This window comes from Paenibacillus lautus (assembly GCF_050482385.1).
Classification (GTDB): Bacteria; Bacillota; Bacilli; order Paenibacillales; family Paenibacillaceae; genus Paenibacillus_AQ; species Paenibacillus_AQ lautus_B.
Map to the genome: position 1 here is coordinate 115,344 of NZ_JBCNHV010000003.1, position 57,671 is coordinate 173,014.

Consider the following 57,671-nt stretch of genomic DNA (forward strand, 5'->3'; position numbering starts at 1 on the left):
AATGGATCAGTCGCGAAGGCAAGGACATGTTCAATCTGCAGGCGAACGCCTCCGAAATCGCGAGAGGGATCCGAGAAGACCTGGACATGGAAGTGATGGACAACGGAATAACGATCACCGGCTTCCAGGTGATGAGCTTCAATTATCCGAAGGAAATTCAGGATATGATCACCAAGACAGCTTCCCATGAAATGATTGGCAATCTGCAGAAGTACCAGCAGGTGAGCATGACGGATGGGATATCATCCGGCAAGGTGCAAGGCGGCGGTGCGGCTTCGGATATGGCCGGCATGATGATGGGGATGAACATGGCTAATGAAATGATGAAAAATATGAATCAGAACCAGAACCAACACAATCAGAACCAAAACAATCCGAATCAAAACCAACAGCCTCCGGCTGAGAAGGAGCCATCCGCTCCTGCGGCTTCATCCCCTTCTGAAGGAAACAAGAAGCCCAACTTCTGCCCGAACTGCGGCGCGAAGAATGAAGGGGCGAACTTCTGTCCGAATTGTGGGCAGAAGTTGAGTTGAATGGAGTCCAGCAGCATGAATAGATAGATGCGCAACTTTGGAATTTGACATAAAATTTGATGTCACGGTTAAAATGATGCAAATGATCGGTTTCTTCTATTGAATATGAATGACCGTCAAGACAGCACCCCTCGCTCATAAAGCGGAGGGTGCTGTTTTGCTATGTACGCTGTATCTGTTATCTAGATATGTATCTACCTTTCACCAGGCAGAAAAGTAGGTGCTGCAGGCGAATCCGGAGAAATAGAACTTGACGGACAAATGAGAACTAGGCAATTGGGAAAGGGGTGCATTATGATAGGGCATATCGGTCAAAAGAGAACTCTTAAAGACGAAGGGAGACAGGGGGATACTATGTTCAGATCGACATCCTGGCGCATATTTGTGATAAGCGGCATCTTTTTTGCAATCACCATCATACCGTTCTCGTTGTTTCTGGCTAACCGATTTTCTCATTTCGCTTATTCCCAGATGGGGACGTTCAATCAGGACCGCATCGACGAAATGGCGGAACGGGTCGAGTACATCCTGGCCAAGCTGAAATGGTACAGCCTGACCATGTACGAAGACCGTACCGTTCAAAACTGGATGTATGCTTCCGCCGACAATCTGCTGCAAAATGCAAGCACGATGGGGGTATTAACTAAATATTTATCTAACGAGCCCTATATTGAAACCGCTTACTTATTTAGCGTGCGTAAACGTGAGGTGATCGACTCCAAAGTTGGATTGCTTTCGTTCGAGGAATTTGCCGATCAGTCGATGCTGCAGCGGATTGAGCGCAATCCCGGGACATTCCTCCGCTATTTTAATCACCAGATAGGAAATAACTCGTATTTGGCGCTTCAGTTTCCTTCGACGCCTGTGTCGAAAAACCGTGACGGGTATCTTGTCGTCCTGTTCAACAAAAAGGAACTGCAGAAGCATTTGATCTCAGGTGACGGAAGGGCTGATACCCTGCTTTCTATTGTGGATGATCGAGGAAGATTAATTCTGGGGGAACAGGATGAGCGGCTCGAGGAGACTATCGATAACATCCAACCGGGGCTGAGGCAAGGTTCATTCGAGTTGAACAGAGAGGGAGAGGAAGCGTTCGTCAACTATGCACGGATGGAATCGCCGGAGTGGACCATTATATCCGTCACTGAAATGAAGCAATTCCGGGAAAAGGCCGGGGCTTTCAAAACAGCGATCATCCTCTGCTCGCTCCTGCTGCTCGCGGCTTTGCTTCTGGTCGCCTATTGGAATTCGCGCCGTTTCGTCGGTCCGTTCCGCCGCCTGGCGGATCAACTGCAGCGGAAGCTGGGCGTAAAGGGGGAGAACGATTATGGTGTCATCGAGCAGGGCGTCGTTATGCTTCGTGATCATTATCCGCTGATCAAGACTGAATATTTACGGCAATGGCTGCTGCAGGGCCGGCTGACCGACAGCGCCAGAGCGGCGCTTGTTCGCGAATCGTGCCTGCTTGACTATGAGTGGCTTCGATTGGCTGTTATCAAGATCGATTCTTATTACGAGATATCCGAGCGGTACGATTTCGTCTCTCGCAAGCTGCTCAAGTATGCAATCGGCAATATCGCAGAGGAGCTGCTCGGCACACCTGAACGGTCGATCGAGGTGGTCGATTTTGGCACCGACCATCTGGTCGTGCTGGTTGGCACCGCAAGCTCCTCCCCTGATCCCGAGTTGACCAAAGAGCTGAAGGAGCTTAGCCGTCAAGTCACCCGTTACGTAAAGCTGGACGTGACGATCGCCGAAAGCGCAGCGCGGCACGTGCATGACGATTTGCGCAAAGTATACGACGATATGAACGAGCTGACATTATTCAAGTTTGTCAGCGGTGATGACAAAATCTACGTCGAACAAGACTTTGAACGGTATGCGGATTTACAGGCGCCGATCGACTCCGCCGTGCATGAAAGTTTGATCCAGACGATTCGAAGCGGCAAAGAGGAGAAGGTGCTGGCCATGCTGGACGAGGTGTTCACGCGCCTGCAGACGATGAAATATACCGAGTGTCAATTCCAACTGAAGCTGCTTCTGTTTGCGATCGTCAAGTCGTTCAGCAAAGTGATGTCTATCCAGAGTGTTGAAGGGATTGAGCGCCACTTGAGACAGTTCGCCACGCTTACCGAGGTCCGCGAATGGCTGAAGGAAGAGATCGGGCGGATTATCCGGCAGCTTAGCGATCAAAAGGGATTCAATCGCAAGGAAAAGCTGATTGGGGAAATTATCGAGTACGTCCGCTACCATACCCATGACCCGATGCTGTCGGTAGACGATATCGCTGAGCACATCGCTTTGTCAGCCAAATACGTCAGGCAGCTGTTTCACGATCAATATGGTATGCCTCTATCAAATTTTATCTTGAACGAACGGCTAGGGAAGGTTAAGGAGTTGCTGGAGCAAACCAGCATGCAGGTCACGGAAATTGCAGAGCAGTCCGGTTTTCAGACGAAAAGCCACTTTTTCACCGCATTCAAAAAAGCGACGGGCATGACGCCAAGCCAATACCGCGATAGCAAGGCGAGCGAGCGGATGGAGCGGACTCGGCAGATGGCCGGGAACTCTGCGAATTAGCAGGCGGGGCGGGCGGCGATTGAGAACTCGCCAGACCAATAACAACCCGCCGAACGATCGCGAATCGGCTGTGCGAGAACCGAATCCGGCCAATGAGAACTAGGCAAGCCGCAGCCGTGAATGCTACGATGGCTCCGTTCGAATCCTGCAAGCCGCATAAGAAAGGAGGAACGCTTTTTGGAGCGACGGAAAAGGTTCGGTTGGCCGTTTGTGCGTGAGCTGTCGCGGAACCGGTATTTGTACTTGCTGGCGCTGCCTGGCCTTGCGTTTCTGGTCATATTCGCGTATATGCCCATGCTGGGGCATCTGCTCGCCTTCCAGAATTACCGGCTATCGGATGGAATATGGGGGAGCGAATGGGTCGGATTTAAAAACTTCGAGTTTTTCTTCAACGGGAAAGACTGGCTTCGGGTGACTGTGAATACCGTTTTCCTGAATGCGCTGTTTCTCGTATCCGGCCTCGGCAGCGCTGTCGTGCTGGCCATCTTTCTGAACGAAATCCGGAACAAACTGTTCAAGCGAATCACGCAATCGTTTATTTTTTTACCGTATTTTATTTCATGGCTTGTCGTCAGCATGATGGCGATGACGCTATTCAGCACATCGGAGGGGATGATGAACCGCGCGCTTGCCGTCCTTGGCTACGAAGGAGTGGACTGGTATTTGACGCCTGGCGTATGGCCGTATATTTTAACCGTGATTAGCGCCTGGAAAATTGCCGGCTATAATTCCATTATTTTTTTGGCCGTCATTACGGGCATCTCCGCGGAATATTATGAGAGCGCCCGAATTGAAGGCGCGAGCCGGATGCAACAGATGCTCTACATAACGCTGCCGTTGATGCGGCCGACCGTGATGGTATTGGCGCTGCTTGGCATTGGCCGTATTTTCTACGGCGATTTCGGCATGATGTACGCAATTATCGGAGATAACGGCGTACTCTTTCCGACGACAGATGTCATCGATACGTATGCGTTTCGAGCGCTGCGGCAGCTGGGGAATTTCAGCATGTCCTCTGCCGTCATCGTGTATCAGTCCTGCATGGGGCTCGTCACGATTCTGATCTTCAATGCGATTGCGCGCAAGGTGGACGCGGATTCAAGACTATTCTAAAAAGGTCCGGCGAAACGGGCAATGGCCTGGCACCATGCGCCCTTTTCGCCGGACAATGTAAGGTGTGATCGACATGAGAGAACGGTTGTTTCTTATTCTGATGTACGCGGTGCTGGGCGCCTTTGCGCTGTTTTGCTTCATTCCGTTCTGGATTGTGTTCATCAATTCGTTCGCCGATGAATCGCTTCTGCAGACGGCGGGGTACCAGTTGCTGCCAAGCAAATTCAGCCTCCATGCGTACAAATTTCTGCTCTCCGGCAAGCAGGTGTTTCTAAGCTACGGCATTACGATTATCGTGACGATTGCCGGCACGGCGCTGGGTGTCCTTTTGACAGCTGCCTATGCGTACACGCTGAGTCACCGGAAAGTGAAGTATCGCAACATTTTATCGTTTTTGACCTTCCTGACGATGCTGTTCGGTGCAGGGCTGGTCGGCTTCTACATGCTGATTGCCAACTGGCTGCATCTGAAAGATTCGGTTTGGGCGCTCATTTTGCCCTATCTGCTTAATCCGTTCTATGCCTTCATTCTTGTCTCCTACTACCGGACGCTGCCGTATGAATTGAATGAAGCTGCGACTGTTGACGGCGCCAATGATATCTATATTTTCTTTCGCATCATCTGGCCGATTTCGCTGCCTGTTATCGCCACAGTGAGCCTGTTCTACGCGCTGCAATATTGGAACGACTGGTACTTGTCATTGCTGTTCATCGACAATTACAAGATGCTGCCGCTGCAGATGATGATACGCCAGCTTATGTCCAATTTGAATGTTATGGCTTATGTGAGCGGGAGCCAGACACAGTACAACGTCGTCGTGCCAACCTATGGCATGCAGCTGGCGATCGTCTGCGTTACCATCGGCCCGATCGTGTTCGTCTATCCCTTCATACAGCGCTTCTTTATCAAAGGTTTGACACTTGGATCGGTAAAAGGATGAGCGGCAAGCGCGTTTGGCCGGCTCGAGCTTTCGAGCGCTGCGGTCTTCGAACCGGTCCATCCGCCTTTTTTTCTATTTTTTGAAACAGGGGGAATGAACAATGAAAAGACTCTTGTCCATCGCGCTCGTGTTATTGATTGCGCTTGTCGCGATTGCAGGTTGTTCTGGCAAGAATGAGGGGGAAGGGAAGACACCCGGACCGTCGGGTCAGACCGGAGACAGCGTGAGCGGTGACGCCAAACTTGAAGAGGTCACCCTGAAAATCATGATTCCCGGCGATCGGCCGCCGGATATGGATTCGGTCATCGCCGAAGCAGAGAAACGGATGAAGGATACGATCAATGTCAAGCTTGACATCGTGTTCGTGCCCTGGTCCGATCTGGCGCAAAAGACGCAGGTGACGCTCGCTTCTGGCGAAAACATCGATCTTATCTTCGATGCGCCATGGCTGCACATCAACCAGATGATTGCAAGCGGTTTCTATGAACCGCTGGACGACCTGTTGGCCCAGTACGGCCAAACGGTGCTGGAGAAACGGCCGCAGCAAATGTGGAACTACAACAAATACGGCGGCAAAATTATGGCCGTTCCGCTCGGCGTCAGCTACATGTCCGGCAATTCCTACATGGTGCGCAAAGACATTCGCGAGAAGCTCGGCGTACCGCCGATCAAGACGTATGATGAACTGATTGCATTCGCCTACAAGGTGAAGGAGCAGAAGAAAGACATCATTCCGATGAGCGCAGGCTCTTACACGTATTCATTCGTCAATCACCATGCGCTGAACGATTACGAAACTCATGTCAGGCCGACCCACGCCCTGGGTAACAGCTTGATGCTCTATTACAAGAACAATGACGGCAAAGTATACAATTTGCTGGAGGATCGGGAGCCGATCGGAACATGGCTGGCGAACACACACAAATGGTTTAAAGACGGACTGATTTTCAAGGACATTTTGACGACGAAAGATTTTCACCAACCGATCTCGGCAGGCAAAGTAGCAATCGTCACAAACGGTGCGTTCGGTATCGGCGATTCCCTCAAGAACACGTTCAAGAACAATGTACCGGACGGCGAGCTGGAAACGGTCACCTTCTTTAACCCGGAAAAAGGCGCGAATTTCACCAATTTTAAGCAGTGGAATTTCCTGGCTGTTCCGAAGGTAAGCAAAAACAAGGAGCGGGCGATTATGTTCCTGAACTGGGCGAATGAGAAGGAAAACTACGATCTGCTCTCTTACGGAATTGAAGGGAAGCATTGGGAAGCGGTAGACGAGGACAAAATGAAAAACCTGGATACATCCGGCTACTCTGCATTTGGCTATGTCTGGCTATGGAATCCAGTCGATGAGCGCAGTGTTGTGGGTGGCGATCCGAAAAATGATGAATTGGATGCCGTGCTCCGCGATGCTGACATGTTCACCACCGAGATTTTGGCCGGTTTCGAATTTGACAGTACCGCGGTGCAAAACGAAATCAGCCAGTACAATACAGTCGATGGGCAATATTATACGGCGCTGTTTAACGGGGTTATCGATCCGGAGGAGACATTGAAGAAATTCGAAGCGGAAGCTGGTCCCGCCCTCCAAAAGATTCAGCAGGAGCTGCAAAAGCAAATTGACGAGTTCCTGGCGGCGAAGGCGAAATAGAACCGAATCACTTGAACATTGATAAACCGAAGTTACTTATCCATGCTTCAGATCGCCTGAAGTGCGGAGTGTTTGGCTGCGCTGTACTACGGCTGTGGCCAATGGAAACTCGCGCCGCTGGCGGCACTGGACGCGGCGGTGACGGCTTCCTCTTTCCGAGGAAGCCGATCTTTATATGCTGCTGCTTGCTTATGGGGGATTTCGAGAAAGGAGGGATTAAAATCTAGCGTTCACCCGGAACAGAAATAAGGGTTTAAAGTTTTTGATATTTCTGTACTCGAGCATAAAGAAAAGGAGTTGGCCTTGATGAATTCCAATAAAAAATGGGTATCCGGATTAATGGCAGCCGTATTGCTATTGGCTCCGCTCTCCGCGGTTCAGGCGAAATCGCTTGTTCCGGATGTGACTGTCCTACAGGCGGCAGGTGCAGAGCAGATGGAAGTAGGAAGGGATACAGGTCATCCACAGGTCGAACTGGATCAACTGACGGATGCTGGTGAACCGGCAGCGGAACAGGCACCACAAGCAAGAGACGCGAATCAAGCGGCAGCATCTTCGGCAGTGCAGGAGACGCAATTCCGCAATCTCGCGGCAGGCCTCCCGTATGAATGGTCTGAAGCTCCCGAAGCTTCGCATCCCGATGACGGATACAAGCTTACGGACGGAAAATACGGCGCATTGGATATGAACGACCCGGCATGGGTAGGACATCTGCGCGGAAAAACGCGCGAAGTCGTGTTCGATCTCGGAGAGGAAAAGTCAATTGGAAAGATCACGGCTAATTTCTTTCAAGATTTTCCTACGAATTCGATTCTTGTGCCGCTGTCAGTATCGATGTATGTCTCCGACGATAAGGAGAATTGGGGGCTGCTTTCCCATAACGCTACGCAGCTTCTATGGGGAGCAGGACCGCCCAGACAGGAGACTTTTGAATGGGATGGCAGCCGGGATGGAATCAAAGGCGGGAATACGGATGGCAAGCTGGCGTATGCCCGTTATGTGAAAGTGACCTTTTTTATGCACCCTACACAGTGGGAATACATTGACGAAATCGAAATTATGGGTATGGACGGCAAGATTGAAGGGGCGGTAAAGGTTCCTGCCGAGCAGCCTCGTTTTTTGGAACCGGGGGAAGCTACGGCTGGTATCCGGAATCTGAATCTGTTGTATAACGGACAATACGCGAATGGTTTGGGCGATTGGAACAAGGAACGGATTATCCCTAACATCAGCTATGTAAATAAAGACGGCGAGCCGGTCGATTGGCTTTATGACGGCGTTCTATATCTCGGGATTGCTTCGCCTGCCGGTCGCGATTTCGGACTTGGACAAACAAACCTGGACGATTGGAAATGGTATTTGGATAAAACATTTGCAGCCACGGGCGATATGCAGCAGTTGAATGAGGCTGCCAAGGAAGTTGGGGCAAAGCTGAAACAGCCCGATCATCAAGTTAAGGTTGTGTTAATGATTCCGAATCCAGGGGAATCCTTAACAGATTTTGGAGACATTGACGGTAGCGGTTCCTTAAATTTCAACGACTCTATCGTAGGCAAAGAAAAAGCGTCTGAAAACAGAGGAAAAGCGGTTCAGTGGTGGCTGGACCAGGCCCAGCAAAGATGGCAGGCGGAAAGCTACTCTAATCTTGAGCTTGTCGGCATGTACTGGATGCCAGAACAAATCGACATATCCGAATCGGGACCGGACATAGCTCGCATGGTGTCGGATAAAGTGCACGCCATGAACATGAAGGTATTCTGGATTCCACACTCCTATGCTTACAAAATGTTTATGTGGAAAGACGTAGGGTTCGATGCCGCGGCGCTTCAGCCTAACTATTTCTTCGGCGGAATGGATTCCGACCGTCTGGACGATGCTACGAATACTGCAAAGCGGTACGGAATGGGGAACGAAGTTGAATTTGATGACGGAATGCTGACAGATCCCGTACTTCGCGAGCGTTTTATCGAATACTTGGACAGCGGCGTCAGATCCGGTCTGATGCAAAATGGCTTCAGAGCTCACTATCAAGGCAATAATGCAGTATACAACTTAGGGGTAAGCAAGGATCCGGATTTACGTTTAATGTATGACTGGCTGTATCAGTATTTGAACGGAATGTACGCCATTGACAGCAGCCCGGCGCCGGAGACGATGACGGAACTTGTACAGCGTTATGTCGCGTCGCAAGAAATCAATTCGGCTTTTGGTAATGAGTTGTCGTATCGATTGCAGACCATCAAGCTTCTTTTGGACGAAAACAAGCCGAAGGATGCCGTAACGTATATGCAGGATTTTCTCGCGCATATTCACGACCCGGCCGTCCAAGCGCAAGGGTTGATTTCAGCCCCGGCAGCAACGGTGCTTGATTCCTACGCCCAAGTTCTCATTCAAACCTGGTCTGAGGGCAGGGGGCTCAGCAATTTGGTTCTTGGCCAAAGCTATACGATTTCGCAGCCGCCTAACAACAACTACCCCGATTCCGGGAACGAACTTACGAACGGCCAATTCGGCGGGACAGATTACCGCAACGAGCAGTGGCAGGCCCATGCAGGAAGCGACTACCCTGAAGAACGAAGCCGCACCATCACATTTGATTTGGGCAGCAGCAAATCGATCGGGGTAATTAGAGCCCATTTTCTTCAGGACAAAGGGCCTGGTATCTATTTTCCTCAGAACGTCGCTTTTTCCGTTTCATCTGACGGCCAATCCTGGAGTACGCTGGCAACCGTTTCTCCGCCACCGGCACAAGATGCTGCTTCAGCCGAGTTCGTGAGCTGGAGCGGGATAACAGACGGCGTGCCGGGGAAAGCGGGAGCCGATAAAGTGTCTGCCCGCTACGTGAAAGTCGAATTCCCTGTTAACGTCTGGGTCTTCCTGGATGAAATCGAAGTTCTCGGTACTGACGATCTGGCAGGGGGTGGCACGGTTATCGACGGCGCAAGAGCCGTGGTGGATGCCGCTGCGAAGACATTGACGATCGACGGTCTGGTTATAAACGGCAGTCAGTCCCAAGTGAATTTGAAAATACTCGATTCGAAAGGGAAAGTACGGTACGAAGGCCAGACGACCAGTACAGAAACGGGAAGTTTCCAATTCATGATTAAGCTTACCGGCAATTTAAAGGGAACTTGCGACGCCTATTTGTCTATGGAAGGAATGTCGGATCCCGTTAAGATTTCATTCGAGTACAATAAAAAGGACTAATAAGTTATTTCCAGCACGAGCGCAGATTCCGATGGCGTATGGCCCGATTTCTGAGAAGTTGACTTAGGCTGAGGGCATTCCATGATAAATTCTGTCGCGGCATAATGCATGATAATTTATGTTCCGTAAAAAAGCCATGGACGCAGCGTGATTTCCACGCTGTGGCCCGTGGCTTTTATTTTTGAATCGGTCTTGATGACCGTATGGGAAATATGTGGCGCATCATGATGTTTATGAACACGTTTAATATAATGAAGGAATGTAATTGGCTAAGGCGAGGAAGGAGAGAATCGTGAACGAATGACGGTAACGATTAAAGATATTGCGAAGATGGCAGGGTAAGCCATCCTACGGTTGGCGATTGCGCTACTGAAACTGGTTGAGCTAATCCATGAGATTGCTACGAAGGTTGGGAAGAAAACAGCTAAATTGATGCCGTGTTAATTTATTGATTGAGTCTTAATCCCCATGATTGAAGTCATGGGGATTTTTTTGTTATACGCAAAAACACTTAAAGATTGACAAAAGATAGTGGATAGTAAACACTTAAGATGCCTAAATATCCATATTGAGGAATGTATTTTAGCAGATATTGCCGATTATCAGTGATTTTTAATATTTTTTCGCCTAATATCTGAATCTTTTAGAAATCTTTAACGTATTAATACCGATAATATAAATAGATGTCTTTAAAATTAGGTTTTAAGTTGGTTTATGTCTTTAAATCTAGTATCAAAGAACTATTTTGAGAGGAGGTGATAACCGTGACAATTTCTCTGGTAAAAGGCCAAAAAGTTGATTTAACCAAAGGCAACGCTGGACTTTCGAACATCATTGTTGGCTTAGGATGGGATCCAGCCGAGACTAAACGCAAGGGTTTTTTTGCCCGGAAAAATACAACCGCGAACATCGACTGTGATGCTTCTGCATTGCTGCTCAATGCAAATGGTAAATTGTCGAAAGAGGAAAACGTCATTTGTTTTTATAACATCCAAAGTCCATGCGGTTCCGTTCGACATACAGGAGATAACATTACCGGTGATGGCGACGGAGATGATGAGCAAATTATTGTTGATCTAGCTAAAGTTCCGTCGGACATCGAAAAGATATTAATGGTTGTAAACATATATGATTGTGTTTCTCGCAGACAAGATTTTGGGATGATTCAATCAGCATTCATTCGTGTTGTTAACCCTTCGAACAATCAAGAGATCGTACGATTCAATTTAACTGATACTTACGCCGAGATGACAGCTCTCCTCGTTGGTGAAATTTACCGACACAATGGCGAATGGAAGTTCAACGCCTTAGGTGAAGGAGCACACGCTCCCCACATTAATGATTTAGCCCAGCGGTATACTTAATTTATATCAAGAGGAGTTGTATCTATGTCTATTAGCTTGGAAAAAGGCCAAAAGATCGATCTTACGAAAACTAATCCGGGGCTGACTAAAGTAGTTGTCGGTTTGGGATGGGATACAAATAAATATGATGGAGGCCAAGACTTTGATTTGGATGCCTCTGCATTCTGCCTAAACGCTACTGGAAAAGCTGGTAGCGAAAAAGACTTTATTTTTTATAACAATAAGGAAAACATCAATGGGTCTGTACTACATACCGGTGACAACCTGACTGGTGAAGGCGATGGAGATGATGAACAATTAAAGGTAGACCTGTCTGCTGTTCCGGCTGAAGTCGATAAAATCTCCTTTTGCATTACCATTCATGATGCGATTGGACGTAACCAAAACTTTGGACAAGTATCCAACGCCTTCGTTCGCATTGTTAACGAAGATACGAATGTGGAACTCCTTCGTTATGACCTTGGAGAAGACTTTTCCGTAGAAACCGCGATTGTTGTAGGTGAACTGTACCGCAACAATGGTGAGTGGAAATTTAACGCGGTAGGGAGCGGCTACAAGGACGGTTTGTCTGGACTTGTTCGTGATTTTGGACTTTAACCATTAACAGCCTTATAAATGGGCCGTCTATCTGACAGGCGGTCCATTTTTATGGGCAAATCACTTTAAGGGGACGATATATATGGCAGTTAACTTAGCGAAAGGTCAAAAAGTTGACCTGACAAAATCCAATCCGGGCTTGACTAAAGTTATTGTTGGACTGGGATGGGATACCAATAAATATGATGGAGGCAAAGATTTCGATCTGGATGCAACTGCTTTTTGCCTTAATGAAAATGGCAAGGTAAGCTCAGACGCAGACTTTATGTTCTATAACAACCCATCTAACAGCAATAATTCTATCGTTCTTTCGGGTGATAATAGAACAGGCGAGGGTGCAGGAGACGATGAAACCGTTAAAATCGACCTTGCTAATATACCAGCTGATATAAATAAAATAGCATTTTGTATTACGATTCATGAGGCCCAAGAGAGAAATCAAAACTTTGGACAAGTTGCTAACTCGTATGTGCGTGTTGTAAGTGAAGTTTCTGGAGAAGAACTCATTCGCTATGACCTCGGTGAAGATTACTCTGTGGAAACTGCAGTTGTAGTTGGTGAGCTGTACCGCCATGGTGCCGAATGGAAATTTAGTGCTGTTGGCAGTGGCTTTCAAGATGGATTAGCGGGCCTTTGCCGGGATTTTGGTGTAAGTATCTAATTAACGAGAAAGGAGAATCAAATAGCATGACGATAAGTTTATCCAAAGGACAACGTATTGATTTAACCAAGACGAACCCAGGTTTGAAAAAAGTACATATTGGCCTTGGTTGGGATATTAATAAGTACAATACTGGTCAAGACTACGATCTGGATGCATCTGCATTTTTGCTTCATGAAGATGGTAGAGCTAAAAGCGCTGATGATTTTGTGTTCTATAACAATCCTAAGACGGCTAATGGTTCTGTTGTTCATACAGGTGATAATCGGACTGGTGAGGGGGAAGGTGATGACGAGCAAATCATTATCGACTTTTCCTTAATTCCGCAACATATTCACCGCATTGGCATCACGGTAACGATACACGATGCAGCATCTCGAAATCAAAATTTTGGTCATGTATCCAATTCCTTTGTCCGTGTACTAGACGCAGAAACGAATAGGGAAATCGCCCGATATGATCTGGGAGAAGACTTTTCTCTGGAAACTGCTGTCGTCATTTGTGAATTATATCGTCATGGTTCCGATTGGAAATTTCAGGCGATCGGGTCGGGGTTCACAGGAGGGTTATCTGCGCTTTGCAAAAACTATGGTTTGGATGCCCAGTAACATAACCATTTAGAGCATTCTGTGTAATCACATTTTCAAATAATGAAAGGTTGATATCCGTGACGGTCTCCCTTGTCAAAGGTCAAAAAGGTGACCTTACTAAAAACAACCCCAACCTGACTAATGTCATCATAGGAATGGGATGGGGGAACAGAAATAGTTCCCTTGATGTCGATTTCTCGGCATTTTTACTAGCTCCAAACTCTAAAGTAACTAAAGATGAGGATCTAATATTTTATGGAAATCCGACCAATCCTGGGAATTCCATTTCCGTTATATCAAATAGGCAAACCTATTCAGGAATAACAGATCAAGCTCAAGTATCAGTATCTCTAAGAAATATTCCATCCCAATACGATCGCATTTCTTTTGCGTTAACCATCTATGATGGCGAAAAAAGAGGACAGGATTTTTCCCTGGTTGATGATACTTACATTCGTATTATAGATCCTATGAGCGGGAGCGAAATTATACGCTTTAATATCGGGAAATCTTTTTCTGTAGAAACAGCAATCGTTGTAGGAGAATTGTATAGATACAATGGCGAGTGGAAGTTTAATGCCATAGGTTCTGGTTACTCAGGTGGGTTGGCCGCTTTATGCAGCAGCTACGGCATTGAGGTCAAAGAGCAGCCATCCAACAATTCCACGGACATATCGTCTGAATCGGGTACTCCAGCACCTACACCAGTACCACCTACACCGGTACCACCCACACCCAAACCACCAGTTAACCTTTCTAAGATAGAACTGAAGAAACGCGGAGATGTAATCAACCTTGAAAAGGGCTCCGGTTCTCTAGGTGAAATACTTGTTAATTTAAATTGGAACCAAAAGAAACAAAAGGGGTTTTTCGGAAATAAGGGGGTAGACCTTGACTTAGGCTGCTTATTCGAGCTTAAGGATGGCAGCAAGAGTGTAATTCAGGCATTAGGGAATCGCTTTGGTTCTCTGAATCGCTCGCCCTACATTTCCCTTGATGGGGACGATCGAACGGGCACGGTTGTCGGAGGTGAGAACCTTAGAATTAATGGCCATCATATTTCCGAGATTAAAAGAGTCCTTGTGTTTGCCTTTATATACGAGGGTGTAACGAACTGGTCGGAAGCCGATGGAGTCGTAACGATAACGCAAAAAGGCGGGCCAGATATCGTTGTTCGTATGGACGAGCATAACAACCGAAAGGGTATGTGCGCAATTGCGATGATTCGAAACGTGAAAGACCAAACTTTCAGCATTGAAAGACTTGTGGAGTATTTCTCTGGGCATCAAGAGTTAGATCGGGCATATGGTTGGGGAATGAGATGGACTACAGGGTCTAAATAATTTTAATTTCTATGGGGGAATCTCAAGCACATGTCCGACTTCATTAGTAGTTTTGTTGATAACTTTATGGCCTTTTTTGATTGGAATAACCTCACCAGTCTCCTATCAGATCCAGTCACATGGGGAATTATTGCTTCGCTCGTTCTTCTTGAAGGGCTATTATCAGCAGATAATGCGCTAGTACTTGCGGTGCTGGTCAAGCACTTGCCTAAAGAACAACAGAAGAAAGCATTACTTTACGGGATCATTGGTGCCTATGTATTTCGCTTTATAGCTATCGGTGTGGGTACTTTTCTTGTCAAGATTACTTGGGTTAAGGTTGCCGGAGGTTTATATCTCCTGTGGATCGCTTGCAGTAATTTGTTTGATCTGCAGGTGAAGTGGATCCGTGCTGGCAAAATCCCTGTAATCCCCTACATTGGTAAAAAGATAGATGACGAGGGTGAAATAGAAGTAAAAGGTTTGAGTTTCTGGCGTACGGTTATCACCGTTGAATTGATGGACATTGCGTTTAGTATCGACTCTGTCATCGCAGCATTTGGTGTAAGCGAGCAAGTATGGGTTCTGTTCTTGGGAGGTATCCTCGGGGTTCTCATGATGAGGGGAGTCGCGCAAGTTTTCCTGAAACTTATTGACCGTTTTCCTGAACTTGAGAAGGCGGCGTTTATTCTAATTATTATTATCGGAGGAAAAATGCTTGCTGCCGTAGTTGGATTCCATATGAGTCATGTCCTATTCTTTGGTCTATTAATTGCAGTTTTTGTCGGGACGATGATCCTCAGTTCGATCCGCAAAAAATCAGAAAAATCGAACGCGGAGTCCATGTAATAACACATGCGAAATGTATTTGGATTTAAGTGCCTTAGCCTAAAAATAAATATCCCTCCTCATACATCAAGGGAGGGGTATTTTTTAACCTTCGAAAATTAGCGAATGGAAATTTGCTCAATCATAGATTTATAGACTTATGAAGGAGGTAAATGTGGTGCGCTATTTCAATTATTTACAGGGTAACGAAGACTTTTTCTTTAAAAGTCCACAGCCATTTACCAACAAGTCTAGTAAAGAAATTATTGCTCATGCTGTAGGCGCAGCCCTATATATGCCTGCAACAAGACCGAACATCGCGAACGAACTGGTGTCGGGTAAGATTCAGGGGTTAGTTACGGCTGTTATTGATCTGGAAGATGCAGTGGGCGACAACCAGCTGGAAGTAGCCGAGAAAAACCTATGCGTTCAATTGTACAGGATCTTAAAGTTAAAGAAACAGGGGGTGATCACAGAGGAAGACATCCCTCTTATTTTCGTCAGGGTTCGTACTCCTGAACAAATGAAGAGGATTATAGCTGTCTTGGAAGAGACCATTGAAGTTATAACGGGATTTACTCTCCCTAAGTTTTCGTTAGTTAATGGGCAGCAATTCTTGAGTTTGATACACGGATATAATCAGGGTAAGAGTAGCTGCGCCCCAACTTTATACGCTATGCCAATCCTGGAGACGAGTGATGTCATTTATCGCGAAACTCGAATGCAGACGCTGCTGGACATCAAAGATCTGCTGAACTGTTATAAAGAATACGTCTTAAACGTTCGAATTGGGGCTACAGATTTTTCCAGTCTATTTGGACTAAGGCGAAACCCGGACATGACAATATACGATATTGGAGTTATACGTGACTGTATTGCAGACATTATAAACGTTTTCGGAAGATTCGATGATCCGTATGTGATCTCAGGGCCTGTATGGGAGTATTTTAAGAGCGACCGCGTTCTTAAGCCCCAGTTAAGACAGACGCCTTTTGAAGAAGCAGCAGGCAAGCAAGGGCGCCTTATTCGAATGGATTATATAAATATGTATGTGGATGGACTGATTCGCGAAACCGTTCTGGACAAGGAAAACGGAATCATAGGAAAAACGATCATTCATCCGTCTCATTTGTTACCAGTTCAGTCTATGTACGTGGTTACGCATGAAGAATATATAGATGCTATGAATATCATCGCCAATAACGATGGTTCTTTCGGGGTTTTAAAGAGCCAATATGAGAATAAAATGATCGAAATCAAACCACATTTGAACTGGGCAAAACGGATTATATTACGATCTCAAATTTATGGGGTGTTACATGAAAACCAAAACTATACAACACTACTCATCGAAACTAGAGGTTTCGAACAGACACAGGCACACGTATAAAGTCCTCGGCGACCTGGGGGTTCATATTGATGTATTGGATAATCCCTTCGGATTACCACTCGAGTCATTATTTCGAATGGCTGCCAGAATCAATAAAAAGAGAAGTTTTTTGTTTGTAAGCAAATTGTTGGGAAAGCATATTCCTGTCATACCGGAGGTTTCTTTGCTTGGCGGAGCAGCATTGGCACTGCTTTATCAGATGCATGCTAATGGAAAGTTGACGCTCGATATTCATGACATTATGCGCGCCCTTGTAGATCTTGACTCTGCAGGTGAAACATATAAGTATATGAAATCCAACCTGCTTGAACTATCGGAGCCAACATTATTTATAGGCTTTGCTGAGACGGCAACAGCCTTAGGGCATAGTATGTATGATGTTTTTAATGGACCAACGAAGTACATTCACACTACAAGAGATGAAATCGTCGGAACCAAGCCTCTTCTTACATTTGAGGAGGAGCATTCACATGCTACTGCACATCGGTGTTATGCGGCTGATCCGGAGTTTTTTCATGGAGATACACCGGTAGTATTAGTTGATGATGAGATTACAACAGGGAGAACGGCGTTAAACATCATAAGGGACCTACAGCAAAAGCATCCAAGAACTCGTTATGTTGTTGCCAGTCTGTTGGATTGGCGTTCTAATGAAGATATTGATCGCTTTACTGCAATGGAAAGGGAGCTGGGTATCTCCATACACTGTTTGTCTCTGCTAAAGGGTCAAATAAAAGTGGAAGGTACTGCTCCGGAAATTCACGGGGTAGACAGTTTATCTTTAATTCCGACACACAATGTACAGGTGCAGCACCACCATATCGGACATGTTTTCCGTCATATTCCAATCACTTCCATTAACTCATTAAGTGAACAGAATGATAAGCCTTACCTGGAACTAACCGGTAGATTTGGATTGCGGAGTTCAGACAATAAAGTGTTGGATCACATGATTTCTTCAGCGGCCTCATTATTAAAGAACCACAGACTAGGGAAAAGAACCTTGTGCATGGGTACAGGTGAATTTATGTACATACCGATGAGAATTGCGTCTGAAATGGGACGAGGGATTCTATATCAGTCGAGTACCAGAAGCCCTATACATCCTAGTAGAGAAGCATCTTATGGAATCCAGAATGCTTATTCTTTCCATTCCTCTGAGGATCGTAATGTGGATTACTACTTCTACAACATAGCTGATGGGCAGTATGATGAAATTTTTGTATTCGTAGAGCGGTCAGACGAATCAAGCCTAGATACTTACTTAAATGCCTTAAGACTGACCGGAATTCCTGTTATCCATGTTGTGCATTTTAGTGTTAATAACCAGGATGCCGCCCATAATGTTCTTTTGGAGGTTGAAACATGACTGTTATAAACAGGATAATTCCAGCTCCTGCTCCTCTTGGCAGTTACAAGAATGAAGATGTTGTATTTCTATTAAAGGATTTAAGCGATATCCCCCTTGAAAAAGGGAATGAGGACCGTGAGGTGGCGATTCAATCTGGCACTCATTATTCGGAGATGTTACCTGTAGAATATCAGCCGACTGATGAATATATACAGCTGTTTCACTCTACATTAGCTGCCTCTGCAAAAAAAGTAGCTGCAGCAGCAGCTGTCACAGCCGAGCTGATCGTCCGAAAAAGAGGGTTGAATACAATTATCGCTTCCTTAGCAAGAGCAGGAACACCCATTGGAATCCTTATTAAACGATATATTAAGATGGTATATAACCATGATCTTCCGCACTACAGCATATCAATCATTCGAGGTCGAGGAATTGATGAGAATGCGTTGTTGTTCATGCTTCAGAACCATTCCGGTTTAGATATTCAATTTGTAGACGGATGGACCGGAAAAGGCGCAATCCGGAACGTACTGATTGAAGCCTGCAACTTATTTGAAGACAAATATGGAATCACACTTAGTGATGACCTCGCTGTCTTGGCAGATCCGGGCTGCTGTTCGACTACCTTTGGCACGCGTGAAGATTTCCTTATCCCCAGCGCATGTCTGAATTCTACCGTATCCGGATTAATGAGCAGAACGGTGCTTCACAAAGATCTTATAGGTCCGAATGAATTTCATGGAGCAAAATATTATAAAGAATGGTTGCCAAATGATGTATCTAATTTGTTTGTAGACCATATCTCCAATCAATTTAAGAACGTCATCGAAAAGGCTAAATCAGAAGCAGATAGCCTAATTAGAAACCCTTCTCATAATATAGCCACCTGGCAAGGAATGAAGGATATTCGAAGAATACAGGAGGAGTTTGGTATTGAGAATGTTGATCTGGTGAAGCCGGGGATTGGTGAAACAACCAGGGTTCTTTTGCGCCGAGTTCCCTGGAAGATTCTTGTGAACCGTTTAGACAATCCTAACCTTAAACATATTCTACTTTTAGCCAAAGAACGCAATGTTCCTGTTGAGATGTATCCTGAACTTACTTATTCTTGCTGCGGAATTATTAAGCCGTTAAAGGTCGGTGAACAAGTATGATATTTGCCAGTGATTTAGACCATACCCTCATTTATTCCAAGAGATCTATGGGGGATGACCATAGAAATTCAGAGCTTATTCCTGTGGAACTTCACAATAGTGAATATAGATCGTTTATGACCCAAGATACCTTATCGCTGCTGCAACAGGTAATGCAAGTTTCAACATTCGTACCGGTTACGACTCGAACCGTAGAACAGTATAAACGGGTGTTCCATATTTCTGAAAATTTGAAAACTAAATATGCTGTGACAAGTAACGGCGGTAACATTTTGATAGATGGTATGCCGGATCCAATATGGGCTAAGAGGATAAAGGTAGCTTCGGACCGTTGTCTTGATCCTGTTGAAATCAATAAATTGTTTGAAGAAATCTCGTCGCCGGAGTGGGTACTTCGGGGGTATCTTGCAGATGGCTTGTTCTTCACCTATATGATCGATCAAACGAAAATTCCAGTTGATATAGTAGAAAATTTCAGGATAAAACTGGCTTGCCTTGGATGGAGTCTTTCAATTCAAGGTCGAAAACTGTATCTTATCCCAACAGAAATAAACAAAGGGAATGCTGTTAAATATCTTAAAGAGGTGTTATCGTGCTCATTCGTGGCTGCCTCGGGAGACTCTCTACTGGATGAGAGTCTATTAATGGCTGCTGATTTTGCGGTGGTCCCCTCCCATGGTGAATTGTTCAGTACGTATAAAAACAGCGGAGCGTATAACTTCACAAAGGCAGTGGGTATAGTGGCAGCCGAAGAAATTCTGAAATCGGTTTTGGATGCTTTTAAATTACGACAAGTCACGTCGGCTTAAATCATATTCGTGAAAGAGGGAAGATATGTGATCAAGAATATATGGTTTAATCGGACATTCTCAACAGCGAGTCATTATGTTGAAATGATTCGTAACAACCCAGATCGAAATGACTTCAACATTTTCGCTACTCATCCAAAACGTCACTCATTAATGCTTCAAGTTGCTGACTATGCTGAACTTGAGCCGATATTACAACTCGATGAATACCCTGCTTACTGTTTAGACTTCTGTAAAAAGCATAAAATCGATATTTTCATTCCTCATTACGGATTGAATGAGATTGTAAAACATAGAACACAGTTTGAGGAAATCGGGACAAAAGTAATGCTGGCTGGGGACGAGAATCTATTATCACTTGTTGATGATAAAGGCATGCTGTTTGAAGCCTTGGAAAATGTTTCGGGCCTTCATATTCCAGATTATTACGTCGTACAAACATTGAATGAATTTATGGAAGCATACACAAATTTAACTGACAAAGGTCACCGGGTCTGTATTAAGCCTGTTTCAGGGGAAGGAGGAGCAGGCTTCAGGATCGTGACGGAGGATCGGAAAACAATTTCCAGTTTATACGGATCTGTAGATTCTTCGATACATCTTGATGAAATCATTAGGTTGCTTGGCAGTGAACCGAGATTTCAAAGATTAATGGTGATGGAGTATATGCAAGGGAACGAGTATAGCGTCGATTGTTTAGGAACCCCTAACGGAATTGTGGCCGCAATTCCACGTAAAAAAGTAGAGGGACGTATACGGGCTCTGGAATGTAATGACGAGTTAATATCCATGGCTCATTCTATTCATAAGGAACTGCCACTGCAGTACAATTTCAATATACAATTTATCTATCAAGGAAGTACACCGAAACTATTAGAAATTAATCCTCGTACATCTGGAGGGCTATATACAACATGCCTATCGGGAATAAATTTTCCGTATCTTGCCGTTAAACTTATACTTGATCAGAAGATCGAAATACCTGTTCCGAAGTATAATATCTATGCAACTCATGTAGAAAAGGAAGTGCTGTTAAGCCGGCAAATTTAATAGTTACATCTTGTATCTTTATATTGGGACGCTCATTGAGAGCGTTTTTTCTATAGTTCTCCAAGAATTGACAGGCTGTTGCTTAGGACTTAAGATACATATATTGATAGGCGAAGAAAAGTAAGGAAGTGTAAGGAGTGTTTTGAATGTAAGGGCTCCTTGTCCTGAAAACGCTGCTTGCCTACTAACCATGATCTATCCATATGTTAATGCTAACAGATTGGAGGTTTACCCACATGACTCGATACAAAGCTGCTGCAGGGATATCTCTGCTTGGATTCATCGTATCTTTGTTTACATCCAAATTTTTACCGGAGTTAATCAACTTACTAATACCCACATTATTTTCAATCGCAGCAATTGCCCTTTTAAGCCGGTTTTCTGCGCCAAAAATAAAGGGCCCTGTTATTCCTCAGACAGAGCCTATGGAACAATCCAGGGCGTTTTCTGACCGTTTAGAAGAAAAAGAGAAAGTACAAGTACAGCCTGATGTTGAGGGAAAAGGTCCCGAAATTAACGATCCTTTTTGGGGACCTGTTATCGAATATATTCAGGTTACCGAAGATATGGTTATATCAGAAGGGCAAAAAAATAATCTTGATGATGAAATTGTCGAAAAAACACTCAGTGTACTAGCCAGAGTAAACCGATTAATACCTCAGTTGAAGACATTACAGGATGGTAATATCAATCACAATATTCAAAGACTCATATTCAAGGATTTAAATGGAGCTATAAACCCATTCTTAAACCTAAGCGGTGAAGCCAAGCGTCAAAACCGCAGACTATTGTTGAACGGCCTGAAGGATATTAACACAAAACTGTCGATGTATGTAGAAACTATCGAACATAAAGATCTTATCGAATTACAGACCCGAGTGGATCTGATTCAACAAAGATATCGATCTGTTTAATAGAGAAACCGTGAAGAATAACAATATATTATAATGGGAGGACACATATTCATGTCTACAATACAAATGGTGCAATTAAAAGAGACGGATATCACCAAAGTAGAGGAAGAAGCACAGCAGCTCATCCAACGTGTTGCTTCTACAGATTCGATGGAACTGGAAACTTTAATGGACAACATCGGTCGAATGGGACAAAAGACCATGGAACAGGCGAGCCAATCACTCGGCATGTTACAGCGTCCGGTAAATGAACTGATGTCGGGTAAAAGATCCGAAGTTTCTAATCATATATTAAAGCTCAGATCGGAGATCGACTCACTCAGCAAAAGCAAGCAACTCGGTTTTTTTGATAAGTTGTTGAAGAAAACGCCACTTAAAAATTACATATATAAGTACCAATCCGTTAAAACAAATGTCGATGCGATCGTTCAGTCTTTAAGAAATGGTAAAGAAACATTAGAAGAAAATATTGTTTATATGAAAAATCTCAAACGTTCATCTCTGGAATCTGTATATAATTTGCAAATCCGTATTGCAATGGGGCATAAGCTAAAAGAGCTATTTGAGCTTGAAATTGCAAAGCCGGATAACGCAAATCGGAAAACCCATTTGGAGCGTGGTTTGCGTAAAGTGGTAACCCGAATACAGTCCTTTGAAGAAATGGTTATGCTCTATCAGCAAGCAATCGCTGGAACAGATATTATTAACGATAACAATGATAAGCTTATTGATTCGGTTGAATCGACAATTGATAAGACCCAGCATTTAATTTCTGTATCGGCAATGATAACTATGGCTCTTCAGGATCAGTTAGACACGATCGATGCGGTAAACTCTGCAAATTCGACACTTCAGAATATGTTTGAAGAGAATTCACGCATGCTGAAGGAGACAACTCAGAAGACCAATGACCTGCTAGGAAAACCTGCTATTCAATTGGAATCAATTGATCGAGCAATGACGGATTTATTCACCGCAATTGATCTGTATGAACAATCCAATCGCTCTATTATTCAATCGGCGTCAGAGCATACAAAGCGTTTAAGCGAGCTTAACGGCAAGATGCACGATCGTTTGGGTTTAATGCCTGGAAATAAACCGAATCAACAACTGGAGTCGAAAACAAGCGAAGCAGTGAGCAGCAGTTTTCTGGATTAATTGTTCATGAGAGGTGCCTTTGGGCACTTCTTTTTTGCAAGACTCAGGCTGTAAAAGTATTTATAGTAACATAACGAAACAGCCCTCTTCATACACTATTAAAAAAATGAAGAGAGGCTCAAATATGTGGGGACCCATCGTCTGCGGAATATTAATCGTTGTGTTTATCATTGTGGCCAGTTTAAATAAGGCTGAGAGCATAGATGACATAACGAAGTAGTTTAAACAGCAACGGATGACCGGCACTGATCAATTTGGTTAGGAAACAATTATCAGTTAATCCCATAGCCAAGGAGCGCGTTCTAAATGGAGGATTTTAGTTATTCTCAACCAACTGAAACCAGCTATAATATAAAGTTTATGTATGGAGGGGAACCCTTCAATTTTAATCTTTTTCTAAAAAACGGATCTTGGATTCTGCATCCGTTTGACGGGATTTTACTTGGTAATCAACAGATGTGCTCTTTAGTAATGAATGAGCTTTTTAAATATAAACCCTTTCAGGTGATGCTTGCCAAACAGCATATTTCTTTCTCCGAGATCAGGAGCTCCATTGAACTGGAAAGCGTGGACGAGCGGATCTCTATTTTTAGAGATCAAGATCAATTTAAATCGAATAGCCAGAGAGACGAAATCATGGATTTTGTTGAACAAAATAGCGTTGAAGAGGTCATTCAAATAGAGTGCGACTTTATTCGAGAACGAAGGGATTTTCACCAGAAAATTCTGGAGCGAATGTTTATGGAAGATCTAAGTCCTTCTGATCATGAGTTTGTTATTATTCAGAAGATTGCTAAAATATACAGTCAAGCTGAAATGCAGATATCAGATCTCCTTGGTCCTCAATTTAATTTCGAGGATAAGAGACGGTGGTAATATAGCAGCATACTTTGCTCGTTAGGCCTGTTTATCTACCTAATTCGATATATTTTCTATTAAATATGATGTTTTTGTCTTTGGGGTGCTAAGAGATGTTCATCTTAGCTCGTATGGTATTCAAAGTGTTATTTTTACCGTTCCTTAAATGTAAACGCATACTTATTCATGGTATAATGCATCTAATAGATTAGGCGATCTTAGTCATTTGGGATTCTTATAATGCTGCAAATTTGGCCTGGGGGTGTTGCGAGGATGAGAAGGTATAACGTGTGGCGTCCGATTATGCTGATTGCGGTGGCGCTGCTTACGAATAGCTTGGTTACGAATTTGGCTAGGGTATTTGGCATGACGCCGGAGTCGGCAAGCAGTTTGGGCGTAGTCGCCATGATTATTGCCGGACTAATTACGTATAATCGCATGATAAAGTCCCGTCGCAAATGAATAATAATTCATAACATTTATCGAAATGAACAGCATGTTTGTAAGCACCTTGTCGAGGTGCTTTCTTTAATAATAGCTATTATTTTTTTCCAAATGGAAGGGCTTGATTCACTTGCACGTTTGCGTATCACTCCCATTGTGACCTCCCGTGTTATCTATAAAAACTGTGATATCAACACCGTCTTAACTACGGATTCCTATCTCTACTAGAATTGGAACAAAATATGTCTTAAACGTTTCACCGCGACACAGATGCAGCTTGACAGATTCACCCAAATTTATGTTGAAAAGGGTCAGTTTTATTAATATATTGTAAATAGCACGAATCTAGTATTCGGGCATATATACCTAGGAGGGTTATCCTTAATGAAAAAAGGGGTCATATCTTTAATCAGTTTGGCGTTATCTGTCACAATGCTGGCAGGTTGCGGCGACAAACCGGCATCAGAACCAAGTGGCGGCGCAGGCGGCGATGCACCTAAGGCAAACTTCAAGGTAGGGATGGTTACGGACGCGGGAACCATCGATGACAAGTCGTTTAACCAGGGAACGTACGAAGGTATCGAGAAGGCGAATAAGGACTTCAACATGGAGTATAAATACCTAAAGCCGGCCGGAACGACAGAAGCCGACTATTCGAAAGAGATCGGAAACCTGTACGATGCCGGATTTAAGTTCATTGTAACTCCAGGCTTCAAGTTTGAAACAGCCGTGTTTAAAGCACAGGACAAGTATACAGATGCTAAATTCGTTATTATCGATGGAACACCTCATTCCGGCGACAACAATCCGGTCGTTAAGGAAAATACCGTATCTATCTTCTTCGCAGAGCAAGAGTCCGGCTTCCTGGCTGGCGTAGCGACTGCGCTTCATGTGAAGGATGGACAAGCTGGATTTATCGGCGGCATGGAAATCCCTCCTGTACAGAAGTTCAACTGGGGCTTCCAGCAGGGTGTAGCTTACGCCAACGAGAACCTCGGCACGAAACTGGTGATTAACAAAGAGAACGTTGTTTACCAAGGATCTTTTGACGATGTTGCAGCAGGCAGCCAATTGGCGGCTCAAATGTATGACCGTGGCGTAAACGTTATCTTCGCAGCAGCAGGCGGCGTTGGCGTTGGTGCGATTAACGAAGCGAAGACTCGCGTACAGAACGGATCCGAAGTATGGATCGTTGGCGTAGACGTTGACCAGTATCAAGATGGTGTTTACGAAGGCGACAAATCCGTTGTCCTGACTTCGGCCGTGAAGAAAATCGACCATGCGGCTTACGATATGATCAAAGCTGAAATGGAAGGTAAATTCCCAGGCGGACAGACGCTTACGCTGGATGCGACTAATGACGGTGTAGGCCTTCCTGAGAAGAACCCGAACCTCAGCGATGACATCCTTAAGCAAGTTGACGAAGTGTTTGGCAAGATCAAAGCCGGAGAAGTTAAAGTAACGGCAGAGCAAGGCGATTTGATTAAGTAATCCAAGAAACCAAGGTCATCTACAGAAGCGTGGATAGACTTACTTGAAAAGCAGCGATACCGAATGAAAAAAGACGGATTCCCTCCGTCTTTTTTTAAGGTATTAGAATTTATAAGTTATTTCAGCGAAGCGTAAGCAATTCTGTAATCGCATTTATATGTTTTGGGGCCCCCGCAAAGTATTTGGAACAAGCATCAAGCATAGGCTCCACTTTGTGGGGCTATTTTAGGTATCAGACCGTATCACCGGCGCAAGCGATTGCATCCTGATATTGAATGTAGAATCGATCTATGTAACTGCGTTCTGGCTGTTTGGAAGTGAGTCGATCCGCGTTTTTTTAAAGCAATATAGGCACAAGAAGATATCAACACAAAAGAAGGAGAGGACCCAAAACCATGGACTATGTTGTCGAGATGGTGGGCATCCGCAAGGAATTTCCCGGGATCGTGGCCAATGACGATATCACGATTAGGCTGAAAAAAGGCGAGATTCATGCGCTGCTCGGTGAGAACGGGGCAGGCAAGTCCACCCTGATGAGTATCCTGTTTGGCATGTATCAGCCTGACCGTGGCGTCATCAAAGTCAACGGCAAGGACGTGCGGATCTCGAATCCGAATGTCGCAAACAAACTCGGAATCGGGATGGTGCATCAGCATTTTAAATTGGTCGAGCCGTTTACCGTGACCGAGAATATTATTCTGGGCAGCGAGACGCGCAAGTACTTCTTCGGTTTGGATGTGAGATCGGCTGCCAAACGGGTTGAGGAGCTGTCTAAACGGTACGGTCTCAACGTGGACCCTTATGCCAAAATCGAGGATATCTCGGTGGGGATGCAGCAGAGAGTGGAAATTCTCAAAATGCTATATCGCGACGCGGAAGTGCTTATATTCGACGAGCCGACCGCCGTGCTGACCCCTCAGGAAATCGAAGATCTGCAGGGCATTATGAAAAACCTGGTCAATGAAGGTAAATCCATCATTCTGATCACCCACAAATTGAAAGAAATTAAAGCGGTTGCGGACCGATGCACCGTCATCCGCCGTGGAAAGACGATTGGCACCGTCGAAGTGGCAGACACGAGCCGCGAGGCAATGGCCGAAATGATGGTGGGCCGCAGCGTTTCCTTTAAGGTGGACAAGCAGGAGAGTCACCCGGGCAAGACCGTTCTCGAGATTAAATCGCTTACGGTAAAGAACAGCAAGAAAGTCGATGCGCTCAAAGGCTTTAGCCTGGAACTGCATGCCGGGGAGATTGTGGGCATTGCAGGCGTGGATGGCAACGGTCAATCGGAACTGATCGAAGCCATTACCGGACTTCGGCAGGCGGAGAGCGGAACGGTGAGCTTGAATGGAAAAACGCTCAACGGTCTATCTGTCCGTCAACGAAATGAAAGCGGAATCGGCCATATTCCAGAGGACCGCCAAAAGAGGGGCCTCGTACTGGATTATACGATTGAAGAGAATTTGATCCTTGAGGTGTATAACCGCCCACCGTATTCCAAGAACGGGCTGCTGCAGCCGGCAGCGATCCGCAAGCATGCGGAGCATATCATTCAGAGCTTTGATGTGCGTTCCGGAACGGGCGGCCGGTCGATCGTGCGTTCGATGTCCGGCGGTAACCAGCAAAAAGCGATCATCGGCCGCGAGGTAGAGCGCGATCCGGATCTGCTTATTGCCGTCCAGCCGACTCGGGGCCTTGACGTAGGCTCGATTGAATATATTCACCGGCGTCTGATCGAACAACGCGACAAGGGGAAAGCCGTTCTGCTGGTTTCCCTGGAGCTTGATGAAGTGCTGAACTTGTCAGACCGCATTGCCGTTATCAATAACGGTGAACTGGTAGGTATCGTTAAAACCTCCGAAACGAACGAAAGAGAGCTCGGACTGATGATGGCCGGGTATCAAAAAGAGGAGGCACCACATGAATAACAGCGTAAAATCGTTGCTTGCCGTCCTGTTCGGACTCATCGCGGGGGCACTGCTTATGGCGCTGACTGGACATAATCCGGTAGAAGGGTATAAGTATCTCATCCAGGGTGGACTCAAGAACCCGGAGAGGATCGGAAATACGCTGGCGACGGCGACTCCGCTTATTTTGACCGGTTTGTCCGTGGCCTTTGCCTTCCGTACCGGACTGTTTAATATCGGTGCTGCAGGCCAGATGCTGTTCGGTGGCTTTTGCGCGACGGCTGTTGGCCTCTCGCTGGACCTGCCGCGGGCTCTGCTCCTGTTGGTTATGGTACTGGTCGGATTTATCGGCGGTGCGCTATGGGCGGTTGTCCCAGGTTTCCTGAAGGCTAAATATAACGTGCATGAGGTCGTATCCACGATCATGATGAACTGGACTGCCTACTGGACCGTTTATTATGTCATTCCGGGTTATTTCAAAGGGGCGAGCCTGGAGACGGAATCGCGCCAGCTTCCGCCGGAGGCCATGCTGCATCAGCAGTGGCTCAGCGATATGTTCCAAGGTTCTTATGTCAATCTGGGCTTTTTTATCGCGGTCATTGCTGTTCTGGTCGTCGCTTTCCTTATTAACAAAACAACGCTCGGATATGAATTGAAGGCGGTCGGATTCAACCGGCATGCTTCCGAATATGCGGGTATCGCTGTCAAACGCAGTATCGTGCTGTCCATGTTCATCTCCGGCGGCCTCGCGGGCCTCGCGGGTGTTGCACAGTATACGGGGAATGCCTCCAGCATGCAGATCGGCATTTTGCCGAGCCAGGGATTTGACGGGATTGCCGTAGCTCTGCTCGGAATCAATGCACCTATCGGTGTATTGGTGTCGGCTTTGTTCTTCGGAATTCTCTACTCGGGCAGAGGGTTTATGAATGCCATGACGGAGATTCCGCCGGAAATCGCCGATTCGATTATCGCCATCATTATCTATTTTGCGGCAACCAGCATCTTGATCGAACGACTATACCGTAAAATGAAGCTGCGTCGTGCGGCTAATAAAAAGCAGGGGGAGTAAGGACATATGTGGACAACGATTGAACAGATTTTTCCGTATGCCATCGCTTACACGATCCCGCTTTTGATTACCGCCTTGGGCGCGCTGTTCAGTGAACGAAGCGGGGTCGTCAATATCGGCCTGGACGGCTTGATGATTGTCGGTTCTTTCATCGGAGCCTTTGTCATATTCAAAATGCAGGCCCAATGGCCCGGCCATTGGTGGGTATTATGGGTAGGACTATTGGCAGCAGCGGCAGCGAGTGCGTTGTTCTCGCTATTGCACGCTTTTGCCAGCATCAACCTCAGTGCCAACCAGATTATAAGCGGTACGGCGATCAATATGATCGCGGGTGCACTGACGATTTTCCTTGCCCGTAACATTACGGGTAGCGGTAAGATCAGCATCACGAGCGGGTTCAAACCGTTTGATTTTCCGGGATTGTCCAAAATTCCGATCATCGGGGACTTATTCTTCACCAAAACGTATATCACAACATGGCTTGTACTGGCCTTGCTGTTGGCTAGTGGTTTTGTATTGTACCGTACTCCGTTTGGTTTGCGTCTCCGTTCCTGCGGCGAACACCCGCATGCGGCGGAAGCAGCAGGTATTAAGGTACAGTCCATGCGGTATGTCGGCGTCATGATCTCGGGTGCTTTTTCCGGACTCGGTGGAGCAATCATTCTGTTGACGTATTCCGGTGAATTTACAGGGAACGTTGCAGGACTAGGGTTTCTGGCGCTGGCGTCCCTGATTTTCGGACAATGGAAGCCGCTCGGTATCCTGCTGGCCACCTTGTTCTTCGGATTTGCCACAACGGTAGCCAACGTATCGCAGGTCATCCCGTCATTGGCGGTAATCCCGCCGGTCGTTCTCAAGATTTTCCCTTATGTTGTCACGCTGATCGCACTCGTGATTTTCTCCAAATCCTCGAATGCGCCAAAAGCCGTAGGGGAGCCGTTCGATTCAGGTAAACGGTAACGGATTGCGCAAGTCGATGTAACACATCTAGAACCTCTGATATGCCTATGCCCCTTTAGGGTTAGGTCTATCGGAGGTTTTTTTACATCTAGCATACTTTAGGTTAGAACTGCTAAAACATATCTGGTATATATAGTAAATAAGGTTAAATAATTTAATAGAATAGAGGAGTGAAAACCTGAATGCGCATTCGATTACATAGGTGCCAAAAGCAGCTAAGTATGTTTATGGCTATCGTCATGCTCCTGAGTATCATCGTTCCTTTCAGTTCCGTGAAGGTGGCTGAGGCTGCTCCCCAACATGATCAGGTTGTGATCAGCCAGGTATATGGCGGCGGCGGGAATAGCGGGGCCATTTATACGCATGATTTTATCGAATTGTTCAATCCGACCGGAAGTCCGGTCGACCTGACAGGGTGGAAGGTACGTTATGCAAGCGCAGCAGGCACTTTTAATGGCACGACCTCTTTAACTGGTACCATAGAACCTTATGCCTATTATTTAATCCAACAACAGAGTGGCGGCTCGGTAGGTGCTTCTTTGCCGACAGCTGATGCTACAGGAACACTGAACTTAAGCGGTTCTAACGGCAAAGTAGATCTGGTCAACGCCGTGGGCGGTCGTATCGACCTCATTGGCTATGGATCGGCATCAGAATCTGAGACGAGTCCGACAGGAGCTCTATCCAGCAGTACGGCTGCGATTCGCAATGAATTGACCGTTGGTCAAAATGACCGCGGCCGCGACACGGATAACAATGCGGTCGATTTTACCGTTATGACGCCGAATCCCCGGAACAGTGCGAGTCCCGTTACGCCGGTCACGCCTGGCACGGGCTTGGGGGCAGTGACGGCCATTCCGGAACCGAATGCCTGGCCTGCCGGAACGGAGATTACGCTGAATCCGCCTACGGTGGGCGCTTCCGTCTATGCGGATGTGTATCTATCCAGTGGAAATTCGGGATTTCAGCTTGTCAATGGCCCGATTAAGATCAACGAGCCTACGCGAGTGGATGCCTATGCAGTCCAGGATGGCTTACCGGATGGGCCGGTATCCTCGTTCCAATACGATATTTTAACGCAAACGTCCGTCGCTGAAGCACGCGGCAAGGCAAAAGGCGAGCATGTCTGGACGGAAGGCATCATTACGCATATCGAAGGCAGAGAAACCTACATTCAAGACGATACGGCCGGTATCGTGCTCTATGACTACCCGCTTAATGCCGGCGTTGGCGACCGGGTGAGCGTGGCCGGCGTGATGGAGATTTATAACAATCTTCAGGAGATCAAACCACATGCCTTGCTGCCGCATGACGTGACAGGGAACCAGGTCGGAGTGCCGCAGGCTCTCCCAGTTACCGGAGCAGATCTATCCGCAGCTGCAGGGGAGACTTATGAAGCAAGACTAGTCTCCCTGGATGATGTGACTATCAAATCTGAAAATAGGCCTGGCGAATACACGGCCGAGCAAGGCGGGCATGTATTCATCATCTACTCCGGATTGTCCAAGCTGAAGACGGTGAAAACCTTCAGCCGCGTCACGGGCGTGGTCAAGCAGTTCGGAAACATTTATGAGCTGATCCCTTTAGGCGAGGATGCCTTGATCGAAGAGATGTTCTCCGTGATCGCAAGTCCCGGTGCCGGGCCGATTATTACCGGAGGAACGGTGACGCTGTCTAGCCCTACGCAAGGGGCCAGCATACATTACACACTCGATGGAACGGTTCCTACGACAGCAAGTACACTATACAGCTCGCCGATTCAAATAGACCGTGACACGACCATTAAAGCGATCGTTGTCTCGGGTGCAGATGTGAGCAAGGTATACGAATTTGCTTATAAAGCTACTCAGCAGCCGCGCATCGCGGATATTCAAGGCGAGGACCATACTTCGCCGTATACAGGACAGACGATAACCGGTATTGAAGGTGTGGTAACCCAATACGGTTATACGTTCTCTAACGGCAATATCAAGGGATTCTATATCCAGGATCCGAAGCCGGATTCCAATCCGAATACCTCGGATGCTATTTTTGTGTATTCCACGGATCCAAACCGGCCTCAAATCGGGGATCTGGTGAGCGTAACCGGAAAAGTGGCCGAGTTTAACGAGGGTAGCTCCAGCAACCTGAGCTCCACTCAAATCGAGCTGCAATCGTTCAAGAAGCTTGATCAGGCACAGCAGCTGCCTGAACCGGTTACCTTAGGTAAAGGCGGGCGCCCGATTCCTGCCGCCATTATCGATAACGACGGCATGACCACGTTCGAACCGGACGAAGATGCCATCGACTTCTACGAGTCCCTGGAGGGCATGCTGGTCAGACTTCCGCAGCCAACGATCATTAGTCCCTATTGGACAAGCAGCGGAACCTACAACATTGCAACCCGAGTCGAGAATGACATTGCCGACGTGATTACACCTGCCGGCGGCCTCGTTCTGAAAGAACAAGGAAACTTCAACCCGCAGCGTCTTATCATTGCTTACGGCAATCCGGGGCAAGAAGTAAGTACCGGCGATACGTTTGCCGATGATGTGATCGGCGTAATCGGTTATAACAGTGGCAATTTCAAGGTGATTCCAGCTAAAGGCGAGTTGCCTGCAATCCACAGCAGCTCTTTTAAACAAGAGGTATCCACGATCGACGTGAATGCCGAACAGCTGCGGGTGGCGACGTATAATATTGAAAATTTTTATCCGGGCGTAAACTCCGCCAAAATCAACAAGCTGGCGGAGTCGATCGTAAACAATATCAAATCTCCGGATATTATTGGTCTCGTAGAAGTACAGGATAACAACGGAGAGCAGAACAACGGAACTACCGCGGCAGATCAAAGTTACCAGACCTTGATTAACGCCATCAAAGCAGCGGGAGGGCCCACGTACAGCTTTACCGATATTGATCCGGTGAATAATAACGATGGGGGAGCGCCTGGAGCGAACATTCGGGTCGGATTCCTCTATAACGCCGATCGTGTCCAGTTATCGGACAGTGTAAAAGGCAAGAAGGGGGCGCCGACGGAATCGGTTGCGTATGATGCGGCAAAGGATCAGTTAACCCTGAATCCGGGCCGGATTGATCCGCTGAATTCGGCATTCAACGCATCGCGTAAGCCTCTGGCCGCCCAGTTTGAATTCCAGGGCGAGAAAGTGATCGTCATCGCGAATCATTTTAACTCGAAATCCGGGGACCAAGGACCATTCGGCAATACCCAGCCGCCGGTTCTCTCCAGCGAAACGCAGCGTCATCAGATTGCAGTGGTCGTGAACGGGTTCGTGAAAGACGTTGTGTCCGCTAATCCTGATGCAAACGTCGTCGTTCTCGGAGATTTAAATGATTTCCAATTTACCGAGACGGCGAACATTTTGAAAGGCAACGAATTAGACAATCTGATCGATACGCTTCCGCTTGAGGAGCGGTATACCTACACGTATGACGGGAACTCGCAGGTGCTGGATCATATTTTGGTCAGCAAGAATCTGACCCGCTCTACACAAGCCGATGTCGTTCATCTGAACGCCGACTTCCCGGCTTCCAAGGGCCGCGTATCGGATCATGATCCGGTCGTAGCCCAGATGGACCTGAAGGGAGAGGCCGTAAACGGCTTCCCACTGACGATTTTGCATACCAATGACACGCATGCCAATTTGGATACCGTAAGTTCGCCGGATAACATTGCGCGCCGGGTGACGGCAATTAAAGAAGCCAAAGCCAATGCGGTCAATCCTCTGCTCGTGGATGCAGGGGATGTATTCTCCGGCACGCTGTATTTTAATCAATATTTGGGACTTGCCGATCTGGAGTTCATGAATCTGGTTCGATATGATGCCATGACCTTCGGTAACCATGAGTTCGATAAAGGATCCGAGGTGCTGAACGATTTCATCGAGCATGCGGAATTCCCGTTTGTTTCCTCGAACGTGAATTTTTCGGCCGATGCTTTATTGACCCAGAAATTCAAGAATGAAGTGACCCGGGATGCTAAGGATGCAACCATCTACCCAGCCATCATCATGGAGGTAGGCGGGGAGCAGGTTGGCCTCATTGGACTTACAACCGAAGACACGGCGAACATCGCTTCGCCTGGAGACGTCACCTTCGATGATGCGGTGCAAAAAGCAAAAGACACCGTAGCGATGCTGCAGAAGGAAGGCATCAACAAAATCGTCGTGCTGTCGCACCTCGGTTATGACGTGGACGTTAACCTTGCTAAGGAAGTCGAAGGCATCGACATCATCGTGGGCGGCCACAGTCATACCAAGCTGGATGAGGCGGTCGTGGATCGGTCGGATAGCGAACCGAAGCTGATCGTGCAGACAGGGGAAAAAGGCCAATTCTTGGGTCAGCTTGAGGTCGTATTTGATGACGAGGGTATTCTGCAGGAGTGGAACAGCAACCTCATTTCCGTTGACGAGAAAGATAGTGCGGGCCAATACGTGGTACAACCGGATCCCGAAGCCTTGCAAATTCTGAACACCAAATATAAGCCGGGCGTGGAGGAACTGAAACAAACGGAAGTCGGTTTGACCGAAGTGAAGCTGAACGGCGTTCGTGCCGACGTGCGGACGAAGGAAACGAATCTCGGCAATCTGATTGCCGATGGCATGTTGGATGCGGCGCAAGCAGCCGGAACAAATGCGGTCATCGCCTTGCAGAACGGCGGCGGAATTCGCGAATCTATTGAGGCAGGCAAAATCACGATGGGCGACGTGATGACGGTGCTTCCGTTTAACAATGATCTTGTCACGATCACGTTGACGGGCGCCGAGATTAAAGAAGCGATGGAGAATGGGGTTTCCAAGACGCCGGCACAGGACGGGCGCTTCCCGCATATTGCGGGCATGAAGTTTATCTATGACTCCACCAAGCCAGTTGGATCTCGCGTGCTTCGAATCGAGGTCAAAGGCAAGAACGGATATGAGCCGATCGATATGAATAAATCGTACGAAGTGGCAACAAACGCATTTACCGCTAAGGGCGGTGACTTCTATGCTTCGCTCGAAAAGGCTTATCTGGAAGGGCGAGTGAACCTGCTGTATAAGCCTGATTATGAGGTGTTCTCAAATTATGTGAAAAAAGTGGGCACCATTACGGCCAGGACTTCGGCCGTCGAGGGACGGATTACGGACTTGAAGGGAACGCCGCTTCCAGGAGGACCTGATCCGGGCGGGCCGGGAGAGCCTGAACCGGGGAACCCTGGGAACCCGGGCACCCCTGGAACTCCAGGAACCCCGGGAACTCCAGGAGCTCCAGGACCGTCGACACCTCCCGTGAATCCTTCCACCCCTGGTACGACGCCACCGGCGGAACCAGGCAAGATCAAGGTACCGGTTAAGGTGGAGAACGGTGTGGCTACAGGCAATGTGACCGGGGCGGCCATGAAGGAAGCCTTGAAACAGCCTTCGGGTGGAAAAGTCACCGTGGAGGTAACAAGCACGCAACCGATCCAGTCCTCTTCCGTTACCATCGAGAATGAAGCGCTGCGTGCGTGGCTTGATCAAACAAGCGCGCAGGTGCTGGTGGTAGCGACGCCTTACGGAAGCTATGAGCTTCCGAAGAGGGAGATCAATCTCCAAGCGCTGGCTGCGCAAACCGGCTCGGACATTAGCGGCCTTCAATTGGTCATTCAGCTTGCAGTGGATGCGGATGCTCTTAAATCAGCAGCTTCCAAAGGATATAATGCCCTGCAGGCCGTGAGCTACACCGTGACAGCGAAGTCCGGAAATGCAAAGACCATCACGCTTGGTTCATTCCAATCGTATGTGAAGCGGTCCCTGAATGTCGACAAATCGCATTCTTTGACTGACTTAGCGGTTGTTCGAGTGGATGGAAACAGCAATGAATACACGCCGGTCCCATTCAAGGTGAATGGTCAACGAATCGATATCTATAGCCGAGCCAACAGCACGTACCTGGTGTTGCAGAACCCGGTAACGTTCCAGGACATCGCCACGCATTGGTCCAAGGCAGACGTTGAATCGCTCGCGGCCAAAATGATCGTAACCGGACGTACAAAGCAGACCTTTAATCCGAACGATCCGGTAACTCGAGCCGAGTTCGCAGCGCTTGTCGTTCGGACTTTGGGCCTTTCTGCAGACGCTGCGTCAGGCAGCTTCCAGGATGTAGTGTCATCTGACTGGTATGCCGGAGCGGTCCATGCAGCCGTTGATGCCGGCATCATTACCGGCTACACGGACGGCACCTTTAAGCCGAACCGGACGATCACCCGCGAAGAGATGGCGGTGATGGTGTACAACGCGCTGGAGTATGCCGGATACAACAAAGCCGGCGCGGCAAAAGCTCATTTTGCCGATGCGTCCTTGATTGGTGTTTGGTCCAAGACAGCGGTGTATGAATTAGCGGCTCTTGATATTCTGAACGGGGACAAGAAGGATCGCTTCAACCCTAAATCCAGTGCCACTCGTGGTGAAAGCGCCGCTGTGCTCCATCGCATGATGCAGGATTTGACGTATGCCAAATAAACATATTGTATAGCGGCTGGATGCATTTTGGGTTAGCCTCTTGGTTATAAACATAAGGGGGCGTCCAACAGCAAATCTGCTAAAGAACACTTTCATTGATCAGAAGGCGGAAAATATAGAAATGGCGGTGCTAAGGATGATCCCTAGCACCGCCATTTCTTGCTTTTTTGGTTCGTTACACCGTTTCTTTCGTAAATAGGCGCACATCCATTTTGTGCAGATGTGGTTCTCTTCATATGCCTAAAGGATATGCTTGCTCATGGTAGCGGAGAGGACGAAACGATTCCGGACAAGCGGCAGCGGTCGCCTTTGTCCCCGAATTTCTTCCTTGCTTACAATCATTCCAAGAAATTTGGGGACAACAGCGAGGGGAGGAACGATTCGTACACGGAGCGTCTCCTAACAGAAAGAGGGGGGCACGCCGGGTCTGAGTGTTTTTGGGACTCGAAAAACTTAAAAACAAAATGTGACCGATTCACGTCCATAACTGTGTTAAGGGTAAAAGGAGGTCTAAAGGCGATGCAGATCGATTCGCTCCGGCCGGGCGGAGATATTACGGAAACCTATGAATTATATGGCGATATGCTTTTTAAAATAGCGATGGTGTACCTTGGGAACAAACAGGATGTCGAAGAAGCCATTCAGGAGACGTTCATTAAACTGATATATAAAGCGCCCGACTTCAGGGACCAGGAGCATAAGAAAGCTTGGCTCATTCGGGTGATTACGAACCACTGCAAGAACATGCAAGGGAGCCTGTGGCGCAAGCGGGTAACCAAAATGGAGCATATGAACGATTATTTTGTCGAACCGTCGGAACGGACGCTGATGGATAACGTCATGAGTTTGCCGTTCAAGTATAAGTCGGTCATCCATCTGTTTTATTACGAGGATTATTCCGTTAAGGAAATCGCCGGGATTTTGCAGATTAACGAGTCTGCGGTCAAGATGCGTCTTCAGCGCGGCAGGAAGCTGCTGCGCATGGACTTGGAAGGAGAGGACGATTGATGAATCGGAATGACTACAAATCATTGATAGATCGAATAGAACCTGATAAGGGATTGGAGGAGCGGATTATGAAAGGATTGAAACAAAATCAGCGTCAAACGACAAGAATGAGCCGAATGGGGGTCGCCGGCGTCACCGCGGCCATTATGCTGGGGCTGGTGGTAGTGACTTCGCTGGTATTGAATCTTGAGAACGAGCCAGCGGTCAGCGATATTCCGGTGGTTCAACAAGGGACTGGGGCGAATACCCCGCCGACCGCGAAGGTTGGCCACGATCCGGTAACCATTCCGAAAATCGAGCTTCCGGGCGAGAGCAACGTCAAAGCCGACATGATCGGTTTGGTTGTATACCAGGGCAATATCTACACCCAAACCGGTACGCAAATCACGCCGGACATCGCCAAGCAGCTACGGGGCGACAAGCTCGGACGGTCGAAATCGGGGATTACGGAATGGAGCTCCTCCGATGATTATACGGAGCTTGCTTCGACGATCGGCGAAATGGACATCTTCACGGTTAAGGGATATGACGCCGATTTTAGAATTATGTCCTACATGGAGCACGACGGGGAAGTCTACGCCGAATTGTATGAGCACTTGAACGGGATTACGGTGGCCAAGGGCGAGGATATCATCGGCAAGCTGAATCTGATGGGGAACATGACTTCGGTTAAATGGCAGGATTTTGACAGCTGGAACATGGGCGATAACAAGCTGCGCGAGCTTTCCGCCGATGCGGCGGTGCAAGCTTTCGTTGAGGCTTTATATGAAGCGAAGCCGATAGCGGCTGAACCTTTGTTTGAGCAAGGGATTTACGAGACCGGGCCTAGCGAGCAGAAATTTCTGTATATCCAGCTGCAGGACGGGACGGAGGTCCAGTTAAGACTGTTTAAAGGCGGCCAGTATGTGCGATATGCCAATGCCCCTGTGTTCTTTCAATTGGAAGGTGAGGCATTCACCAAGCTGTGGGAGCTGATGGAGGAGTAGGTTCCTACCGTTTATAGCAACGAAAAAAAGATAATGTAAAAAGACTAGAGGCTATCCCTAATCGGATGGCCTCTTATCGTTGATGTAGGGTCGCTAATGGCGCTACTCTTATCGTTTATCGCATGGCGGTTTCTTGCTATTCACTTGCCGTTGATGATGGGCGGTTCGACTTCACGAATGCGCTCGGCGTCATGCCGAAATACCGGGTGAAGGCGCGGGAGAACGTAAATAAATCCGAATAGCCCAGGGATAAAGCAGTGTGCGTGATGCTGGTTCCCTCGGCAGATAACAGGCGGGTTGCTTTCTCCATGATCAACTGCTGCATGTAGCGGGACGGAGAGATGCCGTATCGGCGGGTAAACGCGCGGGTGAAGTGACTGCGATGCACGCCGGCCCAGGCGGCAAGCTCTTCCACGGACAGGCTCTCCGTGCAATGAAGCCCCATATATCCGGGGACGGACTCGAGCCAGTCGGATGCAGCCGAAGAAGGAGATTGGTGCCGGTTCGAATCGATGCTGTGGATCAACTGGAATCCCAGCGACATCAGCTGAAGGCTATGGTCCTGCTGGGGCTGCCGGAGCAATCGCTGAATGTCCTTGATGACAGCCAAGGCATCGTCGCTGAAGGCATTTTGACGATAGGGCCGTTCCGGACATAAATCGACATGCTTCAATATGGACGGCATCAACTCGCCCATAAAGGCCGTCCAGGTGATCATGGTAGACGGCTCGTCGCAGTCCTTGACATACGTATAGACCGAGCCGGGGAAGAGGCAGAAGAGGTCGCCTTCCGAGAGGGAGACGCTGCTGCCGTCCCATCCGAACCGCACCTTGCCGCTGGCAACGAAATGTATACTATAAAATTCGACGGACCGGGGACCGACTTTTTCGGTGAAAAAGGGGTACGTACCGGATTTGTATATCCACAATCCCATTTTTGTCTCAAATGAAGCCGGATTGTTAAAGTACTCTTCTCTGGATGGCCTTGGATTCACTGTCATGCCTCCTCCTGCTAGCTGTTCCTGATCATTTTTCTTGTTGTTGCTACTATGCAACATATTGTATAACAATTGCAAGGATCGAGCATTCCGTGTGGGCCTGTCAAAGGGTACGATGAGGAGGAACAAGTCGAGCATAGTCGAGGTGAATGGAGATATGAAACAACCGAATTTTATCGTCGTTTATTGCGATGACCTAGGGTATGGGGACCTTGGATGTTACGGTTCGGAAACCGTGAAAACCCCGCACCTGGACGGGTTGGCTGATGAAGGCATTCGTTTTACGAATTGGTATTCCAACTCCCCGGTCTGCTCTCCGTCACGAGCCTCTTTATTGACAGGCAAGTATCCGGTGAGAGCGGGAGTTGGGGAAATCCTGGGGGCGAAGCGCGGCTCGCATGGCCTGCCTGCCACCGAGGTGACGCTGGCGAAGGCGCTAAAACCCGCCGGGTACAGAACAGCATTGTATGGAAAATGGCATCTGGGTCTTTCAGAGGAAACCAGTCCGAACGGGCATGGGTTTGATGAGTTTTTCGGATTTAAGGCGGGCTGCGTCGATTTTTACTCGCATATTTTTTATTGGGGCCAAGCCCATGGCGTCAATCCCCTGCATGATCTATGGGAAAACGAAACGGAGGTTTGGGAGAACGGCCGGTATATGACTGAACTGATTACGGAACGATCGGTTGATTTCATTAAGCGGTCTCGGGAGCAGGAGGCTCCGTTCTTCTTGTTTACGTCATACAATGCGCCGCATTATCCGATGCATGCACCACAGCAATACATGGACCGGTTTTCGCATTTGCCTTGGGATCGGCAGGTCATGGCCGCCATGATTGCAGCGGTGGATGACGGCGTCGGGGAGATCGTGAAGGCGCTGAAGGATACCGGTTGTTACGAGGATACGGTCATCTTTTTCTCCAGCGATAACGGACCGTCCTCCGAGAGCCGGAACTGGCTGGACGGGACGGAAGACGTTTATTACGGCGGGAGCGCGGGGATCTTTCGCGGGCATAAAGCAAGTCTGTTTGAAGGCGGAATCCGCGAACCTGCCATATTGAGCTGGCCGAACGGATGGGAAGGCGGGCAAATACGCGATGAGGTGGCGGCCATGATGGACATCGTACCTACCTTTCTGGATCTGGCGGGCGTCGATCCGGTGGCGGGACCGCTTCAAGGCGTTGCGCTGGATGGAAGCAGCCTGAAGGGGATGCTGCGAATGGGCGAGCCGTCGCCGCATAAGCAATTGTTCTGGGAGTATCAAGGCCAACTGGCTGTCCGGGAAGGGAATTGGAAGCTGGTGCTGAACGGGAAACTCGATTTCGACCGCGTGGTTCCGGATCAGGTTCATCTGTCCGATCTGTCCAAGGATCCCGGGGAGCGCTCCAACCTGGCGGACCGTTATCCCGAGATTGTGGAACGGCTTAGCCGGGATGTGCGAGCCTGGTACGAGGAAGTGCAAAGTAACGGATCATAAGCGTAGATTAGAGCGAATCATATAAGCCTTAGCGATTAAGCAAAAAAAGCCCCGGCATCGGGGCTTTTTCATATAGTGCAGGTATCAGCAGATTCGTAGCTGGGACCCTTAAAAAGGATTCAGCACATGGTAGAACACGTTCGGCGAAGCCATGCGATAATAATGACTGCACCAGCCGACCCCTTTGTGGTTGTCGCGGTTGGTCGTGCTGAACACCAGCCGTTCCTGCTCAAGCTCTTCAATGCTTACCGTCCGCCCCTCAACGTATTCCAAAATGCGGAACGATGCGGTATCCAGACGTGTGACGACGCCGCCATAGCGGATGTCGATGACCTCCCAGCCGAAGGGCTTGAACATCCGGTGCCACTGCGTGCGGTGGGCAATGCGCAGCTCTTGAACGGCTTTGGAAATGGCAGGGAGCACGTTCTTGGCCATATGCCTTAAAGTATCGGTGTCCTTGGTATCATAGGCTTGCTTCAGCAGAATGCCAATCTCGCTCTTGCGTTTGAGGACGGCGCTCAGCTTTTCCGGCATCTCGAACAGATAGTCCAACTCGGCGCTGCTATCGCGCTTCACCCGCAGGTTTTGTTCCAGCTCGGCATAGTGGTTCGAGAGGTCCAGGCCTTCGATCTGTTTGTCGAACATCCCGAGGAGCACGTCCTGATACAGCAAAAATTTCGAAGGGTTGCTCTGCTTGGCGTTGTTCGGCTCCTGGCCGGGAATTTCGTCCAGATCCTTCAGCAGGAGGAACGTATCCATATCGATGCCCGTACAGAATTTCACCCGTTCCGCCAACAGAGCCAGTGAAGGCTTCTGTTCCGAGTAGGCATGCTCGGCATAGAGCTGCAGACCGAGCAGCGCCGCGAACGGATTTCCTTCGTTGCCGTCATCACCCCACATCGTGGCGTATACATCGCGGATTCCCTCCTGCTTGCACACTTGAAGCGCAACATCCGAAGCGTTCAGGGACAAACCGTAGTTGACGCCGAAGGTGTTGAAAATCCAGACAGCGCCTGCAAACACGAGATTGCAGCCCAGCGGACGGTGATTGGCGATCAGCTTCTCATAGTCCTCCGGCTCCATGTGGGTATAGTCCCAGTACACCATGTCCACGTCCTTCGGGATGCGGCGGGCCATATCCTCCGGAATCGACGTTTCCTTATCGTAATATGCCGCATCGCCGCCTCCGCCGGAAGCGAGCTTCAGAAACATATCGCTCCACATCATCGGTTTCAGGCCGCGCTTGCGGACCGCAGCCAGAACCTTGTCCAGATGGGCGATCATAATGTCGAAACGGCTCATATAACCGTTGTGATCCAAATATTTTCCCCGTCCAAGCTCCTCCGCTTCGTCCATCCCGATATGAATCTTGTTGCTGCGGAACGGAGCGCTGGCAGCCTCGATCATCCGTTCAATCAGGGAATCGGTCTGCTCGCTGCCGACGAGAAGGGCCCCCTTCGTATCACGGTAATGCTTGATGGGTTCCCACTTTAGAAATTCCTCCAGGTGGGCCAAGGTTTGGATGCTTGGAAAAGCTTCGATGCCGAATTGGTCGGCATAATCGTCTATTTCTTTCAGTTCTGCTTGCGTATAGCGCCCGCGCATATAACCGAAATACGGCTCGCCTTCGATCTGGTAGGTATCCTCCATGTATAACATCACGCTGTTCATTCCCATCAGGGCCATCTTGTTCAGCATGAGCTTGAAGCTGTTCACGGTCAGCACGGCGTTGCGGGACAGGTCGAACATCGGGCCGATCTGATCAAATTGCTGACGTTCCTGTAGGTGGAACGAATCGCTTTTGCGGCTATGTTGAACCAGCAGGCCCAGTCCCCGGAAAAATTGATGCTTCCTTCCGTAACGAATATAAGCGTGAGTCCGGTCCCTGCCGACCTCCAGGTCGCCCTCCGACAAGTCTATCTGAACGGGGACTCCGTCTTCCCCAAGCTCGACACCAAGCTCATCCAGCAGCAGCTGAATGCCTGGCATGACATCCGTAACAGCGCCCTCAAAACGAAATTTCATATGAAATCCCCCTGCATCCATGATTTTATGAACATTAAACATTATATCATTATAATGTTTAATGTTATGGGAATCGTTGCGGGAAATCAATCCTTAGTTTGCGAAAGTATCCTTCCAATTCATCTTATGACATGAACGTATATGAGAGCTAAACCTATTTTGTTTTTAGTCCGATCCAGTCTGGATTCATTTATTCTGGAAAAAGTGAGGTAACAACGAAACATTTACTGGACAATTTACGTCTGAATAGGAAAGTATTGTAAAGAAAAAATGATAAGGTGGGAATTTGATGAAGACACGAAGAAAAGTAATCATTTCCTTAATCGCCTGTCTCTTATTTATTCCTTCAGTAGTTTCAGCTAAAGAAACAGAATTGAAGGCACCTGCTGTCAAAACAGTGAAGGCCCAAAAAATCTGCCCTTCAGCCAAGGTCGAAAGAGAGAAACAAAAAGTGGAGGAAGAGCGAACCGTGAATAGTGTAGTAATCCTTGAACCGCTGCAAACGCTCATGGACGACTACAAACTGAATAAAACAGAAGAACAGATCGAAGTCAGTATTATGCTTAGATATGATCTGAACATATCGAAACAAAACTTTTTAAAAACGAAGTTCTCTGCGTTTAAAGAGGCTGTAACGGATAAGGATGGATTCGGAGGATACAGTTTTTTTGCCAAATTGACAATCAAAGAAATTGAGGAAGTGAGTACATGGGATGCAGTCTCTACCATTTCACTTCCATCGGATACGGTGTCCATCTATTAATGATGTTGAGAAGCCCGTACGACGCTGATTCTTTAGGAATTTGGCGAGGTACTGGTTTTTTTTGATTTTCGGAAATATAGGAGCGCAGTTTATATCCGGTTCCTCTGACAGAGATAATAAATCGGGGCGTTCTTGGAGGGTCCTAGCTGGAGAGAGAGTCTCACTTGAGCCGCAAAATAGTTCTTGAAAACAGGCCAAAATGTGGTTGACGGCAAGGAACCTCGATACTACAATAAAGAATGCAAACGTTTCCATTGTAATCGCTTTCATCTATTCTTGTTTGATTCTATATTTCGAACCTATTCCTCTAACCATTAGTCAGTAATTGTCGTACTTTACTTGATGGAAGCTCAAACTTGTTTATGCAAGCGTTTGCGCAATGATCGGCATCAAAATAGCATCAACTACACCTAATCCAAGAACAGAAGGAGGCTATTTTTCATGAGAATGACGGTTTCAAGCAAACGAACGTGGTCCATCATCATGATTTTTTCGTTGATTTTCTCCATGTTGGGTATTCCGCCATCACCGGCCAATGCCCAAAACGCGCCAAGCCAAGTTACGCTGGTGGGGACTCTCCAATCCGAACTAGGCCATAGCGGAGATTGGGACCCGGCCGCCGCCGCGACAACCATGAAGGATATGGGGAACGGAGAATACAGCTTTACCGGTCACTTGCCCGCGGGGTCGTACGAGTACAAGATCGCGATTGACGGTAAGTGGGATGAGAATTACGGTTTCGCCCATTATTCCAATCCAAGCGGAGCGAGCAAGGATGGCAACATTCTCATAACGCTCGCTCAAGATTCCCAGGTTACCTTTTATTACAATCATGGGACTCACCGGATCGCGGATTCTACATACTACGCTCCGATCGAGGCTGATAAGCTTCCCCGAGTGATCGGCAGCTTCCAATCGGGCATCGGCGAAGCGGCCGACTGGTCGCCAGCGGATGCACGCTTGATCATGCAGGATTCCGATTATGACCATGTATACACGGTTACGGCCGATGTGTACGAGGGTGATCATGAGTATCAAATCGCTTTAGGCAGCGATGCGGCAAGCCCGGTGCACCCCGCTAATCGGGAAGCGCTTCACCTGCCGCAAGATGTGAAGGTTACGTTCAGCTATAATGCGAACGATCAGGGTGTTGCCGCTCATTTCACGGTTCCCACAGATCCGGGAACGCCGGTCCCTTCTAACCACCTGCGCGTCCATTATAACCGGGCAGACGCGAATTACGGCAGCATCGGGCTGTGGATTTTTGATGACGTTGCAGTTCCGTCCTCCAACTGGCCGACAGGGGCAACGCCATTCCCTAGCGGGCAGCAGGACGGCTACGGTGCCTTCGTCGATATTCCGTTGAAGGACGGCGCCCAAAAAGTCGGCATCGTCGTTGTTGACCGATTCAGTGGCAATAAAGACGGCGGCGACAAAAAATTTACCTTAGCCTCCCCGGACATGAACGAAGTATGGCTCAAGGAAGGCTCTGATACGGTATATAGCTTTGAGCCTGTTGACCTGCCTGCGGATACCGTGCGCATCCACTATCAAAGACAGGATCAGAATTACGATCCGTATGGTTTGTGGATATGGGGCGATGATGTCGCTTCGCCTTCGAAAGACTGGCCGACAGGAGCAACCATGTTCCCTTCAGGCCAAACCGACCGTTACGGCGCTTACGTGGACGTACCGGTGAAGCCGGGAGCCCAGAAGATTAACTTCCTCGTGCTGGATCCGTCCAAAGGAGATGCCGGGAAAGACGGCGGCGACAAGGGGTTTACCCTGGTAGACCGATACCAGCATCTATTCATTAAAGAAGGCGACAATACCGTCTACACATCTCCGCATGGGGAGGTGCCTACGGGGTTAGTCTCGGCAGAGGTATTGGCTCCCGGAAAGCTCCAGCTCGGATTTACGATGACCGATGGTTTGGAAGCGGATACGCTGAAGAATGAGCTGCAGATCAAGGATAAGGACGACCATACGGTTACCATTCAAGACGTGAAGATAATCGGAAACACCACCATCGAGGTGTCGGCATTATTCCAGCTGGATCAGATTCCGCTAAAGGTCACCTACGCCGGAAAAACCGTATCGGCCTCGACCGGCTGGAGAATGCTGGATGAGATGTACGCTTACGACGGCGATGATCTCGGGGGGACCTATCAGGCTGGAGGAGCCGAGCTCAAGCTGTGGGCACCGACGGCAGCCGAGGTCACCGCGAATGTGTACAGCAAGGATGATGCAACGCAGTTGATCGGCAATGTAACCCTGCAAAAAGGCGATAAAGGAGTATGGTCGGTTCAATTGAAGCCGGGGGACCTCGGGATCCAAGATTTTAGAGGATACTTTTATCAATACGAAGTGACCAACGATGGCGTGACGAAGACCGTGCTTGATCCATACGCCAAATCGATGGCGCAATTCAGAGTGAACACCAAGGGTGAAGTTGGACCGGACGGTGATACCGTCGGCAAAGCGGCTATCGTCGACTTGAGTCAAACGGATCCCGCCGGCTTCGGTTTTGCGGACATTCCTGGTTATGAGCAGCGGGAAGACGCCATCATCTGGGAGATTCACGTCCGAGATTTCACTTCGGATCCAACGATTGAGAACGACCTGCATAACGCCAATTGGGGCTCTTACGATGCGTTCAAAGAGAAGCTCGAATACATTAAGTCCCTTGGCGTCACCCATGTTCAGCTGCTGCCCGTGATGGCTTGGTATTACGGGGACGAAGCTGCCATGAAGAACAGGGAGCTGGAGTATTCGGCCAAAGACAATGAGTACAACTGGGGGTATGACCCGCACAGTTATTTCTCGCCTGATGGAGCTTATTCCGAGGATCCTACGGATCCGGAGCTTCGAATCAAGGAACTCAAGGCGATGATTAACGCCATCCACGAGGCGGACATGGGCGTCGTTCTGGACGTGGTGTACACCCATATGGCCAAGGCTGACTTCTTGAATGATATCGTGCCGAACTATTATGCCTTCCAGGACGCCAACGGCAATTTCATCGGCGGCTTCGGCAACAACCTGGCAACCAACCACAAGATGGCCGAGAAGCTGATGGTAGACTCCGTGAAATACTGGTTCGACGAATACAAAATCGACGGCATGCGCTGGGACATGATGGGCGATGCCACTTATGACGCCGTGCAGAACGCCTATGATGCCGCTGCTGCCATTAACCCGAACGCCCTGTTTATCGGCGAGGGCTGGGTTACGTTCGGCGGACATCTGTCGGATCCTTCCCTGGCAGGTAAGGGCGCAGACCAGAACTGGATGGATAAGACGGATGACGTCGGCGTCTTCTCGGATGAGTTCCGCAACGAGCTGAAATCCGGTTTTGGCAATGAAGGCGAGCCTCGATTCATTACGGGCGGCGCACGCGACATCCAAACGATTTTCAACAATATTAAAGCACAGCCAGGCAATACGAAGGAAGATGATCCGGGTGACATCGTTCAGTACATTGAAGCCCATGACAATTTGCCGCTGTACGACATCATTGCGCAGTCTATCAAGAAGGACCCTTCGATAGCAGCGAATGATCTGGAGATTCATAAACGCATTCGTCTGGGCAACCTGATTACTTTGACTTCGCAAGGAACGGCTTTCCTCCATGCAGGACAGGAATACGGGCGGACCAAGCAATGGCTGGGTCAGGGTGTGCCAGAGCAAAAATATCACGAATTAGTGGACGAGGCGGGGAACCGTTTCGGTTATTTCATCCACGACTCCTACGATTCCTCCGATGCCATCAACATGTTCGATTGGCAGAAGGCGACGAATGAAGCCAAATATCCGGAGAACAACAAGACGCGTGAATATACAACCGGGTTAATTGAGTTGCGAAAATCATCCGATGCTTTTCGCCTTGGCGATCAGTCCATGGTGAATTCAAACGTGACGCTGCTGCAGATTCCCGAGGTGAAAGCGCAGGATCTGGTTATTGCGTATAAAAATAAAGCCACGGACGGAACCGGCACTTATTATGTATTCGTTAATGCCGATAACCAGTCGAGATCGTTGACGCTTAGCGAGGATCTGACCTCCGGCGCGGTGCTGGTCGATAATGACGAAGCGGGTACGACCGGCGTCAAGGCGAAGTCCGGATTTACGTTAACCTCCGGCACGATTGCGCTTGAGCCACTAACGGCCGTTGTGATTAAAATGAATGCTAAGATCGATGACGGCGGCAACGGCAGTAACCCTGGCAGCGGAAGCGGAAGCGGAAACGAAAACGGAGGCGGGGGAGCAGGCGGCAATCCGTCGACCGATCCGGGAACGAAGCCAAATCAGGGTCAGCGGATCGTCAACGAAGAATCGCTGCGCAGCGGACAAAAGAAAGTGACGATTCAGCTGGGTGCCGAGGATATCGAGGTTCTCTTGCCGTTGACGGCAGGGGACATCCTGGGAGCGAAGCCGCTGGAGCTGAAGCGGGATGGCGTAAGTATACAGCTTCCGTCCGCGCTGCTTAAAGCGCTGCACCAGCTTGCACTGTCCAATCAGGCTAAGGATGCGGTCATCTCGTTTAAGCAGGAGGAGGTTGAATCACAGGAAGCTGCCTCACTCGTAGCCAAAGCAGCTGCTTCCGAGAAGGCTAAGCTGAAGCAAGGCAGCAAGATGTATGATTTCCAGCTTTCCATCCGCACGAAAGACGGCAAGGCATATAAGCTGGAGCATTTTATAGCACCTGTAACGATTGGATTTGCAGCCGACAGCGCCATTCACGGCAAGCTTGCTGGCATTTATCATATCTCGGATCAAGGCCAACTGAAATATGCTGGCGGCAAGCTGGTAAACGGGCTGCTAACGGCTGAAGTATTTCAATTCAGCACATATGCTGTATTGGAATACGACAAATCGTTTGCGGACCTTGGCGGCCATTGGGCCGAGCAAGCGGTAAAAGAGCTAGCCGCCAAACAGGTGGTAAATGGCATCAGCGATACGAAATTCAGTCCGAACCAGCAGTTGACACGGGCACAGTTCGCAGCGATGCTTGTTCGAGCCCTGGGCCTTGAAAGTACGCAAGATACGGCCTTCACGGATGTGGACGGCGAAGCGTGGTATGCTTCCGCTGTTGCGGCAGCTTATCAGCATGGACTGGTGAACGGCAGAGGCAAGGACACCTTCGCACCGAACGCGGCCATCACCCGCGAGGAGCTGGCTGTGATGCTTTATCGTGCATACCAGACCAGGGGGAACGCCTCTTCTTTAGCAGAAGCACCGGACCTGAAGGATAAGCAGCAAATTTCTCCATGGGCACTCCAAGAGGTGAATGAAGCCTTGTCCCTTGGCTTGATGAAGGGGCATGTCAATGGCACGTTTACGTCTAAAGCGATGACCACCCGGGCAGAAAGCGCCCAGGCTATGTTGAACCTGCTGAATCAACTGAAGTAATGTAAGTCGACACAGCAAGATGAAGATGGATCAATTTGCAGCGAAGTTTTTCAACCCAAAAAACGAGTCCTGGATCTCTTTCCAGCGGCTCGTTTTTTGTCATATGAAAATATTGACATTCAGATAATAATTCCAGCATTTTCCGTTTACAATTCGCTCCTATAATAGCAATCAGATGTGCCGCTTCTTATATACATATGAATGATTGGAAGTTTGGGGGGATGAGCCAGGCAAGCTCTCATAATAGACTAGATTTGTAGAGTACCGGGCAGCAGGACATGACATAAGATACAAATAGAATCTTAGAAAGAAGGGTGACAGAGCCAATGTCAATGAAAAAGGCGTTAGTGGTATCCATGGTAGCCACGGTGGTAGGTACTTCTGTCGTTAGCGCAGTATCGGCTGCTCCCGCAGTAAAGCCTGCTGCAGTTCCAGCTCAGGTCCAAATTTCAATGTTAACCATAAACGGCAGTACGATCCCGGTCCACTCCATCGTTAAGAACGGCGAGACGTTGGTATCGCTGCGTGATGTGATCAAGGCCATCGGTGCGCAGGCAGAAGTACATAGCGGAACCACAACGATTAAGCTGAATGACCATACGGTGATACTCAAAAACAGCTCACAGCAAATCGTGGTAGATGGCGTCAAATCGAATTTGGCCCAACCCGTAACCATCATTGCCGGTACGAGTTACGTTGCGCTTCGTCCGCTGGTGTCAGGGCTTGGCGGTACCATCGGCAAAAGAGGGGGCGTGCTTGAAATCAGCACTGTTCCATTGCTGGAAGAAGCCGAGAATCCTCGTTTTGCCGGAGCGGGCAAGTTGATCGTCTCCAAGAGTGATGAGAATGGCAGAACCGATTATCTGGTGGATACCGCGAGCGGTAAATACGAGCTGCTGCTGACCACGAACGGGGGATCGGATCTCGTTGTTTCTCCAAGCGGGGACAAAGCGGCCTATACGAATGCCGAAGGCGCGGTTTATGTGCTTGATCTGAAGACCCAGGCGTCGAAGCTGATCACGAGCGATAACAGCATTAAGCCGGAGCTTGTATGGTCAGCAGACGGCAGTGCGATCTACTTCCTGCAAGGGGATAAAGGATCGGTAATAGCCAAGTTGAATCTGGCTGACGGTGCCATTGTGAAAGTGGTTGAAGACAAGGTGGACTATAAGGAAAATCTGAATGTTTCAGCCGATGGCAAGAACTTCATCTATACGGTAACCACGCTGGGCACCGTAACTTCAGATACGACCAATATCGATGAAGACAATGTAACCATTGATTTTTCATCCAATCAACAGCAAATATTTGCATATAACACCGATAATGAGAAACCTGAAGCGGTGAAGCTTACTGCAACAACCGACGACAAGGTGTTTGTATGGTCTGCGGACGGACAAAAAGCTTACTACGTTAGCGTGCCTTCCACCGATGAGAAAGCGACGCTGCTGTCCGTGGATTCATCTCAGAAGACAGCCAAGGTGTTTGCCGATTACGACGTGGAGCAAGCCATTCTGCTTAACGGAATGCTGTACGTTCTTGCTGCTCAGGATGACAGCAACAGCGTCATCTACTCGATCGATACAGCAACAGGCAAACAAACCAAGCTGTACACGGTATCTTCCGACGTATCCTCTATTTCCGTGGGCGGATCGCAAATCGCGATTGTGGAGAACGGACGGGTGTTGGTGGGCGTTGGCGATAGCTGGAGAGCTGTGACGAGGTAACTTGTTCAACCGTTTCACCCCTAACGGATGATTTGCCCAAATAGAGAGGAGTTCATATACGATGAAAAAATGGATTAAACCAATGATGGCTGTTCTTGTGGCCGTATCTCTGGTCGGCGGCGCTACAACTGCCGCTGCTGCAAAGAGCAATCTGAAAGGCAAGATTGTCATTAACGGTTCCTCCGCACTGCTTCCGCTCACGCTTCAAGCTGCAAGTGAATTCAAGAAAGAGAATCCGAAAGTTAAAATTTCGGCTTCAGCAGCAGGTTCGATTACGGGTCCTCAATCGGTCCGTAAAGGCATTGCCGACATTGGTGCCGTGGATTGGGACGCATCCAAGAATGTGCCGGGCTTCAACAAATTCGACGGTTTGGTAGCCAATCCGGTGGCTGTAACGGTATTCGCAGCTGTAGCCAACCCGAATGTAGGGGTAAACAGCCTGACTACCAATCAGTTACAGGACATCTTCTCCGGCAAAGTGACCAATTGGAAGGAAGTGGGCGGTTCGGATGCCAGAATCGTTGTCGTTAACCGTAAGTTTGGCTCCGGCACGCGCGTCAACTTCCAGCAAAAAGCGCTGGATGGCAAAGAATTCATGAACAAAGGCGATAACTACAAAGAAGTTGGCTCCAGCGGCGATATGAAAACAACGATCGAAACTACACCGAATGCCATCGGTTATATTGACCTTCCTTACGTCACCAGCAAAATGAAGGCTTTATCGATCAACGGTGTAGCGCCAACAGAGAAAAACGTCCTGAATGGAAGTTATAAGGTATGGGGCATTGGATACTACATGACTAAAGGCCAACCAACCGGGGCAACCAAAGCGTTCATCGAGTATATCCAAAGCAGCAAATTCCAAAACGGATCCCTGAAAAAGCTGAAATTCATTCCGCTTTCCGCCGTTAAATAAGCTATCTTTTTGAACGCTTCGCCATTCCCGCATTTCATAAGGAGAGGGTTAGCCAGCTTCAGCGCATGGACGCCAAGCTGGCTTCTCTCTGTGAAAGGAAGAATCCGTTTATGATCGATCTGAATTCATCTACGAAGAGCACGGCGACAGTTGAATTGGGTCAATCCATCGGCAAGGCATCCGGTGCCAAATTTGACCGGAAGGCCCGTCTTCGGTGGTCCAACAAACTGTTTCGCATGGTCTGCATAGGCAGCGCTTTGTTTGTATGCCTCGTCCTGTTATGCATATTGGTCCTCATGCTTCGAACCGGTATTCTGACCTTCTCTCATGTCTCGCTGGCCGAATTTTTCTTCTCCACCAATTGGGATCCGGAAAATGAGCATTACGGCGCGCTTACCTTTATCTTGGGAACGCTGGCGCTAACGGGTCTCACCATGCTGATCTCCATTCCGCTTTCCGTCATCATTGCCGTGTTCCTGGCGGAAATGACACCGAAATGGCTTCGCCATCTGCTGCGTCCGGTGCTGGATCTGCTGGTGGGCATTCCTTCGGTGGTCTACGGCTTTTTGGGACTGACCTTACTCATTCCATGGCTCCGAAATATCAGCGGACACGATCTAGCCGACGGGCTGCTCGCGGCATCCATCGTGCTGACCATTATGGTGCTTCCCACAATCAGCCGGATTAGTGATGATGCCATTTCAGCGGTACCGAACAAGTATCGTGACGCGGCTTATGCGCTTGGCGCGAACCGCTTCCAAACCGTGATTCGTGTCGTCTTGCCTTCTGCAAGAGGCGGAATCATGTATGCCGTTATTCTTGGTATGGCCCGTGCGATTGGGGAAACGATGGCAGTCGTTATGGTTATTGGAAATACCGCCCAGCTCCCGAACAGTCTGTTTACGCCGACAGCAGTGCTGACCAGTAACATCGTTATGCAGATTTCGAGCGTTGAATTTGATTCCACCTGGAATTACGGATTGTACATGATGGGCTTTATCCTGCTTGCCATCTCCCTACTGATGATTGTAGCTGTAAGAATGCTTCAGAAAAAAAGGGGGCGCTACTCATGAGCATGAAGAAGCAGGCCAACCCCGTTCCCGCATATTCATTTGGCAAACGCAGAGGGGCCACCGTCCTGATGGATCGACTGTTTACGGGGCTGGTATGGGGTGTAGGCATTGTCGTCATTTTATTTATTGTCGGGCTTCTGTTTCTGCTTCTGGAAAAGGGGCTGCCACAGCTGAGCTGGGATTTCCTCTATGGGCTTCCAAGCGAGATTGAAGAGGGCGGCGGGATCGGTCCGGCGCTGTTTAATTCGTTCTATGTGCTGTTCATTTCCCTCTTGATCTCCATTCCGATCGGAATGGCTGCGGGGATCTATTTGGCAGAATTTGCTCCAAACAACAAGCTGATTGAGATCGTACGTATTTGCGTGGAAGGACTGTCATCCGTTCCATCGATCATTTTTGGTTTGTTTGGCATCGCGCTGTTCGTGGAGTTCTTTGAGATTGGTCTTACAATTCTGGGGGCGGCCGTTAGTCTTGCCTTCCTGAATCTGCCCGTGCTCACAAGGGTGACGGAAGAATCGATTCGGGCGGTTCCGGTTGAACTCAGAAATGCTTCATTTGCGCTCGGTTCAACCCACCTGCAGACGATCCGCCGCGTACTGCTGCCGGTAGCCATGAACGGGATCATGACGGGCATCTGCCTGACGGCTGGGCGCGCATTCGGGGAGAGTGCCGTGATTATTCTGACAGCCGGGGTATCCACTTCCGGGGAGATGTGGGATTTCAATCTGTTTTCGCCGGGGGGAACGCTTGCCGTCCATTTGTGGTACGTTCAATCTGAAGCGATCGTACCTGATGCCCAGGAGATCGCGCAGAAGACAACCGCTGTCCTGATCTTCGTTGCTTTGCTCATTAATATCGTATTCCGTGTACCGCTGTGGCTGAATTCACGGAAGAATCAAACATGACGGTGATGGACCCAGTAGATGCTTTAAGAAAACGAATACCATATAAACAACGCCGGGAGGGACACACTCGTGCAGCCATTCATTGAAATCAACAAGCTGAATTTGTATTACGGCGAGTTTCATGCCCTTAAAGATGTTTCGATTCAAATCCCGGAGCGTGCGATAACCGCTTTTATCGGACCGTCCGGGTGTGGTAAATCTACGCTGCTGCGGACCCTCAACCGGATGAATGACCGGATACCCGGAACGCGGATAGAAGGTAAAGTGGCGATAGGAGGAACGGATATATACGATGATGAGGTTCACGTGGAATCCCTCCGCCAAAAAATCGGAATGGTATTTCAGCAGCCGAATCCCTTTCCGAAATCCATCTATGATAATGTGGCCTTTGGCCCCAAACAGCACGGTGTTCGCGGCAAAAAGAAGCTGGATGAAATCGTTGAACAGAGCCTTCGCTCCGCTGTACTGTGGGATGAAGTGAAGGACGACTTGAAGCGTCCGGCACTAAGCCTGTCGGGAGGGCAGCAGCAGCGTCTTTGCATCGCACGCGCATTGGCGGTGGAGCCGGATATTCTGCTGATGGATGAGGCGACCTCGGCGCTGGATCCCGTCTCTACCTTCAAGATTGAGGAGCTGACACATGAATTGAAGGAACGCTATACCATCGTTATGGTTACGCACAACATGCAGCAAGCGGCGCGTGTGTCACAGCAGACGGTGTTCTTCCTAAATGGCGAAGTTGTGGAACACGCCGCTACCCGGAAGTTGTTCGCCAATCCCGTCGATTCGCGTACGCAGGATTATATCAGCGGCCGGTTTGGCTGAGGTGGACAGCGGACAGAAGCCAGGGTGTAAAGAGTCCTTCTATATAGATAGAACTAAAGAAAAGAAGAACTTCAACGGAGAAGGCGGAATTATTCTGGAGAAACGGAGTGGTCGCCCGAAAGCTTAAAGGCTGCTCGGAGTGGCCCTTCTATTGAAAGTAGAAGTCCTTCAGGCAATCCCTGAAGGACTTTTTTTTGTGTCTTTTGTCGCAGAACCATTGGATTATTTATGTAATTTTGATATAGTTACCCTACCTCTATGAACTTGCTTGCCTCGGCTTGGCCCCTCTGTTTTGCCGCGGTTCTCTGCGTATTCGCCATGACTTTCTTAAACACGGGACGGTCATGCCCGCATCATGTTATCCAAGTGAATATCCGATAAAGAAATGAATGGATTGGATATCGGCAGAGCTGCTTGGAGAGGAAAATGCATCTAACTTCGAATTGAGACGTAGTATGTGTTATATCCTTCATTTACCTATGTTTTTACGGATATTTTAAAAGACGGTTATAAGTCGAATCAGTCATCGCTCTATAGGAGTAGGGGAGGTGTTAATTCTTGAATGGATCGAAATCCGTGAAGCTGCTCCTGCTTATGGCGGTTATCGCGATCGTGAATATCGTGCTGGTTTCACCCGGGCTGCTCGGATTCCAAATTGGCGGCGATAGCGCCTTCCAGTCGGCATCGGTCATTACCGTATGGATTGTTAGTGTTCTTGCACTCTTTTATGGCAGTTATGTTTTGTTATTCAAGCCTCCGGCTGTGAAGGCGATCCAAACGATTCAGACCCGTGAGGATTACATAGACGCGCTTCATCATTATCGCAACGTGAAAGTGCTGAAGAATGATATCGCCCTTGCCCTGGACCAATTGGAACGAATCGAGAAAAAGAGAAACGCGCTGCTGGACGTCCTGGGTCAGCGTTTTGAGCAAACGGAGCTCAGTTACAAGAAATTCATGGCGGTCATCGATGAGGTTGAGAAGCTGTTCTATCTCAATATCCGAGGGATTCTGAACAAGCTGGGCGTCTTCGCCGCATCCGATTTCACCCGCATGTCCGATCTGCCGAAAGCATCCCAGTTATCCAGCAAGGTGGCGCAGAAAAAAACAGCCCTATACCAAGAGTATCTGGCTTACGTGACCGGTTATCTCGAAGCAAATGAGGAAATCATGCTCAAGCTCGATAAACTGCTGCTGGAGATCTCCTTGCTTGGCAGCGCCGACTACCGGGATGTAGAGGAGATGCCATGCATGAAGGAAATCGATACGTTAATCAAGCAAACCAAACTATATAAGCAATAAGAGAGGGAGATGATTATGCGAAGCAAAGGGAGTGCCTTTGTCGTATTAGTGGCTATTGCAGTGGTCGTGTTTGTTCTAGTGTACGCGGGGATCACGTTAACCTCCAATCTGGGCAAGAGCCAGTCTGAGGTCGATTCGGCAGGTGCGGCTAAGAAAATCAACAAAATCTACAAGGACATTGTGGTCACGACGGCGGATCCCATAAAAGGCCAAGTCGATCTGGACCCGGTTGCCGTAGCCGACGCTCTGCCTGATATATCCAAGTTTCCGATCTCGGTCGAGAATACAACGGACTTGTATGTTGAGATCTTCTCCTCGCCTGAGAAGGCTGGGCCGGGCATTGACGGATGGCTGAATGAAGTGGCAGCGGAGTTCAACAACTCCAAGCCGGTGGTGAACGGCAAGCCGGTATCGGTGAAGATCCGTAATATCGCGTCGGGAACCGCAACCGATTACATAACATCCGGGAAGTACGTGCCGGACGCTTTTACGCCTTCCAATGAGCTGTGGGGGGAGATGGTCAAGGAATATGGCGTCAAGGCCGAGCTTGTATCCAAGCGCCTCACAGGGAACGTGACCGGCGTTGTCACCCGAAAGGCCAAATACGACGAGCTGGTGGAGAAGTACGGTTCCTTGAACGTCAAGACGCTGACGGATGCCATATCGAATAACGAATTGGCGATGGGTTACACAGATCCTTTTGCCAGCTCGACGGGTCTCAATTTCCTGATCACGGCCCTTGAAACGTTTGACAGCTCCGATCTGCTTAGCGAAAAAGCGGTGCAGGGCTTCGAGAAGTTCCAGGCGAACGTCCCTTTCACGGCTTCGACCACGATCCAGATGCGCGATGCGGCGAAGTCCGGCATGCTGGATGCCTTTGTCCTGGAGTATCAGACCTATGTCAACGCGGCGGACATGAAGAGCGGTTACGTCTTTACCCCGTTTGGCGCTAGGCACGACAGTCCCTTGTATGCGCTCGGGAAAGTGCCGAAGGAGAAGCTGGACATTATCAAGAAATTCGCGGCGTTTGTTGAGCAGGACAAATACCAGAAGTTAGCCGACAAAAAAGGCTTCAATGGTCTTAACGATTATCAATCCGAGCTTGAAGTTGTCGACAGCAGTCTGCTGCCTTCTGCGCAGAAGCTGTGGAAAGAGAAGAAAGACGGCAACAAGCCGGTTGCTGCCGTGTTTGTAGCGGACGTGTCGGGAAGCATGGACGGCGAGCCGTTAAACCGGCTTAAAGAATCGCTGTTGACCGGGCAGAAATATTTGGGCAGAGACAACAGCATCGGCTTTGTATCGTATTCCACGGATGTCACGATCAATCTTCCCATCGGAAAGTACGACTTGAATCAGCAGTCGATGTTTGTCGGGGCGATCAACAGCCTTGAAGCCAGCGGGAATACCGCGACCTTTGACGGCATTGTCGTGGCAATGAAGATGCTTCAGGATGAGATGGCGGCGAATCCGGACGTGAAACCTCTGATTTTTGTGCTGAGTGACGGGGAGACGAACGTTGGGCACTCCCTGGATGACATCCGGGAACTGATCAAAGCGTATAAAATCCCAGTATACACGATCGGCTATAATGCCAACATTCAGGCGCTCCAGAGCATCTCCAGCATCAATGAAGCAGCCAGCATCAACGCGGATACCGACGATGTTGTATACAAAATCGGCCAGCTGCTGAATGTGCAGATGTAGCAGCATCACAAGCATTTTTCGATATAACGTAGTGGTTACACAAGAAACTTGTAGGAGGGGTTATATTGTCATTTACGATGGAAGTCATAAGTCCCGAGGAGATCAAGACGGCGATTGAGGAGCAGGTGAAG

41 protein-coding genes (2 of these 41 cut by a window edge) are annotated in these 57,671 nt (G+C 48.4%); 39 read left to right on the plus strand and 2 right to left on the minus strand.

What is annotated here, in order from left to right:
- The 28 genes from ABEW73_RS06040 to ABEW73_RS06175 all read left to right on the plus strand — a co-directional run.
- Positions 1-533, plus strand: the 3' portion of a protein-coding gene (locus tag ABEW73_RS06040) for an SPFH domain-containing protein (protein ID WP_430162457.1). The gene continues 502 nt to the left of window position 1, outside the view; only the last 533 of its 1,035 coding nucleotides appear in the window; its start codon lies off the left edge, out of view; it ends in the stop codon at positions 531-533.
- A gap of 354 nt (positions 534-887) precedes the next feature.
- Entirely contained in the window at positions 888-3,113 is a 2,226-nt protein-coding gene (locus ABEW73_RS06045) for an AraC family transcriptional regulator (RefSeq protein WP_430162459.1), read from the plus strand.
- Between the two features lie 177 nt (positions 3,114-3,290).
- On the plus strand, positions 3,291-4,226 hold the full coding sequence (locus ABEW73_RS06050; RefSeq protein WP_430162461.1) for an ABC transporter permease: 936 nt from the start codon (positions 3,291-3,293) through the stop codon (positions 4,224-4,226).
- 73 nt (positions 4,227-4,299) lie between these two features.
- Entirely contained in the window at positions 4,300-5,166 is an 867-nt protein-coding gene (locus ABEW73_RS06055; RefSeq protein WP_430162463.1) for a carbohydrate ABC transporter permease, read from the plus strand.
- A gap of 100 nt (positions 5,167-5,266) precedes the next feature.
- Positions 5,267-6,817 (plus strand): extracellular solute-binding protein, encoded by a 1,551-nt coding sequence (locus ABEW73_RS06060; RefSeq protein WP_430162465.1) that lies wholly within the window; start codon positions 5,267-5,269, stop codon positions 6,815-6,817.
- Positions 6,818-7,123: 306 nt separating this feature from the next.
- Positions 7,124-10,024: a DUF4855 domain-containing protein gene (locus ABEW73_RS06065; RefSeq protein WP_430162467.1), complete on the plus strand. Its 2,901-nt coding sequence runs from the start codon at positions 7,124-7,126 to the stop codon at positions 10,022-10,024.
- A gap of 764 nt (positions 10,025-10,788) precedes the next feature.
- Positions 10,789-11,388 (plus strand): TerD family protein, encoded by a 600-nt coding sequence (locus ABEW73_RS06070; protein WP_430162469.1) that lies wholly within the window; start codon positions 10,789-10,791, stop codon positions 11,386-11,388.
- A gap of 24 nt (positions 11,389-11,412) precedes the next feature.
- A complete protein-coding gene (locus tag ABEW73_RS06075; RefSeq protein ID WP_430162471.1) occupies positions 11,413-11,985 on the plus strand; it encodes a TerD family protein in 573 nt (190 codons plus the stop codon).
- An 82-nt stretch (positions 11,986-12,067) separates the two neighbouring features.
- Complete coding sequence (locus ABEW73_RS06080) at positions 12,068-12,646, plus strand: TerD family protein (protein ID WP_430162473.1); 579 nt, start codon at positions 12,068-12,070, stop codon at positions 12,644-12,646.
- Between the two features lie 26 nt (positions 12,647-12,672).
- Positions 12,673-13,254: a TerD family protein gene (locus ABEW73_RS06085; protein ID WP_394057737.1), complete on the plus strand. Its 582-nt coding sequence runs from the start codon at positions 12,673-12,675 to the stop codon at positions 13,252-13,254.
- Between the two features lie 59 nt (positions 13,255-13,313).
- The gene (locus ABEW73_RS06090; RefSeq protein WP_430162475.1) at positions 13,314-14,579 is read left to right on the plus strand and encodes a TerD family protein; all 1,266 of its coding nucleotides are present in this window, start codon (positions 13,314-13,316) and stop codon (positions 14,577-14,579) included.
- A 30-nt stretch (positions 14,580-14,609) separates the two neighbouring features.
- Positions 14,610-15,407, plus strand: coding sequence for a TerC family protein (locus ABEW73_RS06095; protein WP_430162477.1), 798 nt, complete (start codon positions 14,610-14,612; stop codon positions 15,405-15,407).
- 157 nt (positions 15,408-15,564) lie between these two features.
- A complete protein-coding gene (locus ABEW73_RS06100) occupies positions 15,565-16,776 on the plus strand; it encodes an HpcH/HpaI aldolase/citrate lyase family protein (RefSeq protein ID WP_430162479.1) in 1,212 nt (403 codons plus the stop codon).
- 76 nt (positions 16,777-16,852) lie between these two features.
- On the plus strand, positions 16,853-18,145 hold the full coding sequence (locus ABEW73_RS06105; RefSeq protein WP_430162481.1) for a phosphoribosyltransferase family protein: 1,293 nt from the start codon (positions 16,853-16,855) through the stop codon (positions 18,143-18,145).
- The gene (locus ABEW73_RS06110; RefSeq protein ID WP_430162483.1) at positions 18,142-19,281 is read left to right on the plus strand and encodes a cysteine protease StiP family protein; all 1,140 of its coding nucleotides are present in this window, start codon (positions 18,142-18,144) and stop codon (positions 19,279-19,281) included. Before ABEW73_RS06105 ends, ABEW73_RS06110 begins: the two co-directional genes overlap by 4 nt.
- Positions 19,278-20,090 (plus strand): HAD family hydrolase, encoded by an 813-nt coding sequence (locus ABEW73_RS06115; protein WP_430162485.1) that lies wholly within the window; start codon positions 19,278-19,280, stop codon positions 20,088-20,090. The genes ABEW73_RS06110 and ABEW73_RS06115 overlap by 4 nt, the downstream gene beginning before the upstream one ends.
- Before the next feature lie 27 nt (positions 20,091-20,117).
- A complete protein-coding gene (locus tag ABEW73_RS06120; protein ID WP_430162487.1) occupies positions 20,118-21,140 on the plus strand; it encodes an ATP-grasp domain-containing protein in 1,023 nt (340 codons plus the stop codon).
- A gap of 236 nt (positions 21,141-21,376) precedes the next feature.
- On the plus strand, positions 21,377-22,054 hold the full coding sequence (locus ABEW73_RS06125; RefSeq protein WP_430162489.1) for a hypothetical protein: 678 nt from the start codon (positions 21,377-21,379) through the stop codon (positions 22,052-22,054).
- Between the two features lie 51 nt (positions 22,055-22,105).
- Positions 22,106-23,212: a toxic anion resistance protein gene (locus ABEW73_RS06130; RefSeq protein WP_430162491.1), complete on the plus strand. Its 1,107-nt coding sequence runs from the start codon at positions 22,106-22,108 to the stop codon at positions 23,210-23,212.
- A 306-nt stretch (positions 23,213-23,518) separates the two neighbouring features.
- The gene (locus ABEW73_RS06135) at positions 23,519-24,088 is read left to right on the plus strand and encodes a hypothetical protein (RefSeq protein WP_430162493.1); all 570 of its coding nucleotides are present in this window, start codon (positions 23,519-23,521) and stop codon (positions 24,086-24,088) included.
- A gap of 255 nt (positions 24,089-24,343) precedes the next feature.
- A complete protein-coding gene (locus ABEW73_RS06140; protein WP_430162495.1) occupies positions 24,344-24,532 on the plus strand; it encodes a hypothetical protein in 189 nt (62 codons plus the stop codon).
- Positions 24,533-24,898: 366 nt separating this feature from the next.
- The gene (locus tag ABEW73_RS06145) at positions 24,899-26,005 is read left to right on the plus strand and encodes a BMP family lipoprotein (protein WP_430162497.1); all 1,107 of its coding nucleotides are present in this window, start codon (positions 24,899-24,901) and stop codon (positions 26,003-26,005) included.
- Between the two features lie 395 nt (positions 26,006-26,400).
- Positions 26,401-27,933 carry an ABC transporter ATP-binding protein gene (locus ABEW73_RS06150; RefSeq protein ID WP_430162499.1) on the plus strand — a complete coding sequence of 511 codons (1,533 nt, stop codon included), beginning with the start codon at positions 26,401-26,403 and terminating at the stop codon, positions 27,931-27,933.
- Positions 27,926-28,981, plus strand: a complete 1,056-nt coding sequence (locus ABEW73_RS06155; protein ID WP_076322523.1) for an ABC transporter permease — start codon at positions 27,926-27,928, stop codon at positions 28,979-28,981. The genes ABEW73_RS06150 and ABEW73_RS06155 overlap by 8 nt, the downstream gene beginning before the upstream one ends.
- 6 nt (positions 28,982-28,987) lie before the next feature.
- Positions 28,988-29,941, plus strand: coding sequence for an ABC transporter permease (locus ABEW73_RS06160; protein WP_430162502.1), 954 nt, complete (start codon positions 28,988-28,990; stop codon positions 29,939-29,941).
- A 182-nt stretch (positions 29,942-30,123) separates the two neighbouring features.
- On the plus strand, positions 30,124-36,420 hold the full coding sequence (locus tag ABEW73_RS06165) for a 5'-nucleotidase C-terminal domain-containing protein (protein ID WP_430162504.1): 6,297 nt from the start codon (positions 30,124-30,126) through the stop codon (positions 36,418-36,420).
- A 519-nt stretch (positions 36,421-36,939) separates the two neighbouring features.
- Positions 36,940-37,428, plus strand: a complete 489-nt coding sequence (locus ABEW73_RS06170; RefSeq protein WP_009593946.1) for an RNA polymerase sigma factor — start codon at positions 36,940-36,942, stop codon at positions 37,426-37,428.
- Positions 37,429-37,496: 68 nt separating this feature from the next.
- Positions 37,497-38,414, plus strand: a complete 918-nt coding sequence (locus ABEW73_RS06175; protein ID WP_430162506.1) for a hypothetical protein — start codon at positions 37,497-37,499, stop codon at positions 38,412-38,414.
- Between the two features lie 136 nt (positions 38,415-38,550).
- Here ABEW73_RS06175 and ABEW73_RS06180 read toward each other — a convergent pair whose 3' ends face one another.
- Entirely contained in the window at positions 38,551-39,414 is an 864-nt protein-coding gene (locus ABEW73_RS06180; protein WP_430162508.1) for an AraC family transcriptional regulator, read from the minus strand.
- A 154-nt stretch (positions 39,415-39,568) separates the two neighbouring features.
- Here ABEW73_RS06180 and ABEW73_RS06185 point away from each other — a divergent pair, with 154 nt between their 5' ends.
- Positions 39,569-40,888 carry a sulfatase-like hydrolase/transferase gene (locus tag ABEW73_RS06185; RefSeq protein ID WP_430162510.1) on the plus strand — a complete coding sequence of 440 codons (1,320 nt, stop codon included), beginning with the start codon at positions 39,569-39,571 and terminating at the stop codon, positions 40,886-40,888.
- Positions 40,889-40,996: 108 nt separating this feature from the next.
- On the opposite strand, the gene ABEW73_RS06190 is transcribed toward ABEW73_RS06185, so the two are convergent.
- Complete coding sequence (locus tag ABEW73_RS06190; protein WP_430162512.1) at positions 40,997-42,913, minus strand: beta-N-acetylhexosaminidase; 1,917 nt, start codon at positions 42,911-42,913, stop codon at positions 40,997-40,999.
- Positions 42,914-43,202: 289 nt separating this feature from the next.
- Here ABEW73_RS06190 and ABEW73_RS06195 point away from each other — a divergent pair, with 289 nt between their 5' ends.
- From ABEW73_RS06195 to ABEW73_RS06240, 10 genes are all read left to right on the plus strand, one after another.
- A complete protein-coding gene (locus ABEW73_RS06195) occupies positions 43,203-43,676 on the plus strand; it encodes a hypothetical protein (protein ID WP_430162514.1) in 474 nt (157 codons plus the stop codon).
- Between the two features lie 441 nt (positions 43,677-44,117).
- Complete coding sequence (locus ABEW73_RS06200; protein ID WP_430162516.1) at positions 44,118-49,088, plus strand: pullulanase; 4,971 nt, start codon at positions 44,118-44,120, stop codon at positions 49,086-49,088.
- Positions 49,089-49,414: 326 nt separating this feature from the next.
- Positions 49,415-50,815 (plus strand): stalk domain-containing protein, encoded by a 1,401-nt coding sequence (locus ABEW73_RS06205; protein ID WP_430162518.1) that lies wholly within the window; start codon positions 49,415-49,417, stop codon positions 50,813-50,815.
- A gap of 61 nt (positions 50,816-50,876) precedes the next feature.
- Positions 50,877-51,731, plus strand: a complete 855-nt coding sequence (locus tag ABEW73_RS06210; RefSeq protein ID WP_430162520.1) for a phosphate ABC transporter substrate-binding protein — start codon at positions 50,877-50,879, stop codon at positions 51,729-51,731.
- Between the two features lie 110 nt (positions 51,732-51,841).
- Positions 51,842-52,804, plus strand: a complete 963-nt coding sequence (gene pstC / locus ABEW73_RS06215) for a phosphate ABC transporter permease subunit PstC (protein ID WP_430162522.1) — start codon at positions 51,842-51,844, stop codon at positions 52,802-52,804.
- Positions 52,801-53,709 carry a phosphate ABC transporter permease PstA gene (gene pstA, locus ABEW73_RS06220; RefSeq protein ID WP_430162524.1) on the plus strand — a complete coding sequence of 303 codons (909 nt, stop codon included), beginning with the start codon at positions 52,801-52,803 and terminating at the stop codon, positions 53,707-53,709. The genes pstC and pstA overlap by 4 nt, the downstream gene beginning before the upstream one ends.
- 69 nt (positions 53,710-53,778) lie before the next feature.
- Positions 53,779-54,534 (plus strand): phosphate ABC transporter ATP-binding protein PstB, encoded by a 756-nt coding sequence (gene pstB, locus ABEW73_RS06225; protein WP_430162526.1) that lies wholly within the window; start codon positions 53,779-53,781, stop codon positions 54,532-54,534.
- Between the two features lie 558 nt (positions 54,535-55,092).
- The gene (locus ABEW73_RS06230) at positions 55,093-55,836 is read left to right on the plus strand and encodes a hypothetical protein (protein WP_430162528.1); all 744 of its coding nucleotides are present in this window, start codon (positions 55,093-55,095) and stop codon (positions 55,834-55,836) included.
- Positions 55,837-55,851: 15 nt separating this feature from the next.
- Positions 55,852-57,540: a VWA domain-containing protein gene (locus ABEW73_RS06235; RefSeq protein ID WP_430162530.1), complete on the plus strand. Its 1,689-nt coding sequence runs from the start codon at positions 55,852-55,854 to the stop codon at positions 57,538-57,540.
- A gap of 65 nt (positions 57,541-57,605) precedes the next feature.
- On the plus strand, positions 57,606-57,671 hold the 5' portion of the coding sequence (locus ABEW73_RS06240) for a toxic anion resistance protein (RefSeq protein WP_127594015.1). 1,074 nt of this gene lie beyond the right edge of the window; only the first 66 of its 1,140 coding nucleotides appear in the window; its start codon is at positions 57,606-57,608; the stop codon falls past the right edge of the window.

Excerpts from the sequence above, each read along its gene's own strand:
- ABEW73_RS06045 (WP_430162459.1), top strand. The coding sequence starts at position 888 with ATGTTCAGATCGACATCCTGGCGCATATTTGTGATAAGCGGCATCTTT.
- ABEW73_RS06115 (WP_430162485.1), top strand. The coding sequence starts at position 19,278 with ATGATATTTGCCAGTGATTTAGACCATACCCTCATTTATTCCAAGAGA.
- ABEW73_RS06235 (WP_430162530.1), top strand. The coding sequence starts at position 55,852 with ATGCGAAGCAAAGGGAGTGCCTTTGTCGTATTAGTGGCTATTGCAGTG.
- pstC (WP_430162522.1), top strand. The coding sequence starts at position 51,842 with ATGATCGATCTGAATTCATCTACGAAGAGCACGGCGACAGTTGAATTG.
- ABEW73_RS06060 (WP_430162465.1), top strand. The coding sequence starts at position 5,267 with ATGAAAAGACTCTTGTCCATCGCGCTCGTGTTATTGATTGCGCTTGTC.
- ABEW73_RS06140 (WP_430162495.1), top strand. The coding sequence starts at position 24,344 with ATGAGAAGGTATAACGTGTGGCGTCCGATTATGCTGATTGCGGTGGCG.
- ABEW73_RS06110 (WP_430162483.1), top strand. The coding sequence starts at position 18,142 with ATGACTGTTATAAACAGGATAATTCCAGCTCCTGCTCCTCTTGGCAGT.
- ABEW73_RS06195 (WP_430162514.1), top strand. The coding sequence starts at position 43,203 with ATGAAGACACGAAGAAAAGTAATCATTTCCTTAATCGCCTGTCTCTTA.
- ABEW73_RS06155 (WP_076322523.1), top strand. The coding sequence starts at position 27,926 with ATGAATAACAGCGTAAAATCGTTGCTTGCCGTCCTGTTCGGACTCATC.
- ABEW73_RS06105 (WP_430162481.1), top strand. The coding sequence starts at position 16,853 with ATGGCTGCCAGAATCAATAAAAAGAGAAGTTTTTTGTTTGTAAGCAAA.
- ABEW73_RS06095 (WP_430162477.1), top strand. The coding sequence starts at position 14,610 with ATGTCCGACTTCATTAGTAGTTTTGTTGATAACTTTATGGCCTTTTTT.
- ABEW73_RS06145 (WP_430162497.1), top strand. The coding sequence starts at position 24,899 with ATGAAAAAAGGGGTCATATCTTTAATCAGTTTGGCGTTATCTGTCACA.
- ABEW73_RS06075 (WP_430162471.1), top strand. The coding sequence starts at position 11,413 with ATGTCTATTAGCTTGGAAAAAGGCCAAAAGATCGATCTTACGAAAACT.
- ABEW73_RS06065 (WP_430162467.1), top strand. The coding sequence starts at position 7,124 with ATGAATTCCAATAAAAAATGGGTATCCGGATTAATGGCAGCCGTATTG.
- ABEW73_RS06185 (WP_430162510.1), top strand. The coding sequence starts at position 39,569 with ATGAAACAACCGAATTTTATCGTCGTTTATTGCGATGACCTAGGGTAT.
- ABEW73_RS06175 (WP_430162506.1), top strand. The coding sequence starts at position 37,497 with ATGAAAGGATTGAAACAAAATCAGCGTCAAACGACAAGAATGAGCCGA.
- ABEW73_RS06170 (WP_009593946.1), top strand. The coding sequence starts at position 36,940 with ATGCAGATCGATTCGCTCCGGCCGGGCGGAGATATTACGGAAACCTAT.
- ABEW73_RS06125 (WP_430162489.1), top strand. The coding sequence starts at position 21,377 with ATGACTCGATACAAAGCTGCTGCAGGGATATCTCTGCTTGGATTCATC.
- ABEW73_RS06180 (WP_430162508.1), bottom strand. The coding sequence starts at position 39,414 with ATGACAGTGAATCCAAGGCCATCCAGAGAAGAGTACTTTAACAATCCG.
- ABEW73_RS06210 (WP_430162520.1), top strand. The coding sequence starts at position 50,877 with ATGAAAAAATGGATTAAACCAATGATGGCTGTTCTTGTGGCCGTATCT.
- ABEW73_RS06200 (WP_430162516.1), top strand. The coding sequence starts at position 44,118 with ATGAGAATGACGGTTTCAAGCAAACGAACGTGGTCCATCATCATGATT.
- ABEW73_RS06135 (WP_430162493.1), top strand. The coding sequence starts at position 23,519 with ATGGAGGATTTTAGTTATTCTCAACCAACTGAAACCAGCTATAATATA.
- ABEW73_RS06205 (WP_430162518.1), top strand. The coding sequence starts at position 49,415 with ATGTCAATGAAAAAGGCGTTAGTGGTATCCATGGTAGCCACGGTGGTA.
- ABEW73_RS06150 (WP_430162499.1), top strand. The coding sequence starts at position 26,401 with ATGGACTATGTTGTCGAGATGGTGGGCATCCGCAAGGAATTTCCCGGG.
- ABEW73_RS06165 (WP_430162504.1), top strand. The coding sequence starts at position 30,124 with ATGCGCATTCGATTACATAGGTGCCAAAAGCAGCTAAGTATGTTTATG.
- ABEW73_RS06130 (WP_430162491.1), top strand. The coding sequence starts at position 22,106 with ATGTCTACAATACAAATGGTGCAATTAAAAGAGACGGATATCACCAAA.
- pstA (WP_430162524.1), top strand. The coding sequence starts at position 52,801 with ATGAGCATGAAGAAGCAGGCCAACCCCGTTCCCGCATATTCATTTGGC.
- ABEW73_RS06190 (WP_430162512.1), bottom strand. The coding sequence starts at position 42,913 with ATGAAATTTCGTTTTGAGGGCGCTGTTACGGATGTCATGCCAGGCATT.
- ABEW73_RS06160 (WP_430162502.1), top strand. The coding sequence starts at position 28,988 with ATGTGGACAACGATTGAACAGATTTTTCCGTATGCCATCGCTTACACG.
- ABEW73_RS06055 (WP_430162463.1), top strand. The coding sequence starts at position 4,300 with ATGAGAGAACGGTTGTTTCTTATTCTGATGTACGCGGTGCTGGGCGCC.
- ABEW73_RS06080 (WP_430162473.1), top strand. The coding sequence starts at position 12,068 with ATGGCAGTTAACTTAGCGAAAGGTCAAAAAGTTGACCTGACAAAATCC.
- ABEW73_RS06085 (WP_394057737.1), top strand. The coding sequence starts at position 12,673 with ATGACGATAAGTTTATCCAAAGGACAACGTATTGATTTAACCAAGACG.